Annotated in this window: 37 protein-coding genes (2 of these 37 cut by a window edge); 17 read left to right on the top strand and 20 right to left on the bottom strand. The window is 72.4% G+C overall.

Annotated elements, in window-relative coordinates:
- From IE275_RS10285 to IE275_RS10275, 3 genes are all read left to right on the top strand, one after another.
- Positions 1–5,688: the 3' portion of a non-ribosomal peptide synthetase gene (locus IE275_RS10285; protein ID WP_189710038.1), read on the top strand. 4,890 nt of this gene lie to the left of the window's left edge; the window shows 5,688 of its 10,578 coding nt (coding positions 4,891–10,578); its start codon lies off the left edge, out of view; it ends in the stop codon at positions 5,686–5,688.
- Between the two features lie 80 nt (positions 5,689–5,768).
- Positions 5,769–5,975, top strand: a complete 207-nt coding sequence (locus IE275_RS10280; protein WP_189710037.1) for an MbtH family protein — start codon at positions 5,769–5,771, stop codon at positions 5,973–5,975.
- 82 nt (positions 5,976–6,057) lie between these two features.
- A complete protein-coding gene (locus IE275_RS10275) occupies positions 6,058–7,311 on the top strand; it encodes an MFS transporter (protein WP_189710035.1) in 1,254 nt (417 codons plus the stop codon).
- Between the two features lie 69 nt (positions 7,312–7,380).
- Here IE275_RS10275 and IE275_RS10270 read toward each other — a convergent pair whose 3' ends face one another.
- Positions 7,381–7,854, bottom strand: coding sequence for a hypothetical protein (locus IE275_RS10270; RefSeq protein ID WP_189710033.1), 474 nt, complete (start codon positions 7,852–7,854; stop codon positions 7,381–7,383).
- Between the two features lie 368 nt (positions 7,855–8,222).
- The gene (locus tag IE275_RS10265; protein ID WP_229870184.1) at positions 8,223–9,239 is read right to left on the bottom strand and encodes a helix-turn-helix transcriptional regulator; all 1,017 of its coding nucleotides are present in this window, start codon (positions 9,237–9,239) and stop codon (positions 8,223–8,225) included.
- Positions 9,240–9,413: 174 nt separating this feature from the next.
- On the opposite strand from IE275_RS10265, the gene IE275_RS10260 reads away from it, so the two are divergent.
- On the top strand, positions 9,414–9,647 hold the full coding sequence (locus IE275_RS10260; protein ID WP_189710029.1) for a hypothetical protein: 234 nt from the start codon (positions 9,414–9,416) through the stop codon (positions 9,645–9,647).
- 276 nt (positions 9,648–9,923) lie between these two features.
- Positions 9,924–10,166: a response regulator transcription factor gene (locus tag IE275_RS10255; RefSeq protein ID WP_229870183.1), complete on the top strand. Its 243-nt coding sequence runs from the start codon at positions 9,924–9,926 to the stop codon at positions 10,164–10,166.
- Between the two features lie 107 nt (positions 10,167–10,273).
- Here IE275_RS10255 and IE275_RS10250 read toward each other — a convergent pair whose 3' ends face one another.
- From IE275_RS10250 to IE275_RS10195, 12 genes are all read right to left on the bottom strand, one after another.
- Complete coding sequence (locus IE275_RS10250; protein ID WP_229870182.1) at positions 10,274–11,854, bottom strand: glycoside hydrolase family 13 protein; 1,581 nt, start codon at positions 11,852–11,854, stop codon at positions 10,274–10,276.
- 62 nt (positions 11,855–11,916) lie between these two features.
- Complete coding sequence (locus IE275_RS10245) at positions 11,917–12,786, bottom strand: endonuclease/exonuclease/phosphatase family protein (protein ID WP_229870181.1); 870 nt, start codon at positions 12,784–12,786, stop codon at positions 11,917–11,919.
- Positions 12,783–13,778, bottom strand: coding sequence for a methyltransferase (locus tag IE275_RS10240; protein ID WP_189710023.1), 996 nt, complete (start codon positions 13,776–13,778; stop codon positions 12,783–12,785). The genes IE275_RS10245 and IE275_RS10240 overlap by 4 nt, the downstream gene beginning before the upstream one ends.
- Before the next feature lie 56 nt (positions 13,779–13,834).
- On the bottom strand, positions 13,835–14,440 hold the full coding sequence (locus IE275_RS10235) for a DUF1349 domain-containing protein (RefSeq protein ID WP_189710021.1): 606 nt from the start codon (positions 14,438–14,440) through the stop codon (positions 13,835–13,837).
- Entirely contained in the window at positions 14,437–15,270 is an 834-nt protein-coding gene (locus IE275_RS10230) for an SDR family NAD(P)-dependent oxidoreductase (RefSeq protein ID WP_189710019.1), read from the bottom strand. Before IE275_RS10230 ends, IE275_RS10235 begins: the two co-directional genes overlap by 4 nt.
- Positions 15,267–16,643, bottom strand: a complete 1,377-nt coding sequence (locus IE275_RS10225; protein ID WP_229870180.1) for a glycosyltransferase — start codon at positions 16,641–16,643, stop codon at positions 15,267–15,269. The genes IE275_RS10230 and IE275_RS10225 overlap by 4 nt, the downstream gene beginning before the upstream one ends.
- Positions 16,624–18,429, bottom strand: a complete 1,806-nt coding sequence (locus tag IE275_RS10220) for a 1-deoxy-D-xylulose-5-phosphate synthase N-terminal domain-containing protein (protein WP_189710017.1) — start codon at positions 18,427–18,429, stop codon at positions 16,624–16,626. The genes IE275_RS10225 and IE275_RS10220 overlap by 20 nt, the downstream gene beginning before the upstream one ends.
- Positions 18,426–19,742: an aminotransferase family protein gene (locus IE275_RS10215; protein WP_189710015.1), complete on the bottom strand. Its 1,317-nt coding sequence runs from the start codon at positions 19,740–19,742 to the stop codon at positions 18,426–18,428. Before IE275_RS10215 ends, IE275_RS10220 begins: the two co-directional genes overlap by 4 nt.
- A gap of 85 nt (positions 19,743–19,827) precedes the next feature.
- Positions 19,828–20,910 (bottom strand): phosphotransferase, encoded by a 1,083-nt coding sequence (locus tag IE275_RS10210; RefSeq protein WP_189710012.1) that lies wholly within the window; start codon positions 20,908–20,910, stop codon positions 19,828–19,830.
- 11 nt (positions 20,911–20,921) lie between these two features.
- Entirely contained in the window at positions 20,922–22,175 is a 1,254-nt protein-coding gene (locus IE275_RS10205; protein WP_189710010.1) for an ATP-grasp domain-containing protein, read from the bottom strand.
- A gap of 22 nt (positions 22,176–22,197) precedes the next feature.
- A complete protein-coding gene (locus tag IE275_RS10200) occupies positions 22,198–22,938 on the bottom strand; it encodes an HAD family hydrolase (RefSeq protein WP_189710008.1) in 741 nt (246 codons plus the stop codon).
- Positions 22,935–23,492, bottom strand: a complete 558-nt coding sequence (locus IE275_RS10195; RefSeq protein WP_189710490.1) for a sugar O-acetyltransferase — start codon at positions 23,490–23,492, stop codon at positions 22,935–22,937. Before IE275_RS10195 ends, IE275_RS10200 begins: the two co-directional genes overlap by 4 nt.
- Positions 23,493–24,256: 764 nt before the next feature.
- Here IE275_RS10195 and IE275_RS10190 point away from each other — a divergent pair.
- A complete protein-coding gene (locus tag IE275_RS10190) occupies positions 24,257–25,357 on the top strand; it encodes a SagB/ThcOx family dehydrogenase (protein ID WP_189710006.1) in 1,101 nt (366 codons plus the stop codon).
- Between the two features lie 66 nt (positions 25,358–25,423).
- Here IE275_RS10190 and IE275_RS46795 read toward each other — a convergent pair whose 3' ends face one another.
- Both IE275_RS46795 and IE275_RS10180 read right to left on the bottom strand, forming a co-directional pair.
- On the bottom strand, positions 25,424–28,222 hold the full coding sequence (locus IE275_RS46795) for a helix-turn-helix transcriptional regulator (RefSeq protein WP_189710004.1): 2,799 nt from the start codon (positions 28,220–28,222) through the stop codon (positions 25,424–25,426).
- A gap of 355 nt (positions 28,223–28,577) precedes the next feature.
- The gene (locus IE275_RS10180; protein WP_189710002.1) at positions 28,578–32,006 is read right to left on the bottom strand and encodes a CARDB domain-containing protein; all 3,429 of its coding nucleotides are present in this window, start codon (positions 32,004–32,006) and stop codon (positions 28,578–28,580) included.
- Positions 32,007–32,547: 541 nt separating this feature from the next.
- Here IE275_RS10180 and IE275_RS10175 point away from each other — a divergent pair.
- The 7 genes from IE275_RS10175 to IE275_RS10145 all read left to right on the top strand — a co-directional run bounded on the left by IE275_RS10175 (position 32,548) and on the right by IE275_RS10145 (position 44,755).
- On the top strand, positions 32,548–36,831 hold the full coding sequence (locus IE275_RS10175) for a discoidin domain-containing protein (RefSeq protein WP_189710000.1): 4,284 nt from the start codon (positions 32,548–32,550) through the stop codon (positions 36,829–36,831).
- Positions 36,832–36,930: 99 nt separating this feature from the next.
- Positions 36,931–37,941: a LacI family DNA-binding transcriptional regulator gene (locus tag IE275_RS10170; RefSeq protein ID WP_189709998.1), complete on the top strand. Its 1,011-nt coding sequence runs from the start codon at positions 36,931–36,933 to the stop codon at positions 37,939–37,941.
- A gap of 411 nt (positions 37,942–38,352) precedes the next feature.
- On the top strand, positions 38,353–39,771 hold the full coding sequence (locus IE275_RS10165; RefSeq protein ID WP_189709996.1) for an ABC transporter substrate-binding protein: 1,419 nt from the start codon (positions 38,353–38,355) through the stop codon (positions 39,769–39,771).
- Between the two features lie 149 nt (positions 39,772–39,920).
- Complete coding sequence (locus IE275_RS10160; RefSeq protein ID WP_189709995.1) at positions 39,921–40,883, top strand: carbohydrate ABC transporter permease; 963 nt, start codon at positions 39,921–39,923, stop codon at positions 40,881–40,883.
- A gap of 19 nt (positions 40,884–40,902) precedes the next feature.
- Positions 40,903–41,778: a carbohydrate ABC transporter permease gene (locus tag IE275_RS10155; RefSeq protein ID WP_189709993.1), complete on the top strand. Its 876-nt coding sequence runs from the start codon at positions 40,903–40,905 to the stop codon at positions 41,776–41,778.
- Positions 41,779–41,966: 188 nt separating this feature from the next.
- Entirely contained in the window at positions 41,967–43,583 is a 1,617-nt protein-coding gene (locus IE275_RS10150; RefSeq protein ID WP_189709991.1) for a glycoside hydrolase family 13 protein, read from the top strand.
- 197 nt (positions 43,584–43,780) lie between these two features.
- A complete protein-coding gene (locus IE275_RS10145) occupies positions 43,781–44,755 on the top strand; it encodes a right-handed parallel beta-helix repeat-containing protein (RefSeq protein WP_189709989.1) in 975 nt (324 codons plus the stop codon).
- Positions 44,756–44,844: 89 nt separating this feature from the next.
- Here IE275_RS10145 and IE275_RS10140 read toward each other — a convergent pair whose 3' ends face one another.
- Complete coding sequence (locus IE275_RS10140; RefSeq protein WP_189709987.1) at positions 44,845–46,155, bottom strand: alginate lyase family protein; 1,311 nt, start codon at positions 46,153–46,155, stop codon at positions 44,845–44,847.
- Positions 46,156–46,451: 296 nt separating this feature from the next.
- Between IE275_RS10140 and IE275_RS10135 the strand changes: the two genes are divergently transcribed.
- Together IE275_RS10135 and IE275_RS10130 are read left to right on the top strand one after the other, a co-directional pair.
- On the top strand, positions 46,452–48,146 hold the full coding sequence (locus IE275_RS10135; RefSeq protein ID WP_189709985.1) for a glycosyl hydrolase family 28-related protein: 1,695 nt from the start codon (positions 46,452–46,454) through the stop codon (positions 48,144–48,146).
- Positions 48,147–48,438: 292 nt separating this feature from the next.
- Positions 48,439–51,711, top strand: coding sequence for a GH92 family glycosyl hydrolase (locus tag IE275_RS10130; RefSeq protein ID WP_189709982.1), 3,273 nt, complete (start codon positions 48,439–48,441; stop codon positions 51,709–51,711).
- Between the two features lie 87 nt (positions 51,712–51,798).
- Here IE275_RS10130 and IE275_RS10125 read toward each other — a convergent pair whose 3' ends face one another.
- A complete protein-coding gene (locus tag IE275_RS10125; RefSeq protein WP_229870179.1) occupies positions 51,799–52,782 on the bottom strand; it encodes a tetratricopeptide repeat protein in 984 nt (327 codons plus the stop codon).
- A 184-nt stretch (positions 52,783–52,966) separates the two neighbouring features.
- Here IE275_RS10125 and IE275_RS10120 point away from each other — a divergent pair, with 184 nt between their 5' ends.
- Entirely contained in the window at positions 52,967–54,259 is a 1,293-nt protein-coding gene (locus IE275_RS10120) for a serine hydrolase domain-containing protein (protein WP_229870178.1), read from the top strand.
- A 92-nt stretch (positions 54,260–54,351) separates the two neighbouring features.
- On the opposite strand, the gene IE275_RS10115 is transcribed toward IE275_RS10120, so the two are convergent.
- Positions 54,352–56,073, bottom strand: coding sequence for a tannase/feruloyl esterase family alpha/beta hydrolase (locus IE275_RS10115; RefSeq protein ID WP_229870177.1), 1,722 nt, complete (start codon positions 56,071–56,073; stop codon positions 54,352–54,354).
- Between the two features lie 419 nt (positions 56,074–56,492).
- A complete protein-coding gene (locus tag IE275_RS10110) occupies positions 56,493–57,335 on the bottom strand; it encodes a GntR family transcriptional regulator (protein WP_189709978.1) in 843 nt (280 codons plus the stop codon).
- A 271-nt stretch (positions 57,336–57,606) separates the two neighbouring features.
- Here IE275_RS10110 and IE275_RS10105 point away from each other — a divergent pair, with 271 nt between their 5' ends.
- Positions 57,607–57,671, top strand: partial view of an extracellular solute-binding protein gene (locus IE275_RS10105; RefSeq protein WP_444545877.1) — the start only. 1,201 nt of this gene lie beyond the right edge of the window; only the first 65 of its 1,266 coding nucleotides appear in the window; it begins with the start codon at positions 57,607–57,609; its stop codon lies beyond the right edge, outside the window.

Genomic DNA, 57,671 nt, shown 5'->3' with positions numbered 1-57,671 from the left:
CCCGACGCCATCGCCGTGACCTGCGGATCCGTCCACCTCACCTACGCCGAGCTGGACCGCGGCGCCAACCGGCTGGCCCACTTCCTGCGCGCACGCGGAGCGGGCCGCGGCGCCACCGTCGCGGTGCTGCTTCCGCGCTCCGCGGAGACGGTCGTGGCCGTGCTCGCGGTTCTCAAGGCGGGCGCCGCCTTCGTCCCGGTGGATCCGGCCCACCCCACCGAGCGGATCAGGACCGTCCTCGACGACAGCGGGGCCGCACTGGTTCTCGTCCGGGGCGCCCACGGCGCCGTACCGGAGACCGCGTCGGTGCTCGACCTCGACGCGGAGCGGGCCCGTATCGGGGCGCAGCCCGACGACGGCCCGCGCCCGCCCGTCGGCCCGGACGACCTCGCCTATGTCCTGTACACCTCCGGCTCCACCGGCCGGCCCAAGGGCGTGGCCGTCCGGCACGGCGGCATCACCGGCTATCTGGCCGCCCTCACCGGCACCTTCGCCCTGGACGAACGGGACGTGGTCCTCGCCCGTACGGCACTCACCTTCGACCCCGCCGTCCGTGATCTGTTCGCCCCGCTGAGCACCGGCGGACGCGTGGTCGTCGCCTCCGACGACCAGGCCGCCGACCCCGAGGCGCTGCTCGCCCTGATGGAGGAGCAGCGGGTCACGGCGGTCCTGTCCGTCGTACCGTCGATGCTCGGTGAACTCGCCGCCGCCGCGTCCGTTCCGTCACGCGCGCCGCTGCGGCTCGTCATGACCACCGGCGAGGCGCTCACCGCGGGCTGCGCCCGTGAGGTCCGCCGCCTCGGCGACGGCATCCGGCTGGTCAACCAGTACGGGCCCACGGAGTGCACCAACACCTCCACCTATCACGTCGTCACCGACGCGGACATCGACGACGGCCGCATCCCCATCGGCCGCCCGCTGCCCGGCGTGCGCTGCCTGGTCCTCGGCGAGCGCCTCGAACCGCTGCCGACCGGGGCGGTCGGTGAACTCTTCATCGCCGGGCCCGGCGTGGCCCGCGGCTACCTCGGCGACCCGGCCCGCACCGCCACCGCCTATCTGCCCGATCCCTACGGTCCCGCCGGCAGCCGTATGTACCGGACCGGTGACCTGGTGCGCCGCCGCGCGGACGGCACCCTCGAGTTCCACGGCCGGCGCGACAACCAGGTGAAGGTCCGCGGCCACCGCATCGAACTCGGCGAGGTGGAGGCGGCCCTGCTCCGCCACCCCGACGTGGCCCGTGCCGTCGTGACGGCCCACGGACAGGGCGCCGACCGGGAACTTGTCGGGTACGTCGTCCGCCGCGCCCGGAGCGAACGCGTAGGGGGAGAACGGGCCGGGGGCGACCACGGCGAACCGCTCGATCTGCTGCGCGCCACCCTCCCCGCCGCCATGGTGCCCGCCGTCCTCGTCGAACTGGACGCCCTGCCGCAGCTGCCCAACGGCAAGGTGAACCGCTCCGCCCTGCCCGCGCCGGACGGGGAGCGCCGCCACCGCGCGTACACCGCCCCGCGCACCGAGGCGGAGCGTGCCGTGGCCGCCGTCTGGGCCGAGGTGCTCGGCGGCGCGCAGGTCGGGGCGCACGACCACTTCTTCGAACTCGGCGGCCACTCCCTGCGCGCCGCCCGTATGGTGTCCCGGCTGCGCGAGGTGCTGGGCCGCGAGATCCCCCTGCGCCTGCTGTTCCAGCACCCGGTGCTGGCGGACTTCGCCCGCTCCCTGGGCGACGCCGGCCGGGCCGAGGCCGGGATCCCGCTGCTGCCCGAGGGCCCGGCACCGCTGTCCTTCGGGCAGCAGCGGCTGTGGCTGCTGGATCAGCTCCAGCCGGGGCGCCCCGACTACAACATGCCCGCCGCCGTACGGTTCACCGGGCCGCTGGACCGGGACGCCGCGCTCGCCGCCCTGCGCGAGGTCGTCGAGCGGCACACGGTGCTGCGGTCCCGGATCGTCCTCGGCCCCGACGGCCCCCGCCAGCGGACCGAGCCGGCCACCGTGTTCGTCCCCGAGACGACGGACCTGTCGCACCTGGACCCGGAGGCGGCCGAGAACCGTGCCCGGGAACTGGCCGAGGCCGACGCCGCCCGCCCGTTCGACCTCGCGACGGCACCGCTGCTGCGGGCCCGGCTGGTCCGGCTCGCGGCCGAGGAACACCTGCTGGTCGTGGTCGTCCACCATCTCGCCTTCGACGGCTGGTCGGTCGGGGTGTTCTGGGCGGAGTTCCACGCCGCCTACCGTGCGGCGACCGGCGGGGACCCGGCCCCGGCCCCGCCGCCCCTCGGCTACCGGGACTTCGCGGCCTGGCAGCGCGAACGGCTCACCGGCGCCCTGCTGGACGGACAACTCGCGCACTGGCGCGAGCGGCTCGCCGCGACCACCCCGCTGGAGCTGCCCGCCGACCACCCCCGGCCGGCGGCGCCCTCGGGCCGCGGCGACCACGTCGACTTCACCCTGCCCCCCGCCCTGGTGGCCAGCCTGCGTGCCCTCGGGCAGCGGCAGGACGCGACCCTGTTCATGGTGCTGCTGGCCGGGTTCCAGGCGCTGCTGGCCCGCTACTCGGGCGGCACGGACATCGCCGTCGGGGCGCCGATCGCCGGCCGCGACCGAGCCGAACTGGAGTCTCTGATCGGCTTCTTCGTCAACACGCTGGTCCTGCGCACCGACCTCTCCGGTGATCCGTCCTTCGAGGAACTCGTGGCGCGGGCCCGGGAGACGGCCCTCGAGGCCTACGCCCACCAGGACGTCCCGTTCGAACGGCTCGTGGAGGAGGTGCAGCCGGAGCGCGACCTCAGCCGCCACCCCCTGTTCCAGGTCATGCTCGTCCTCAACGACGAGACCGAGGAACCGCCCGCACTCCCCGGCCTGGCGGCGCGACCCGTGGCGCTCAGCAACGGCGGCTCCAAGTTCGACCTGTCCCTGTACCTGACGGAGGACGCCGACGGCCTGCACGGCCACGCCGTGTTCGCCACGGACCTCTTCGAACGGGGAACGGTCCGGCGGATGACACGCTCCTTCGCGCGGCTGCTGGAGGCCGCCGTCGCCGGGCCCGGCCGCCCCTTCGGCGACCTGGACCTGCTCGACCCGGCCGAACGCGAGGAGCCGGCGCACGGCGCGAACGCCACGGACGTCCCCGTACCGGTCACCACCGTGCACGCCCTGATCGCCCGTCAGGCGGCCCGCACCCCCAAGGCGGTGGCGGTCCGCGACGAGCGGCGCGCCCTCACCTACGCCGAACTGGACGAGCGGGCCGAACGGCTGGCCGGCGCACTGCGCTCGCGCGGTGTCGGGCCGGAGTCCGTGGTGGCCGTCCGCGTGGAGCGCTCGACGGACCTTCCGGTGTCCCTGCTGGGCGTCCTCAAGGCGGGAGCGGCGTACGTTCCCGTCGACTCCGCCTACCCGCGCGAACGGATCGAGCTGATGCTGGCCGACAGCGGCGCGCCCGTCCTGCTGACCGGCGGGGACGACGACGAGGACGGCGTACGGCCGCCCGCCGGGGTGCGGACCCTGCGGGTGGAGGAGGCGGTGACGGAGCCCTCGCGACCGTACGACGGTCCGCCCGAGGCGACTCCCGACGGGCTCGCCTACGTCATCTACACCTCCGGCTCCACCGGCCGGCCCAAGGGCGTCATGGTGCCCCACCGGGGCGTCGTCAACTTCGCCCTCGACATGGCCGACCGGCTGGAGATCACCGAAGGGGACGTCGTCGCCGCGGTCACCACCGCCTCCTTCGACATCGCCGTCATGGAACTCCTGGTGCCACTGATCCGAGGGGCGACCGTCCACATCGTGCCCAGGAACACCGCCCGCGACGGCGACCGGCTCGCCAAGGAACTGGACCGGGCCGGTGCCACCCTCGTCCAGGCCACGCCGGCCACCTGGCACCTGCTCTTGCAGGCCGGCTGGCGCAACCCGCTCGTCAGGGCGCTCTGCGGCGGCGAGGCACTCCCTCCCGTCCTCGCCGAACGGCTGCGCGCCGCCGTGGGCAGCGTATGGAACGTCTACGGGCCCACCGAGACCACCATCTGGTCCACCGCCCACCGGCTCGGCGGCGAGGCCCCGGGCCGCCCCGTGCCGATCGGCCGTCCCCTCGCCAACACCCGCACGCACGTCCTGGACGACCGGCTGCGCCCGCTGCCCACCGGGGTCTACGGCGAGCTGTACATCGCCGGCGACGGTGTGGTGCGCGGCTATGCCGGACGCCCCGCACTCACCGCCGAGCGCTTCCTGCCCGACCCGTTCGCGGCCCGCGGCGGCAGGATGTACCGCACCGGCGACCTGGTCCGCCGGCTGCCCGACGGCAGCCTGGAGTACCGGGGCCGGGAGGACGGCCAGGTCAAGGTGCGCGGCCACCGCATCGAACTCGGCGAGATCGAGACCGCGATGACCCGCCGGCCCGAGGTCGCCGAGGCGGCCGTCGCGGTACGCGGCACCGGAGTGGACGCGATCCTGGTCGGTTACGTCGTGTGGCAGCACCCGACCGGGAGCCCGATGGCTCTCGGCGAGGCGCTCCGGGAGAGCCTGCCGGACTTCATGGTGCCGTCCGTGCTGGTGGAACTGGACGCGCTGCCGCTCACCCCGAACGGCAAGCTCGACCGCAAGGCGCTCCCCGAGGTCGACCCGGCCCGCGCGCGGCAGGACCTGCTGCTGCCCCGGGACGCCCTCGAACTGCGCATGGCCCGCCTCTGGGAAGAGGTGCTCGACGTCCGGCCCCTGGGCGTACGGGACGACTTCTTCGCGCTGGGCGGCCACTCCCTGAAGGCGTTCGAACTGATCGCCGCGGTCCGCCGGGAGCTGGGCGTCGAACTGCCCCTTAACCTGGTCTTCCGCAAGCCCACCGTGGAGCTGCTCTGCGAGGCCCTGCCGGACGCCGGCGGCACCGCCGCCCGGCTGGTGGTGCCCCTGGCCGACGGCGACCCGCTGCGGCCCCCGCTGTTCCTGATCCACCCGCGCGGCGGCGACGCCTGCTGCTACCTGCCGCTCGCCGGCGCCCTCGGCGGCGACCGGCGGGTGTACGGCATCGAGGCCGTCGGCCACAACACCGACGAGGCCCCGCTGCGCCGGGTCGAGGACATGGCGGAGCGATACCTGGCGGAGATCCGACGGATCGCGCCGCACGGCCCGTACCTGATCGCCGGCTGGTCCTTCGGCGGTACGGTGGGCCACGAGATCGCCCTCCGGCTGGAGGCGGCCGGCGAGACGGTCGCCTTCCTCGGCGCCGTCGACACCGCGGCCCCCGGCCGGGAACCGCACCGGCCCGACGCCGACGGCCGGCCCGACCTCGTCCGCCACGGCGTCGCGGCCGGCCTGGACCCCCGGGAGATCCAGGAGCTGGACGAGGACTCCCTCCTCGCGGCCCTGGTCCACCGCGGCCACGAGCAGGGCAGCCTGCCCCGCCGGGCCCACACCGACGCCCTGCGGCGCATGCTGCGCGTCGCGGACGCCAACGGCGAGGCGGCCGCGGCCTACCGCCCGAAGGCCGTGCTGCGCGCCGACGTCCGGCTGTTCACCGTCACCGAACGGCACCCGCAGCTGGACACCCCGCTCGTCGACCCCGGTGCCTGGACCCCGTACACCCGCGGGCGGGTCCACACGGTCCCCGTGCCCGGCAACCATCACACCCTGCTCGACGCCCCTCACGGGGGCGTCCTCGCGGAGCGGCTGTCCGCCGCGCTGGAGCAGACGGTCTCCCCGTGAACGCGGTGGCCGGCCCGCCGTGCGGGCCGGCCACCGGGAACCTCCCACCCAGAACCGGCACATCCAACGAAGGAGCAGCCATGAACGGCACCGTGACGCAGGAATGGACCGTGGTCGTCAACCACGAGGAGCAGTACTCCCTCTGGGAGAGCGACCGGGAGGTCCCGGCCGGCTGGCGGACGGCCGGGCTCAGCGGGACCCGGGAGGAGTGCCTGTCCCACATCGACCAGGTGTGGACCGACATGCGGCCCCTCAGCCTGCGGCTGGCCATGGACGCCGGCCGCTGACCCTCGCACCGCCCCCCACCCGATCCCGGCCGTGCCCGGTGCCCCGCGCACCGGGCACGGCCCCGCCCGGAGAGCCGAGCCCATGAACAGACGTGTGCCGCTGCTGACGCTGGTCGCGGTGTCCGCCCTCTCGTCGCTGGGAACCGCGGCGACCCTGCTCGCCGTCCCCTGGTTCGTCCTGGAGAGCACCGGCAGCGGCATCAGCACCGGAATCGTGGCGGCGGCCGAGACCGTGGGGCTGTTGTGCTCCGCCGTCCTCGCCGGTCCCGCCGTGGACCGGCTGCCCGCCCGGACCGCCGCCGTCGCCGCGGACCTGCTGACCGCCCTCGCGATCACCCTGATTCCCGTCCTGCACCACACGGTCGGCCTGTCCCTGCCCGTCCTGGTCGTCCTGGCGCTGCTCGCCGGCGCCGCCCGCGGACCTTCCGACACGGCCAGGCAGGTGTTGGTCATCGGCGCGATGCGGCGGGCCGGGACACCCGTCGAGCGCGGCACCAGCGCCGTCGAGGGCGCCCGCCGGATCGGCACCATGGCGGGCGCCCCGCTCGCGGGCCTGCTGGTCGCCTCGGTCGGCCCGGTGCGGACGCTGTGCGCGGACGCGGCGGCCCTGTTGCTCTGCGCGATCCTGGTGCTCGTCCTCGTCCCCGCCGAACCCCGGGTGCCCGAGAGCCCCCGCGACTCGGGCGACTCCTACGGCGCCCGGCTCAGGGCCGGATTCGCGACACTGCGCGCCGACCGGCTGATGCGGGCCGTGGTCGGTGTCCTGCTCGTGACCAACGCCCTGGACAGCGGCCTCAACGCGGTTCTCTACCCGGCGTACGGCACCCGGGTGCTGCACAGCAGTTCCCTGCTCGGGGCGATGATGACGGCCATCGGGCTCGGTGCGCTCGTCGGCACCGCCCTGCACGGCTGGCTGGGGCACCGGTGGCCCCGCCGCACCGTCTTCGCCGGCTGCTTCCTGTTGCTCGGCGCCCTGCGCTGCGCCCTGCTCGCCCACCAGGCGTCCACCGGCGTCCTGCTGGCCGGCCTGGTGGTCTCGGGCGTCGGGTCGGGCGTCGTCAACCCACTGATGATGTCCGTGGCCTACGAGCGGGTGCCGGAGGACGTCCGCGGCCGGGTGTTCGGCCTGGTGGTGGCCTGCGCGCTGGCGGCCACTCCGCTCGGCGCCCTCGCCGCCGGACTGATGCTGGACCGGCTGGACCTGACGGCCGCGCTCGTGCTGTTCGGCGGGGTGTATCTGGCGATCGCGCTGGCCCCGCTGGCGTTCGCCGTGTGGCGGGAACTGGACGGGCCCCGGCCGTCCGCTCCGGGGCGGACGGCCGGGGCCCATGGGTGACCCTTCATGACCGGTGCCGGTGTGTGCCACGGGGGCGGCTCCGTCGACGGAGGGCGCCGGCACGGCGCGTCACCAGACCGACGGATGCAGCGCCAGCACCTGGAGCGTGCACGGGGTGTGCACCGAGTCGAGGGTGTAGACGAAGCCGCGCGGCACGTAGAGCGCCTCGCCCACCCGCAGCCGCAGCTCCAGCGCGTGCTCCAGAACGGCCGGTCCCCGCCCCGGGGGCGAGGGCTCGACGCGGCCGCCGCAGCTGCCCTTCACGGGCACCAGCACCAGATCGGTGCGGGCCGGGTTGCCCTCGCTGTGTCCGCCGACCGGCAGCTCCACCGAAGAACTGGTGACCTGCGAACCCAGCAGGGCCCCCAGGGCGGTGGTCAGCTCGGGCATCTCGGTGCCCGCTTCGGCGACCACCGCGTCGATGCCGTCCGGCCATACGAGCGCCGGACTCCTGTCCCGGTGCACCGACAGACACAACGCCAGATCCCTGACGAAGTGGTCCAGCCCGGATTCCGCCCCTGCCGAGGCCGGCTCATAGTCCACGTCCCACTCACGCTCCCCGTCACGCAGGCTCTCCCCGCGTGTCGTGGCCCGGGTCCGGTCGGCCGTCGCGCGTCCGGGCCGCATGCGGCGGATCTGCGTCGGGGCCAGCAGGTACCGGCATGCGACGCGGCTCGCGCGCGGACGAGCAGGTCCCTCGCGCACGGAACACGGATCGGTACGAGCCCGCTGTTCTTCCGTCACATGACCGCAGTGACCGGGGGCACCGTCGGACGGGCCCCTTTCTGCGGAGTTGCAGGAACTTTCGCGCATGGGGAGGTGTTCCGGCAGTCCCGGGTTCACGGTACCGCACGGGCAACCGTGGGTGGCCGTGCGGGCGCCGTCGTGAACCGGGAGCGGGGCGGGACGGTTCAGCCGGGGGACGCGGTGTCCGGGGGCTCGTCTCCGAGGAGTCCCTGACGGGCCGACAGGAAGCCCGCCTGGAAACGGCTCTCGGCACCCAGCGTCTCCATGATGTCCGCGATGTGCTTGCGGGCGGTCCGCAGGGACATGCCGAGCCGGCGCGCGATGGTCTCGTCCTTCATGCCCGCGGCCAGCAGCCGCACGATGGTCCGGTCGATGTCCTTGGCGACGGCCTCCAGGCCGTCGGTCACCGCGTCCGCGAACGGCTCCGCGTGGGTCCAGCTCTGCTCGAACACCTCGCACAGGTAGTGCACCACCGAGGGCTCCCGGATCACCACCGCACCCCAGTTGTCACCCTTGTCCGGAATGAACGCCACCCGCCGGTCGAAGACGATCAGCCGCCCGAACAGCTCGTGCGCGGTCCGGTACTCCGCGCCGAGGCCGGACACCATGGCGACATAGGCCTGGCTGGGCCCGTTGAACCGGGCCGTGTGGTGGTACAGCGTGCGCATCCGCACCCCGCGGGAGAGCAGCGCGGTGTCGCGGGCCAGGGCCTCCTGGAGGGCGGCCGGCACCCGGTTCCCGCCGGGCTGGCTGGTCAGCATCTCCTCGGTGCACTCCGCGGAGGCGCGGTTGAGCGCGGCACGCACCTCCTCCAGGCCGGGTATCACCTCCAGGCCGACGGACACCCGGCTCAGGCTGTCCCGGTAGTGGCCGCGCAGGCTGGCGAACTGGTCGCGGATGCGGTGCAGTTCGGACTGCTGGGCGCGGATCGTCTCCTCCAGGGAGGTGGTCACCACCGCCGCGACGAGGTCCGGGTCCACGGGGCGCAGCCGGGTGGGGTCGTCCGCGTCGGCCTTTAACAGGCCCCGTTGGGTGAGGGCCGTGAGGGCCGCGTCGACCTCGTCCCTGGCCAGCCCCAGCTCCCGGGCGGCGCGGTCCGGATCCAGCCGCTCATTGCCCGCCACCCATTGGTAGAGGGCCACCTCCCGGTCCCCGGGCCACGGGGACGGATCGAACGTCATGCTTTCCTCTGCTTTGAACATTTCGTCCCCTGTTCGTCTTGCTGCGGGGCAGCTTGGTGAGCGCCTCGGCCCATGGTCCGGCCGTCACCGGCACGGAAGTCTTGAAGCACCGGAAGGAGCGAGCACACCGCACCTTCGGATCCGGTCCCAGAAACCGACAGAGGAGTGTTTTCCATGAAGTCCCTGAACTCGGTCGCCGTCACCCTCGCCGCCACCGCCGCCGTCGCTCTCGGCGCCCTCACCGCCGTCGCCCCGCACGCACCCACCGGGACGGTGGCCGCGGCGGAGAGCACCGGGACGGGCGACACGAACGGGGACAGCGGCTGGGGCGGTCGGATCGCCAACGGGTTCGGCACCGTCACCGCGGCGGTGTCCACCACGGGCGTCACCGACGGCGCCGGCGTCTGATCCGGTTCCCGGCCACGGTCGCGGGGACCACCGGCACGGTGCGCGGGCCACGGCGGCGCGGTCACTGTCCGGCAAGCGCCGTCACCACGTCGTCTATCGAACACGCGTCGCACCCTAGCCCGCGCTCCCCGTAGGACGTCGCAGGCGCGAGTGCGCGGGTGACGACGCCGGCGTGAGAACCGCCGCAGAGGCCGTAGGACCCACCGGAGCGGCTCCGCCCCGGCGGAGCGCCCGACCCTCCCCGAGGCGCTCGACCCCCCCATGAAAGGCACGCTCGTGAGCTCGTCCTCCACCGACGTACTCGACCTGCTGAGTTCGCGCGAGATCGAGGTGCTGGGCCACCTCGCAGAAGGCCACACCTACTCCTCCATCGCGCGGAGGATGCATCTGAGCCCGCACACCGTCGACACGTATCTGCGCAGGATCAGGGGAAAGGCGGGAGTCAGCAACCGGGCCCATCTCATGATCCTCGCGCTCCAGGTCACCCGGCTCGACGACGTCCGGCTGAAGGGAACCTGAGGGGACCCAGGAACCCGTTCGCCGGACGGCGGACGGCGGCGGGCGCCGGCGGGGCGTCCCGCCCGTACCCACCGTCGTCCGCCGCCGGATGGTCGGGCCGCCGGCGGTCAGGCCGACGGGCGCAGCCAGACCGCCGTGTCCGGCGGCAGCGCGCCGCCCGGCAGGGAGCCGCTGGCCAGCAGCACCTCGTGACCGACGGGGAGCGGCTCCGGCCGGGACGACAGGTTCACCCGGCAGCCGAGACCGCCGGCCCACCGGAAGGCGAGCACTCCCTCGGGAGCCGCCAGCCACCGGAAGCCGGCCACCGGGTCCTCCGCTCCGGCCGCCGCCGCACGCCGCACGGACAGCGCCGAGCGGTACAGCGACAGCATCGAGCCCGGTGCCGCCCGCTGCGCCTCCGCCGTGAGCCCCGCCCACGCGGCCGGCTGCGGCAGCCAGGTCCGGGCACCGCCGGGCCCGAAGCCGAACGGCGCCGTGCGGCCCGACCAGGGCATCGGCACCCGGCAGCCGTCCCGCCCCGGATCGGCACCGCCCGACCGCAGACGCATCGGGTCCCGCCGGCATTCCTCGGGCAGATCCTCCACCTCGGGCAGGCCGAGCTCCTCCCCCTGGTACACGTACACCGAGCCGGGCAGGGCCAGGGTGAGCAGACAGGCCGCCCGCGCACGCCGGGTGCCGAGCGCGAGGTCGGCGGGCCCCTCGGGTGCACCCCGGCCGAAGTCGAAGGACGTGTCGGCGCGGCCGTACCGCGTGACCGTGCGGGGCACGTCGTGGTTGGCCAGCACCCAGGTCGGCGGCGCGCCCACCGGCCGGTGCGCGGCCAGGGTCGCGTCGACGCAGGCACGCAGCGCCCCGGCCTCCCAGGCGCTGCGCAGCAGACCGAAGCCGAACGCCGTGTGCAGCTCGTCCGGGCGCAGATAGCGGGCGATCCGCGCGGGATCGCGCAGCCACATCTCGCCCACCAGGAGCCGGTCGTCGTCGTAGGAGTCGGCGATCCGGCGCCAGGCGCGGTAGACGTCGTGCACGTCCTCCCGGTCCGAGTACGGGTGCGGCCCCCCGGCCGTCCGGTCGGGCAGGGCGGGATCCTTCGTGAGCAGCGTGGCGGAGTCGACCCGGATGCCGGCCACGCCGCGGTCGAACCAGAAGCGCAGCACCGCCTCGTACTCGGCACGCACCCGGGGGGCGGCCCAGTCCAGGTCCGGCTGCTCGGCCGCGAAGAGATGCAGGTACCACTCGCCCGGAGTGCCGTCGGCCTCCACGACCCGGGTCCAGGCCGGCCCGCCGAACTCGGAGAGCCAGTCGTTGGGCGGCAGCGCCCCGCCCGGACCGCGGCCGGGACGGAAGTGGAACAGGGCGCGCTCCGGGCTCCCGGGCGGTGCGGCGAGCGCGGCCCGGAACCACGGGTGAGCGACGGAGACATGATTGGGCACCACGTCGAGGATCGTCCGCAGCCCGCGCCGCCGCGCCTCGGCGATCAGTTCCTCGGCCTCGCCGAGGGTGCCGAACAGCGGGTCGACACCGCGCGGGTCCGCCACGTCGTACCCGCCGTCCGCCATCGGGGAGGGATACCAGGGGGTGATCCACAGCGCGTCGACGCCCAGCCGCACCAGGTGGTCCAGTCGTCGCCGCAGTCCGGCGATGTCGCCGACACCGTCCCCGTCGCCGTCGGCGAAACTACGCGGATACACCTGGTAGACGACCGCGTCGCGCCACCATCGAGGGCCGCGCCCTGCCGCGGGCCGTCCGCCGGTCACCGGCGGCGCAACCGGACGGTGACCGGCCGGTGGTCGGAGGCCAGCGGCCGGCCGTCGCGCGGCTTCGGCCGTGGGTCCGGCGCATGGTAGGCGACCAGGCTCGGGACGAGCGAGGCGGACAGCAGGAACAGGTCGATCCTGCGCTCCGCCTCGCCCGGCAGGAACTCCCCGTAGGTCGGCGAGCGATCGCCCAGGTGGGCGCCGGCATCGACCAGGAGCGGGTCGTCGGGGTGTCCGAGGAGCGTGGCGAGCGGGGTCCGGTCGGCCAGCCGCCCGCCGGGGAGCAGGAGGTCGTCCCTGCGGTGGCGGGCCGCGCGGGTGACGTCGGGCTCGGGGTCGCCGGGCGGGACGCTGTTGGCGTCCAGGCCGATCACGAGCGGCGGCAGGGCGGGGTCCGCGTGGTGGCGCAGCTGCTCCGCCTCGATCCGCCGCACGGTGGGGCTGTACGGATCGAGGTGGGTGACGAGGAACCGCAGCGGGGTGCTCCAGCCCGGCAGCCGCAGGGTGACCAGCCCGTGGCCGTGCCCGTGGGCCGGTTGCGGGGTGGGGCGCTCCACCGCCACACGCTCCACGTCGGGCTCCCAGAACACGGCCTGGTGACAGCCCGTCCTGGCGGTGAACAGCTCCCCGTCCATGCCGAACGCGGTTTTCGCGTCCTCGAACAGGGCCCGGTCCTCGCGGTGCCAGCCCCAGCCCTCCGTCGTCAGCAGCACCCGCGGCCGCAGGGCGGCGATCAGCGCGCACTGCGCCTTCCACCGCTCGTCGTCGCCCCTGAGGCGCTCGATGCCCGTCTCGTACAGGTTCCAGAACATCAGCAGGTCGGTGCCGTCCGGATCGCCCGGAACGGGGAAGCGTGAGGCGCTCACTTGATGCCGACCAGCAGGGACTCGGGGCCGTCCAGACCCTCCACACGCGTCTCCCGGAAGCCGGTCCTGCGCAGCCACTCCAGGCCTTGGGCGCCGGTGTAGTCGAACCCGCCCGGTACCTCGGCGTGCATGATCAGGCTGAGGATCAGGCCGACCGCGTTGCCGCGGCGCTCGTCGTCGATCAGCGTCTCGTGGATCAGGACGGCTCCCCCCGGAGGCAGCGCGGCGTACGCCTTCTCCAGCAGCAGGAGCTTCTGCGGCTCGCTCCAGTTGTGCAGGACATGGCCCAGGACGACGACATCGGCCCGGGGCAGCTCGTCCTGGAAGAAGTCGCCCGGCCGGAATGCGACACGGTCGGCCACGCCCAGCCGCTCCATGTACGCCTCGAAGCCCGGCCGGGCGGGCGGGAGGTCGAAGCCGACGGCGGTCAGATGCGGGTGCTCGCGCAGTACCCAGCCGGGCAGCGCGCCCTCCGCGCAGCCGACGTCCACGAGGGTGCGGTACCGCTGCCAGGGGAACCGCTCGGCGACGGCCCGCGCCGATCCGATGCTCAGGGCGGTCATGTCCCGCTGGAACGCGCCGGTGGACTCGGGTGTGGTGTACGTGCCGGCGTAGAAGTCCCGCCCGTCCCGGCCGCCGTGGGACGACTTCCCGGTCCGCAGCACGGCGACCAGGTCGTCGGCGAGTCCGAAGCCCCGGGACAGGAAACTCGCGCCGAGGTAGGTGGTGGGTTTGCCGGCGTCCAGATACTCCAGGGTCTCGGGCGTGCCCGCGTACCGGTTCCCGGAGCGGTCCAGCAGGCCCAGCGCCACGAGGGCGTCGAGGAAGTCCGCCGCCGGCCCCGGGTGCAGGCCGGTGCGCGCGCACAGGTCGGCGGCGGGCATCGGTCCGTCGGCGAGCGCCGTGAACACACCCAGTTCCACGGCGCTCAGCAGGGTCCTGGTCTTCCAGTGCGCCCACATCAGGTCGGTGACGGGCTGTGGCGAGATCATGGTGCGGTGTCCCTTGGCTCGGAGATGGAGGGCGGTGGCGGGGCGGGCGGTGCCGCTCAGCGGCGGTCGGCCAGGGCCGCGGGGACGAACCCGGGCGGGGTGAACGAGGCCGTGCACGCGTCGGAGAAGGGCGCCTGGGCGAACAGGCCGACCCGGACCGTCGGGTCGTCCCCGCCGACGAACGTCCTGACGAACCGCCAGTCCTCGTCGGCGTGTTCCCGGTGCAGGACGGCGTGCCGGCGCCCCTCCCGGGTGACCAGCAGCTCGGAGCGGGGACCGGCCAGGGCGGGACCGGTGGCCTCGTCGGACAGGGGACGGCTGACGACCGTGACGATCGCCCACCCGCCCGCGCGGGTGCGCTCCACGCAGACCTTGAACCAGCCCTCGCGGTCGTGGACGACGATGCCCCCGGCGTCCCCGAAGGCCTGTCCCTCCACCGCGACCCGGGTCCACAGCGTGTGGTCGCCGGTCACGGAGCGCCCCCAGGTGCCGACGCCCGACGCCTCGTAGGCGCCGGGCATGCGGAACAGGTCGGTGCCGCGCGGGACCCGCACCCGCAGTTCCCCCGCGTGCGGCAGGGACGCGCTCCCGGGGCCGTCGAAGCTCCACCCCGGGTCGTCGAGGTCCAGGACGCGGGTGCCGGACGGGGCGGCCGGTGTCATGGCGTGGTCATCCCGCCGTTGACGCTGACGGCCTGGCCGGTGACCCGGGGAGCCGAGGCGAGATAGCGGACGAGGCCCGAGATGTCCTCGGGCGTCTGGAACTCCCGCTGCGGGATCATCGCGCGCATCCGCTCCCAGCACTCGTCCTCGGTCTCACCGGGGCGGGCGAACTCCGACAGCAGATAGCGCCACATGTTCGAGCGGACCATGCCGGGACACACGGCGTTGACCCGGATGTTCTCCTTCGCGACCTCCAGGGCGAGCGCGGCGGTGAACCCGACGACCCCGAACTTCGCCGCGCAGTAGTGGGAGACCTTCGCGAATCCGGTGCGCCCCGACACGGAGGAGAAGTTGACGATGGACCCGCCCCCGCCGGCGCGCAGCAGCGGCAGCGCGGCACGCGACGACAGGAACACACCGTCCAGGTTCCCGGACACGACGTACCGGAACTCGGCCAGCTCCATGTGCTCGACCGTGCCGACATGGGTGACGCCGAACGCGTTGACGACCGTGTCGAGCCGGCCCGGACCGTCGGCGATCCCCCGGTAGAGACGGCCGATGGCCTCCTCGTCGGTGGCGTCCGCCTCGGCGGCCGTCACCGACAGCCCCTCCGCCGTCAGCTTCCCGGCCAGCTCCCGCGCCTCGGCGTAGCCGGTGACGGCCGTGGAGCGGTACTGGTTGTACGTCGACGGCAGCCGGTCGGTGTCGGCGACCACCACCTCGGCGCCGCGCCGCGCGAAGTCCTCGGCCACGGTGGCGCCGATGCCCCGGCCGCCGCCGATCACGAGGACCACCCTGCCGGTGAAGTCCCCGTCCGATCCTGCTGTCATGGCTGCTCTCCCGTCGTGGCGGCACCCGCCGGGGCGGGCGCGAGGGTGTAGGTCAGCGGCGGCAGGACGAGGGCGTCCAGCAGCCGGGGGAAGGCCCGGTAGTCGGCGAGATTGCGCTCCGGCGCGGCGGCCAGGGAACGCAGGCCGGGGTCGTCGTGCCCGGTGCGGTCCGCCAGCGTGTCGAGCGCGGTCGTCAGGACACCGTCCCGGCGCCCGAAGAACGCCCGGAAGAGCCGCCCGGCCTCGGCCGCACGCTCCGCCGGGTCGGCTCCGGCACGCGGCGCGACCCGGACCGCGTCGGGCAGCACTGCGTCGTGCGGCACGTCCACGGACGCCGGGGAACCCGCGACGGCCTCCAGGAACGCCTTGTCGGTGTAGGGCGCCTCGTGGCGCACCTCGGCCGGCGCGAAGTCGCGGGTGAGCAGCTTCTCCACCAGGACGTCCTCGTCGACGCGGCCGAGCGGGCCGACCCGGCCCATGTCCAGGACGGCGGTCGTGTCGAGGACGGTGGGCACCAGATTGCGGGCCGGCAGCAGCTCCACCGCCGGGCCGACGTCGGCGGCCAGCACCGGCACGCCGTGAGCGAGGGCCTCGACGACCACCCGGCCCAGCGTCTCCCGCGACGCCGTACTGGGGAACAGCAGCACGTCGACGGCGTCGAAGAACTCCCCGAGGCGCTCCTGGGACCAGATGCCCGCGACCCGGACCGAGCCCGAGGGCACCCCGCGGCTCAGGAGCGCCGCCCGCACCGCGTCGGCCTCCCACCGAGGATCGTTGGGCTTGCCCGCGCACAGCAGCTCCGCCCGCCCGCCGCTCTCCCGGTACAGGCGCGCGAAGACCGACAGCACCTGGTCCACGTTCTTGGCCAGCGACAGCGCGCCGAGATGACCGACGCGCAGCGGCCGCCCCGCGGGCGGAACGGGCCGGGCGCGGTGCCGGGGCAGCCGGTCGAGCATCGGGTACGCGACGGCCGCCCCGGCCGCGGCGGTGGCCGGGAAATGCCGCAGGAACAGCCGGCGCGTGTACGCCGTCGGGAAAAGCGCCAGGTCCCCCGGACGCAGGAAGGGCGCGCACAGCTCCTCCTGGGCCCAGTAGCCGGACCAGAGCGCGGTGTGCACCTCACGGACGATCCGGAAGTCGCCGCCCGTCCGCTCCCGCCAGAGGTGGTACAGGAAGGCGTACGGCCCCGAACCCGCGTACACGGTCTCGCCCGCGCGGACCCCGGTGAGCCGGCCCGCGGCGGCCGTCAGGTCGTGTGCGGCGAGCGGGTGATGGCGGGCCAGCAGGGCGGACGCCTCGCGGTGCATCAGGACCGCGCCGTCGACGATGCCCCGGGTGTCCGGCGCGCGGTAGTCATGCGTGTGCAGGCGCACGCCCGGCCTCCCTGCTCTCCAGCAGCCGCGCCAGGCGCTCCCGCAGCATGTCCGGGGCCATGCCGTGCAGCGGCAGCTGACGGGCGTGCACCTGCCGGGCGATGTCCCGCCGTACTCCGTGGACCTCCACCGGGAGCAGATGCCGGGACCGCAGGCCCTCGCCGAACCCGCCCCGGGCGCCGTTGTACTCGACGCTCAGCAGACGGCGGCAGCCCCGCAGCACGGCCAGGTCGGCCGGGGCGAGACGCGGGGTGAGCGACGCGCAGTGCAGATGCGGCACACCGAGGTCCCGGTTGGCCTCGTCCACCAGGACGCCCGCGTATCCGAAGGTCACCACGGCCACGTCGGCGGGGTCCGGGCCCGGCGGGGTGAGCCAGACCCCGCCGTCGATGTCCGCGGAGCAGTCCTCTCCCGGGGGGTCGAACACGGCGTCGACCATGCTGACGACATGGGCGGTGGCTGGGTCCCGGCCCAGCCGGGCCAGGCACGCGGCGAACTCCGCCGGGGTGACCGGCTCGTAGACCCTGGTGTGCAGCAGCAGACCGAGCAGGTTCGTGGCGTTGTGGGCCCCGCCCCAGGCGCCCCAGCTGCGGCCCGCGAGGACCAGCAGATTGCGCACGCTCGTGGTGGCCTCGGTGAGCATGCTCAGCGAGTCCATGTAGTACATGGCGTCGGTGGCCACCACCTTCAGGGTGTCCTCCGGCAGGGACAGCGTCATACCGACCGTCAGCGTCTCGGCCAGGCCCGTGTTGGTGTACGGCACCTGGCCGCGCAGACCGAAGCGCGCGGCCAGATCGGGCGTGAACACCGCCATCTCGCGTCCCGTGCGCTCCTGGTGACGGGCGAGCATCCGGCCGGCCGTGGCCGCGAACGACGGCCGGGCAGGGCCCCGTGCCGTCCCGTCCGCCGGCCGGAAACTGTGCTCCCCCTTGCTGGTCCGGCACACCAGCACCGACGGACCGGGGAGGGTCAGCAGCGCCCCCAGAGCGGCCTGCACCGCCCACTCGTCGCGGCCGTCGGCCTCCATCAGCCGGCCCAGGTAGGCCGCGAGATAGCCGGTGTTGACCGGCTTCGCCAGCGGTTCGATGCCCTTGGCGTTGGCATCGACGACGAGCACGAGATTGGTCAGGCCCACGTCGTGCGCGAACCGCAGCGCCTCGAAGGCCACCCCCTCGTGCAGCTCGCCGTCCCCCGCCAGGCACACCACCTTCCGGTCCGTGCCACGCCGGGCCAGCTCCCAGGCCAGACCGACCGCCTGCGCGACACCGACACCGAGGCTGTAGCGCATGGTGTTGCGGAAGCCGAGTTCGCGGTCGACGACCCCGGGCAGCCCGCCCTGGTGCAGGGTGGCCAGCGGGGTGAAGGGCAGGGTGCCGCGCACATAGTGCTCGGCGTGGAACGCGGGGGCGATGTGCCCGCGGCCGACGATGAGTTCGGCCGGCCCGGCCCCGCTCTGCGCGCCGTCGGCGACGAGGCCCAGGGCGAAGCAGGCGCGCACCAGCGGGAGCGAGGACAGATTGCTCTGAAGGTTTCCCGAACCCGCGATCTCGTGCATGCGCAGCAGGACGTCCGCGCTGTCGGTGTACAGCCGCTCGGGGACCTCGGCGGCGAGCCCGCGCAGACGCTCGAAAAGGGAACCCGCCGGCCGGCCGTCACGGAGGGCACCGGGCCCCGCGGACCGCTCCAGACGGGCCAACTCGCGCAGCACGACGGCGCTCTCGGCGGGCGTGAGGCGGGGCAGCGCGGCACGCGCCGGTCCGGCGAAGCGGTCGTACAGCGCGTTCACCGCCCGCCCCCGCAGACCTCGTCCAGGGCGTCGCCGAGGATCTCCAGGATCTGGTCGGCCTCGCCCGGCGTGGTCACGAAGGCGGGCGCCAGGACCACCCAGTCGTCCTGTCCGCGCAGAATCAGTCCCCGGCGCAGGCAGGCGGCGGCCAGCCGCTCCCCGGCGCCCGTGTCGCCGCCGGCGAGCTTCACCCCGTAGAGCAGCCCGAGGGCGCGCACCGTGCCGCGTCCGCCGACGACGGCGCGCAGCCGCGGTTCGACGTGCGCGGCCAGTGTGCCGACGCGGCCGGTGTAGCCGTCCTCGCGGAACAGCGTCACGGCGGCCAGTCCCGCGGCGGCCGCGATCGGGTTGGCGGCGTAGGTGTGCGACGGCGCGAAGGACACCGGCCCGCCGGACTCGCCGAGCACGGCGGCGACGTGCTCGGCCATCAGGACGGCGGCCAGCGGGGCGAATCCGCCGGAGATGCCCTTGCCCACGCACAGGATGTCCGGGGTGACCCCGAAGGTCTGGGCCGCGAAGGGCTGTCCGGTGCGGCCGAAGCCGGTGACGATCTCGTCGAAGACCAGCAGCACACCGTGCCGGTCGCAGACTTCCCGCACCCGGGCCAGGTAGTCCGCCGGAGGGACGGCCATGCCGCGCAGGTGGATCACGGGTTCCATGACGATCGCGGCGACCGACTCCGGGCCCTCCGCCTCGATGGTCCGCTCGATCATCGCGGCGGCCAGCGCACCGGACGACTCCTGGGGCACGTCCCAGAAGGACTCCAGGCAGTCCGGCGGCCACACGTGGACGATGCCGGGCAGGCCCGGTCCGAACCGGCTGACGTCCGGCCGTCCGGTCAGCGACAGCGATCCGAAGGTGGCCCCGTGGTAGCCGTGGTAGTAGCTGAGGACCTTCACCCGGTCGGGGTTGCCATGGGCGCGGTGGTACAGCCGGGCCAGCCGGAGGGCGGCTTCCACGCTCTCGGAGCCACCGTTGACGAGCTTGGCCGCCGTGATGCCGTCGGGCGCGAGATCGACGAGCCCCCGGGCGAGTTCGAGGGCGGCGTGGTTGGTGCCGTGCAGGGGCGGGTTGAAGGGAAGCGTGCGCAACTGGGCGGTCACGGCCTCGGCGATGGGTTCGCAGTCGTAGCCGAAGCAGGTGACGAACACACCGGACAGGGCGTCCAGGAAGGTGCGGCCGGCCGCGTCGGCGAGCCGGATTCCCTTGCCGGACGTGAACAGGAGGGACTCGTCGGTGTGCGGTACCTCGAAGCAGTACGCGGACAGGTCCTGCGGCCAGACGGACAGGGGTGCCAGGTCGACGGTGGTCATGGGGCAGCTCCTCAGGGGGCGGGGTCGGTGCGGACGGACGGTTCGGGAGGGCGGGGCGGGTGCGACGGCGGGACCGGGGGCCTGCTCAGCGGCCGTCCGCGCCGGTCAGCAGCCCGTGGACGGCGAGCCTGCGTCTGGGGGAGAGCAGCGCGAAGTAGTCGAGCCACTGCGGGAGGAGGATGTCCCGGTCGAGGATGTCCTTGGCGATGTCGACGATCACCGGCAGCGAGTAGGCCATCAGCACCGGCATCAGCCGTGTCGCGTCACCGGCACCGATCAGCCCCCGTCGCCGGCCCTCGGACAGGAACGCCGCCAGGGCCCGGCGGGCCCCCTCGCGATCGTCGCCGCAGGCGTGCGCCACCGTGTCGGCGAGCCAGGCCAGGTCGAGGAGACGGTCGCCGACGTGGAGGTTGTCGAAGTCCAGCACGGCCACGACCCGGTCCGGTTCCCGCGCCAGCAGAAAGTGCTGAAGGTGCAGATCGCCGTGGACGACCCCGGTACGGGCCGCGGACCGGGCGGTCCCGCTGTCCGCCTCGCGCCGCAACAGCGGCGCGGCGGCGCACAGTTCACGCAGCACCTCGGCGGCGGCGCGGTGCCAGGGGCCGGTCCCGCGCTCCGCCTTCGGCAGCAGCCGCCGCTCGGCGTCGTCGAGGGCGGCCGGCCAGTGCTCCTCCTCGACCAGCCGGGGCAGGGGTACGGCGGCCAGCTCCCGCGCGACGGCGGGCGGCAGCCCGTCCAGCGCCTCGCGCAGGTCCAGGCCCGTCCGCACGACGGCGGCGACCTGGTCCGGCTCGCCGGTGGACACGGTGCCGGCGCTGAGCGGGCTCAGTTCGCAGACCAGCCCGTCGACACGGACGCCGGGACGTCCGTCCGCGGCCGGCACCAGCGGCAGGGCCGGGACGCCCCGACGACGGCAGTGGGTGATGATCCGGTCCTTGAGCGCGGCGAACCCGTCGACGCGCACGGCCTCGGGGTTGAGCTGCACCTTGAGCACGTGCCCGGCCCCGGGACCCGACACGTTCCACAGGCCCGCCGTGTGGGTCAGGGGCCGGGCGCCGGCCACGGTGAGCGGCCGCAGCGCGCACTCCTCCCAGGACGGCCCGGACCAGTGGGCGCTCAGGACGCGGCGTACCCATTCCTCGGTTCCTGCGGGGACGGCGACGGTCATCGAAGGCCTCCCTACGGCTGCTCGACGTCGTAGAACCGCTCGCCGTCGAGGTAGCGGACGGTGGCGAGGTCACGGAGCACGACGTCGGGCACCTCGTGTCGCAGCTCCACCAGCAGCGGGTAGGTGAGGTCGTCGACGGTCCGCCGGATCCGGCCGCCGGGCTGCACGAACGTCCGCAGCCCGTGGTAGCTCTCCAGGCGCTTCAGCTCCTCCAGCCCCCGGTACGCCCGCAGGGTGCCCTCGACCGGCGAGATCATGGGCGCGCCGGCGATGAACTCCCGCACCTGGTACCGCTCCTGATGACGTGCCAGGAACCGCTCGGGGTCGGTGTAGGCGTCGACCGTCCAGTTCAGCTGGGACTCACCGGTGCCCATGCGCGCGTAGTGGTCCGTCCAGCCGCCGCCCATCCGCGCGCCGACCTCGATCAGACACGGTCCGGACGGAGTCAGCTTGACGTCGAGATGGGCGGGACCGTGGCGGATGCCCATCGCGTCCAGCACCTGCTCGCAGTAGGCGAACACCGTGTCGACCCGCTCGCCCCGGTGGGGGAGCAGGACCAGGCCGTCGCAGAGGTCGAGGACGCCGTTCGCGGTGATCTGGGTGGCGGTCCAGATGTCGCACAGATGGTGCCGGCCGTTCCTGCTGACCGTGTTGACCGAGTACTCGGTGCCGACCAGGTACTCCTGCGCCACGACCGCCTCGTTGCGCACCGAGAAGATGTTCTCCGTGCCGATCAGGGACCGGTAGGCACGTACCGCCTGCTCGGGGGTGTCGCAGTAGTGGACGCCCTGGCTGCCGGCGCTGCTGAGCGGCTTGATCACGACCCGGCCGCCCAGCTCCCGGTGCCAGGAGGCCAGTTCGTCGGCGTCCGTGACGAGCAGTTGCCGGGCGCCGCGCAGCCCCGCCGCCTTGACCGTCTCGATCATCCGGTACTTGTCGCGCCGCGCGGGGCTGAACGCCGTCCCGTTCGTCAGCAGCCCCATCCGCTCGCTCAGCAGATCCGCGAAGGGGACGCCGAACTCGCTGTCCGGCACCACCGCGACCGGCTCGTGGCGGGAGAGCAGTCCGATCGTCCGGTCGAGGTCGCCGTCGTGCACGATCTCGTCCACGAAACCGGTGGGCACCACGGACTCGTACATCTTCGGACGGACGGGCGTGCTCTGGACGTAGACGCACCCGTATCCGGCCCTGCCGAACTCGGAGACGAGAGTGCCGGTGGGACCGGCGGGGCTCGGATCGACGATCGCGACTCGGCCTTTCAGCATGTTTGCTCATCCTCACTGGAGTTCATGGTGCGGGGAGACCGGGCACCGGGCCGTGCGCTGCCGGCGGCCGTACGCCGGCCGGCTCCTGTGCCGTCAGCAGGCTCCGGGCCTCGAAGAGGTCGGTCACCACGTGGTCGGCGCACGGGTGGGGGAGATGGCGGGTGAGAGCGGTGGGGACCGCGACGACCGTGCATCCGGCCGCCCGCGCGGCCGCCGTACCGGTCCGCGAGTCCTCCACGGCGACGCACCGGCGCGCCGGCACCCCCAGCCGGGCGGCCGCCCGCAGATAGGCCATCGGGTCGGGCTTGCGCCGGGTGACGTCGTCGCCCGACACGACCACCGCGAAGCGGTCCGCCAGACCGAAGTGCCCGAGCCAGCGCTCGACCCACTCCCGCCCCGACGAGGACGCGACGGCCAGAGGTGTCCCTGCCGCCCGCAGGCCGTCGAGCAGGGCGAGCGCGCCGGGCATCAGGACGACATGGCCGGGGGTGAAGAACCGTTCCCAGTGGACGCGGAGCCGGTCGTACAGCTCCGCGTCGGTGTGATCGGTCCCGGCCCGCTCCCTGAGCGCCGCGAACAGCGCCGGATACCCTTCGGCGTTGCCGCAGACGTGCTCGGCCCAGAACCTCGGGACGAACGCGGCGCCGCATTCCTCGAAGAGCGCCGTGCAGGCCAGGAAGTCCGGCCGCACCGAATCGATGAGGGTTCCGTCGAGGTCGAACACCACGGCGTCGAACGACGGGACGGGTACCGCGCGTCTCATGACGCCCGCTCGGCGTCCTGGTCGACCAGCCGCACCACACGAGCGGGGTTGCCCACGGCGACGGCGTTCGCCGGCAGATCCCCGGTGACCACACTGCCGGCCCCGACGACGGCACCCGCGCCGATCGTGACCCCGGGAAGGACGATCACCCCGCCGCCGAGCCACGCGCCGTCCTCGATCCGGATCGGCCTCGCGCTCTCCCAGGCCCCGTGCCGCAGCGCGGCGCCGTGCGGATGGTTGGCGGTGTACAGCTGGCAGCGCGGGCCCATCCGGACGTCGGCACCGATGACGATCGGCGCACAGTCGAGCAGGACCGCGTCGAAATTGATCCGGGAACGTGCGCCGATCTCGATGAAGAACCCGAATTCGCAGAGGAATCGTGGCACCACCCGGACATCCGCCCCCACGGCTCCCAGCAGTTCGGGCAGGATCGCGTTCCTGGCCGGCTGATCGCCCAGCGCGGTGGCGTTGAAGCGGTCCAGCAGGGTTTCGCACCGTTTGCGATACGGCCGCAGCGACGGTTCGCTGGCCAGATACGGTTCGCCGTTCGCCATCCGGCGTCTGAGTTCGTCGAATTCCACCGTGCGACCTCTGACTCTTCTCGGAATGGCCGGGGGCCGAATGCGCATCGGCCCCCGGCTGGCCGTTCGTGGTGCGTCAGCGCTGGTAGTGAACCTTGATGGTGCGGGCGGAAACCGGCTTGGCGGCGAGCTCGATCTTCTTCATGGGATGTCTCCTTCGGGTGTGGTGAATTCAGCGTGGTGAATTCGGTGAGTGAGCCCGTTCGGCTCGCCACCAAGTAGAGCCGGGAGCCGGGTACCTCGGCATCGGTCGCCCGACCGGTCCTGACCCTGTCGTCCCCCGGTGTGATGACGGACGGTCGGACGGTTCGCGACAACAGGGCCGTTCACCTGCGTCTTTGCAACCCGCACCGGTCGGTGCGGGTCCCGGGTCGGGTCTCGGTGCGGGGGTGCCGGCCGACGCGGGACGACGTACGGACGTCCGGCGGGCCCTTCCTCGAAGCGGGGTGGCGGGCCGTTCTCCGGCCGACGCGCCGTTCGTGCGTCGAACGACCGGGAGAACGGTCCGGGCAGGACCAGTCGGGCGACCGATGCCCAAGCCCTCTTCTTCCGGCTCTACTTGGTGGCGAGCCAGAACGGCTCACCCATCGAGAGGAGCACACCATGAAGAAGATCGAGCTCGCCGCCAAGCCGGTTTCCGCCCGCACCATCAAGGTCCACTACCAGCGCTGACGCACCACGAACGGCCAGCCGGGGGCCGATGCGCAATCGGCCCCCGGCCATTCCGAGGAGAATTCATGCTGCTGCGGCGCGCGCACAATCTCGTCTGCTACTGGCTCGACGGTTCCTTCGTCATCCAGAACCATCTCACCGGCACCCAGCTCTCGCTCGCGACGAACGCGGCCGAGATCCTCGCCGCGTTCACCGACTGGACGTCCGAGGACGACGCCGTATCGGCCTTTCCGGACTACGACCCGGAATCCTGCCGCGCGGCCGTGCGACAACTGCACTCCTACGGCTTCCTCGTCGCCCCCGACGAGAGCGAACGCGACGAGCGGCTGGCCGAGCATTGGCAGACCTGGTCGCCGGAGGCGGCCGCCCTGCACTTCTCCAGCAAGCACGCCGACTACACCGAATCGCCGGAGATCAACGAGGAGTTCCGCGCCGGCAAGCGCTCGGCGCTCTTCAAGAACTACCCGGACGCGGACAGGATCCTTCTGCCTCGCGTCCCGCCCGACACGGACGCGTCCTTCGTCCGGACGCTGTACGGCCGCCGCACCCACCGCGGCTTCCGGCAGACCCCGCTGCCCCTGTCACGGCTCTCCCAGCTGCTCGCGATGGTGTTCGGTCCGAGCGAGTTCCTCGACGGCCAGGACTTCGGCGCCCTGATGAAACGGACCAGCGCGGCCGGCGGGGCACGCCAGGAACTCGAGGCGTACGTCGCGGTGTCCGCCGCCGAGGGGGTCGCCCCGGGGCTCTACCACTACAACGTCCTGGAGCATTCCCTGGAACTCCTGGACGCGGACTTCTCCCGCGCCCGTGCGGCACACCTCTGCTACGACCAGGCGGCGATCGGCGAGGCGGCCGTGACCGTGTTCGTGACCGGCGTGGTCGAACGGATGAGCAGCAAGTACCGCGCGCCCCGCGCCTACCGGGTCATGCTCACGAACGCGGGCCACCTCGGCCAGACCTTCGCCCTCACCGCCACCGCGCTCGGGATGGGTCCCTTCCAGACCCTGGCCTTCCGGGACGAGGAGCTGGAGGACGCCCTCGGAGTGGACGGCATCACCGAGACCGCCCTCTACGTGCTCGCCGCCGGCATCCCCGAGGAGCGGCCGCGGGACGATCACGGCGCGGGCCTGGACGCGTTCCGCCGGGCCGAGCTGTACGGCCCCTGAGAGCACGGCCGAGAAGACCGAAGCACGGTGCACATGAACCATGGACGCCGGCACCCGATCCCGCTCCTACGCGAGGTCGGCGGCCGGCGTCTGCGGTGTGTCCAGGCGCAACGCGCGCAGCTGATGCCGAGAGGTGACACCGAGCTTGGGAAACACCTTGTAGAGGTGGTGACCCACGGTCCGGGGGCTGAGGAACAGCTGCTGGGCGATGTCGCTGTTGCTCTTGCCCTCGGCGGCGAGCCGCACGATCTGTGTCTCCCTCGGAGTGAGCCCCGTCCGCGTGTCGGTGTGACCACGAGCCGGCTGCCCGATCTGCTCACCGGCCGCCCGCAGCTCCTGCGACGCCATCTCCGCCCAGGGTGCGGCCCCGGCACCGCGGAAGAGGTGCAGCGCCTGATGCAGATGGTCCCGCGCCGCCTTGACACGGCGCGCCCGCCGCAGCCACTCCCCGTGGAGCAGATGGGTGCGCCCGGCCTCGAACGCCGACGGGGCGGTGGCGTCGAGTGCCGCGCCGAACAAGGCGTCCGCGCCGTCCGGTTCGGCGGTCCCGTCGTCGGCGAGGAGCGCACGGCAGCGCAGCCAGGCGGTGCGCAGGACCGGCACCTCGGCAGGCGCGGCACAGTGCTCGAACCGTTCGAGGGCCGCGCGGGCCTCGCCCGTCTCGCCGGCGCGTGCGTAGGCCTCGACCAGGTCGGGCAGGGCGAGCCGGCCGATCGCGACGTGCTCGGCGGGCGCGCCGGGCGTGGTGACCTCGCGCAGCAGCCGGGTCGCGCCCGCCGCGTTGCCCTCGGCCAGCGCGTTGAGCCCGAGCGCCCAGTGGACGAGTGCGAGGGTGACGGCGCTCCCGCGCGGTGCGGCGACGGCGAGGGCCTCGTCGGCGAGCGCGCGGCACTCGTCCCCCTCGCCGCGCACGGCTGCGGTCCAGGCGAGCACGGCACGCAGCTGGGCGCCGGCGGTGAACTGGCCGCTCTCGTCGGCCGCCGGGAGCGCTTCGCGGGCGTGGGCCGCGGCGGCCGTCCACTGCCCGGTGATCAGCTGGAGCGAGACCAGGGGCAGGACCGTCAGCGGCAGCGCCCCCGTCGCGCCGCTCCTGCGCAGGTTCGCGACCGCCTCACGCAAGGCCTCCAGGGCGGATTCCGTGCCGCCCGTGAAGTGGGGGAGGAAGTCCGGAGCCCACGGGGTCCGGGACGGGGTGCCGACGGCGGCGTACCAGGGCGACGCCGTGCCGTCGGTGCTCCCCTCCGTGCCGGGGGCAGGGACGGCTGCGCGGGGCGTGCCGGGGGAGACCGGACCGGCGAGGCGGCGCAGCAGCGCGCGCAGGCGGTCCGGAGTCCGGCCGGTGGCCGCCCGGCCCGTGCGCTCCAGCAGGAGAGCCGTCCTCGCCAACTCCCGTGGACGGTTCGCCGCCCACGCCGCGCGTGCGGCTGTCAGCAGCATCTCCTCCGCGAGAGGGGGATCGTCGTCCAGGACGAGGCGCGCGCCGTCCAGGAGGGTGCGCAAGGCATGGGCGGGGTCGCCCGAGACGAGGGTCATGAGGCCGCGCACCTGGGCCGCGCGGGCCCGGGCGGCCGGCTCGTGGGCCAGGGGCTCGGCCTCGTCGAGCAGGCTGAGGGCCTGGGCGGGTTCGGCCGTCTCCCAGGCGCAGGCGGCGGCGTCGACCAGCCACCGGGCCCGCGCCCTCGACGAGGTGGTGAACAGGGCGGCACGACGCAGGGCGTGGCCGGCGGTGACGGGTCGGCCCGCGTGGCGGGAGCGGGTGCCGCAGTTCGCCAGGAGGCCGGCGACGGTGTCGTCCCGGCCCACGGTGGAGGCGGCGAGATGCCAGACCCTGCGGTCGTCGTCCGCGTCGAGGATCCGGGCCAGGGCCCGGTGCGCGGCATGGCGCGCGCCCAGGGGGGCCGCCTGGTACAGGGCGGAACGGACCAGCGGGTGGCGGAAGCGCACCCGTTGCTGGTCCAGGTCGATCAGGCCGGCGGCCGCGGCGGCGTACAGCGCGGCCGTGGCCGCGTCCCGGTCACCGGCGGCCCCGAGGATCGCGGTGAGGTCCCCGTCGTCCTGGAGCGCCGCCAGCAGCAGGACCGTGCCGTGCCGCTCCGCGACCTCTGCCGTGCTGTCGAGGTGGATCTGCCGCAGCCGGGGTTCGAGGGGGAGATGGTCGGGCAGCGGTGAACCGCCGCCGAGCTGCGCGTCGGTGAGCGCCGCCGGCAACGCGTGCAGGGCGAGCGGGCTGCCCTCGGCCTCGCGCAGGATGCGCCGCCGTACGCCGCGGACGGCCCGCGGAGCCGTACGGTCCAGCAGGGTCTCGGCGTCGTCGGGCGACAGGGGCCGCAGCACGGTCTCCGGCAGATCCGGCGCGGCGAAGGGGCGGGCCCCGTCCCGGGCGGCGAACACCATGGCCAGACCCTCCGTCTCCAGCCGCCGGGCGATGAAGACCAGTACGTCGGCCGAGGCCGGGTCCAGCCACTGCGCGTCGTCCACCAGCAGCGCGGCCGGACTGTCCGCGCCGGCGTCCGACAGCAGGGACAGCGCCCCCAGCGAGAGGAGGAACGTGTCGACGGTGTCGGGGCCGAGCCCGAACGCGGCACGCAGTGCCACAGCCTGGGGCTCGGGCAGTCGGTCCAGACCGGGCAGGAGCGGCCGCAGCACCTGGTGCAGTCCGGCCCAGGGCAGCTCGGCCTCGCTCTCGACCCCCGTGGCCCGCAGCACCCGCACGTCCGGCGCGACGTCATGGGCCAGGTCGTCCAGCAGGGCGGTTCTCCCGATGCCGCCCGGTCCGCGCAGCACGAGCGCACCACTGTGTCCCCGCCGCGTGGCGTGGACAAGGCCGCGCAGCCGCTCCCTTTCCGGTTCCCGCCCCACGATCACGGTGCCGTTTCCTTTCGTCGAGGAGCCCTCCGCCGACTGCACGCCGTGCGTCCCGCCACCGGAGCCCGGAAGCCCGGAGCGGACGCGGCGACGATCGCCGGTTTCGATGATTTCCGCCGAGGGCGGCCCGCTCAAGTCACGTGTTCTCGTGTGGGAGGGGGCAGGCGCGTGCCGCCGGGGAGCGGCCACGGGGGGCTACGGGCGCCACGGGGGCGGACGGCGGGGCGGCCCGTGGCCGTGCCTCGGACCGGCCGCGGAACGCGGTGAGCCCGGTGCCGTGGGAACGGCACCGGGCGTGCGACGTGCGCCGGGGAGGCGATGGGTCCCCCGTTCCCGCAGGACCCACCCGTCGTGCTCAGTAGACGTCGCGTCGGCCCGTCGCCCCGTTCGGGGTGCCGGTGATGGTGAACTGCGAGCCCGGTTCGATCAGTACGTCGCCCTGGGCCGATCCGGTGATCGTCACATCGGACAGGGTCGCGCTGCCTCGGGCGCCGCTCATCGCGAGGATGCCGGAGCCGTTGACGGACCGGTCGATGCGCACGTTCGTGATCTTCACGCCCGGCATCGCGCCGCCACCCGTCTTGAACTGGATGCCGTCGTACGTCGAGTCGTGGATCTCGGTGTCCCGGATGGTGACGCCCGGGATGTCCTGGCCCTGCGCGAAGAGCGTGATCGCGCCGAACTCCTGGTCCTCGTTCCAGAACGCGCCGCCCGTGCGGTACAGGGCGTTGCCCGCGATCAGGGTCTGACCGGTGAAGGGCAGCGGGTCGTGGTCGGTGGCCAGCATGATGCCCGGGTAGTTCATGGTGTCGGAGACGATGTTGTTCTCGATGGTGTTGCCGTAACCGCCGTACACCGCGATGCCGTTGGCCCGCCAGGGCAGCTGGATCGTGTTGTTGCGGAAGTGGTTGTCGTGGCCGATGTCCACCGAGGTGTCCTTCACGTACTTGCTGGCCCAGACCGCGAGCGCGTCGTCGCCGGTGTTGCGGAAGGAGGAGTTGTAGACGGTGGAGTTGCGGGTGCCGTTGGCGAAGTTGATGCCATCGGCGTAGGTGTTGCGGATGCGTACGCCGGTGAACTCCAGCCCGTCGCCGGGGCCCCACAGTTCGGGGATGTTGGAGTAGTCGCGGCCCGCCCAGACACCGACGTTGGCGTGCTCGATCCACACGTTGGTGATCTTCGTGTCCCGGCCGAAGCGGCCGTTGAGACCGACACCGCCCTCGGCGTTGCCGTCGCCGCCGCGGATGGTGCCCGAGCCGAAGATGGCGAGGTCGGAGATCTGGGTGTTGGAGTCGATGTCGAAGCCGAAGTTGCCCTCGTGCGGGTGGTTGATGCCGCCCGCCTGGTGCGGCGGGGTCAGTGTGTACAGCTGGGAGTGCCACATGCCCGCGCCGCGGATGGTGACGTCCCGGATGCCCACCTGGTTGAACTGCCCCCGGTTCAGCGGGTCGTCGGTGAGGATCTTCTGCTCCTGACGCCACTGCCCGGCCGGGATCCACACGCAGGAGATCTGGCCGTTCTGGTCGGCGGTGACCGCCCGCTGGATGGCGTCGGTGTCGTCGATGCCGTCGTTGGGGACGGCGCCGTACTCGGTGATCGAGGCGCAGTTGGCCGGCTTGGCGGCCGGGGGCGCCACCTGCTCCAGGTCGACCAGGTCGATCACCTGGAACGCGGCCGAGTCGCCCGCGTCGCGCTGGAGCCGGAAGACGGTGCCCGCCGGGTAGTTCCGCGCCAGCAGCGCGTGGGACTCGTCGAACAGGCGCCGAGCGTCACCGCCGGGCCGGTTGGTCAGGCCCTCGGGGTCGTCGGTGGTGCCGTACAGCCAGCTGTGCTTGGACGACAGGGTCAGCTTCTGCACGAACGTGCCGTCGGCGTAGAGGCTGATGGTGGCGTCCGCGCCGCCGCCGGACGCGGAGTCCGGGACGGAGTTGCGCACCACGAGGGAGTTGGCCGCGTTGACGGAGGTGAACTCCACGTACTGGCCGGTCGAGGTGAGCCGGACCGACTCGCGGCCGGAGGACTCGGTGGCGAAGTTGGTGTGCCCGAAGGTGCGTCGGGCGTCGGCGGTGAGCAGGGTGCCGTTGTACCGCCCGTCCTCCGCCTCGTACTCGGTGTACGGGACGGCTGCCCCGCGTCCGACCACCAGGGACTTGGCGAGGACGTTGTTGTTCTCGTCGGTCTCGGCGACGACCCCGGTCGCGTCGGCGGTCGCGGTGAGCGTCGCCCCGCCCGCGGTGGCCGTCCAGGTGCCGCTGACCGCCACGTTCACCGTGGCGTTCGGGGCCACCTGGCCGGTGGTGCCGTCGAGGGTGGTCGAGCCGGCCTGGAGCCGGGTCACCGAACCCGCCGGCGCCGCGCCGATGCCGCGGTTGTGCACGGCGACGGTGAAGGACACGGCCTGGCCGACGGCGGGGTTGGCCGGGCTGGTGGTGATCGAGCGCACCTCCAGGTCCGGGCCGGGCGCCTGGGTGACGACCAGTCTGTTCGTGGCGGTACGGCTGTTGTTGCTGTCGTCCAGCTCCGGGACGGTGTTGCGGGGGTCGACGACGGCCGACACGCCGTAACTGCCCGCCGCACGGGTGCCGGTGGCGACGTCCACGGTCGCGGAGGCGCCCGGGTCGAGCGCCGGGACGGCGGCGCTGCCCGCGACCGTGCCCTCCACGCTGACGTCGACGGTGGTGGCGGCGGAGCGCGCGGTGCCCGCGTTGCGCACGGTGGCCTTGACGGTGACCGCGTCCCGCTCACTGGGCGCGGCCGGCGTCCAGTCCAGCCCGGTGACCGTCAGATCGGGGGCGGGCGCGGCGGTGCCCACGACCTGGAACTCGGCGACCTGGCCGCCGGGCGCACCGGAGTTGGCGGTGAAGTGCAGCCGCAGGTCGGACCAGCGGCCGCTGACCGGGACGGTCACCGCGTTGCCGCTCGCCGGGCTGAAGGAGTACGACTTCTCGGCGGCCAGGGAGGTGAAGCCGCTCGCGGACTGCCCGCGGCCGAGGACCTGGAAGGTCTGGGTGCGCGCCGCCCACACCGGGTCGGGGTTGAGCTTGACCACGACGCCGGTCACATCGGCGTCGGCGCCCAGCTTGACGGTGAGGTCCGAGGGATGGCCGGCCGCCTCCCAGTACGTGGAGGCGGAGTCGTCGGTGGCGTTCGCGGCCACATAGGTCTGCACGGAGGACGTGGCCTCGACCGGCTTGTTGCGGGCCAGGTTGGTGCCGGCCGGCGGCGGGTCGCCCGGGTCGGTGCCGTCGTCCTCGCCGTACACCTCCAGCTCGGAGAGCTGTGCGGCGTTCCAGCCGGTGTTGCCGGAGACGTTGACGCGTATGTACCGCACGTCCGCCGGGGCGGCGAGGGCGACGGACACCGTGTTGGCCTGGGCCGGGTCGAACACCCGTACCGCCGAGGCCGCGAGGGTGCTGAAGCCGGAGCCGTCGGTGCTGCCCTGCAGCGACAGGGTCTCGCTGCGGCTGCCCCAGCCGGTCGGCAGTTTGAGCACCACCCGGTCCACCTCGCGGGCCGCGCCCAGGTCGACCTGCGCCCACTGCGGGAAGGACCCGGCCGGGCCCTCCCAGTAGGAGGCCTGGACGCCGTCGGTCAGATTGCGCGCGGGGTACTCGGCGTGTGCGCCGCCCGCCGTGGCCGGGCGGCCGAGGGCGAGGTTCACATCGGCCGCGGCGGGCGCCGCCTGGACGGGGGAGGCGAAGGTGAGCGGCAGCAGGCCGGTCGCCAGGAGCCCGGCGACGACCGCGCCGGTCACGGGCCGACGGCCCGGTGGTCTCCATCTCATGGGGTCCTCTGTTCGGTCGGTGAACACGGGGGGAGGGCACGGCGGACCGGCCCCGGAGGTGCGGGGAGGTGCGGGAAGTGCGTGAGGTGCGGGGAGGTGAGCGCGGGCTCAGCCCCCGGAGGGGTGGGCCCGCGGCAGAAGCGTCGGCCGTGCACGCAAATTGAGTTGGACGGTCGATTCTTTGCGGAAAGTACGTCCACAGGTTTCTAGCGCGTCTCTGCTTTGTCAACGGCCCCGGCAGGAGCGGCAATTGAGCGCGCAAACGGCTTGCGTGACTTGCGGATCCGCTTGCGCTCTGGCGAAAGCCGGAACGAAAGCCGCTGGCCCCGGCCTTCCGCAGGTCGCGGCCAGGATCGGCGGGCCGAGACCACCCGTGCGGGGACGGTGGACGAACCCCTACCGGTCTGCAACTCTCTGAGCGCTCAACGCAAATGCGGCGCTCAGTCCCGCACATTGAGGCGTGTCCGCCGCACCGTCGAGCCACCCAGCCACCAACCGCGTTCCCGCCGCGCCAGGCGGACGGGACGGAGATCGGGGACAGATGAGACCGCAACGCCGGGGATGGCGGGGCATAGCCGCCGTCCTCACGACCAGCCTGTTGATGCTGGGCGGGCCGTCATTGACCGCCGCCTCGGCGGCCGACGGCCCCAACCTCGCCGCGGGGCGGCCTGCCGCGGCCAGCAGCGCGCACGCCGAGTACGCCGCCCGCAACATCACCGACGGGGACCAGGGCTCCTACTGGCAGAGCGCGGGCAGCGACCTGCCGCAGTGGGTCCAGGCCGACCTCGGCTCCACCGCCCGTGTCGACGAGGTCGTGCTGAAGCTGCCCGCCTCCTGGGAGACCCGCAGCCAGACCCTGTCCGTGCAGGGCAGCGCCGACGGCACCAGCTTCACCACCCTGAAGGCCTCCGCCGCCCACACCTTCAGCCCCGGCTCGGCCAACACCGTCACGGTGGCCTTCCCGGCCGGGCAGGCCCGCTACGTACGCGTCGAGATCACCGCCAACACCGGCTGGCAGGCCGCCCAGCTCGCGGAGCTGGAAGTGCACGCGGCGGGCGAGTCCTCCACCAACCTCGCCCGCGGCCGCACCCTCACCGCGAGCAGCCACACCGAGTCGTACGTGCCGGCCAACGCCGCGGACGGCAACAAGGCCAGCTACTGGGAGAGCCGCAACAACGAACTCCCGCAGTGGATCCGGGCCGACCTCGGCTCCTCCCTCGGCGTCAACCGGGTGGTGCTCGGACTGCCCGACGGCTGGGGCGCCCGCTCCCAGACCCTGAAGATCCAGGGCAGCGCCAACGGGAGCGACTTCACCGACCTGACGGCCTCGCGGGCGTACACGTTCGCCCCGGCCGACGGGAACACGGTGACGATCACCTTCGACACCGCCACCACCCGGTACGTCCGGGTCCTGGTCACCGCCAACACCGGCCAACCCGCCGCACAGCTGTCCGAGCTGGAGGTCTACGGCCCGGCGACCGGTGACACCCGGGCCCCGACGGCCCCGGCGAACCTCGCCTTCACCGAGCCGTCCGCCGGGCAGATCCGGCTCGTCTGGAGCGCCTCCACGGACGACACCGGTGTCACCGGTTACGACGTCTACGCCGACAACCAGCTGCTGACCTCGGTCGCGGGCAATGTGACCACGTACACCGACACGCGTCCCGCGAGCGCCACGGTGTCCTACTTCGTGCGGGCGAAGGACGCCGCCGGGAACGTCTCCGGCAACAGCAACACCGTCACCCGCCGCGGCGACACCGGTGACACCCAGGCGCCCACGGCACCCGCGAACCTCGCCTTCACCGAGCCGTCCGCCGGGCAGATCCGGCTCGTCTGGAGCGCCTCCACGGACAACGCCGGTGTCACCGGTTACGACGTCTACGCCGACAACCAGCTGCTGACCTCGGTCGCGGGCAACGTGACCACGTACACCGACACGCGTCCCGCGAGCGCCACGGTGTCCTACTTCGTGCGGGCGAAGGACGCCGCCGGGAACGTCTCCGGCAACAGCAACACCGTCACCCGCACCGGCACCACCGGCCCCGGCTCCAACCTCGCGGTCGGCAAGCCCATCACGGCCTCCTCGACCGTGCACACCTTCGTGGCCGAGAACGCCAACGACAACTCCACCACCACCTACTGGGAAGGCTCCGGCCACCCCGCCACCCTCACCGTGAATCTCGGTGCCAACGCCGACATCACCTCGCTAGTGCTGCGCCTCAACCCGGACAGCGCCTGGGGCGCCCGCACCCAGACCGTCCAGGTTCTCGGCCGTGAGCAGTCCGCGAGCGGCTTCACCTCCCTGGTCGCCGCCAAGGAGTACGCCTTCGACCCGGCGAGCGGCAACTCCGTGACCGTCCCGGTCACCGCGCGCGTCGCCGACGTCCAGCTGCGCTTCACCGCCAACTCCGGCGCCCCCGCCGGACAGGTCGCCGAGTTCCAGGTGATCGGCACCGCCGCGCCCAACCCCGATCTGGAGGTCACCTCGCTGACCGCCTCGCCGGCCTCGCCCGTCGAGTCCGACGCGATCACCCTCACCGCCACCGTCCGCAACACCGGCGAGACCGCCGCGCCCGCCAGCGGCCTCGCGCTGCGGCTGAACGGCACCAAGGTCGCCACCGCCGCCGTCGGCGCGCTGGCCGCCGGGGCGCAGACCACCGTCAGCGCCTCGATCGGCTCCCGCGACGCGGGGACCTACCAGCTCAGCGCCGTCGCCGACGACGGCGGCACGGTCATCGAGCAGAACGAGACCAACAACACCTACACCGCGCCCACCGCGCTCACCGTGCGCCCGGTCAGCAGCTCCGACCTGGTCCCGGTGGTCACCACCTCCCCGTCCGGCCCGGCCGGGGGCGACACCGTCACCTTCCGGGTCGCCGTGCGCAACCAGGGCACCATCGCCTCGGCGGGCGGCGCCCACGCCCTCACCCTCGCCCTGGTCGACTCCAAGGGGGCGACCGTCCGCACCCTGACCGGCTCCCACGACGGGGCGATCGCGGCCGGTGCCACCACCGCGCCGGTCTCCCTCGGCACCTGGACCGCCGCCAACGGCACCTACACGGTCCGCGCGACCGTCGCGGCCGACGGCAACGAACTCCCCGTGAAACGGGAGAACAACACCGTCGAGCAGTCCCTGTTCGTCGGACGCGGCGCCGACATGCCGTACGACATGTACGAGGCGGAGGACGGCACCACCGGCGGCGGCGCCACCACGGTCGGCCCCAACCGCACCGTCGGCGACCTCGCGGGCGAGGCGTCCGGCCGCAAGGCCGTCACGCTCGACAGCACCGGTGAGTACGTGGAGTTCACCACCAGGGCGGCCACCAACACCCTGGTCACCCGCTTCTCCCTCCCCGACGCCCCGGGCGGCGGCGGCACCGACGCCACCCTCAACGTCTACGTGGACGGCACCTTCCGCAAGGCCCTGCCGCTCACCTCGCGGTACGCGTGGCTGTACGGCGCCGAGGCATCTCCCGGCAACGCCCCGTCCGCGGGCGCACCGCGCCACATCTACGACGAGGCGCACCTGATGCTGGGCGAGACCGTCCCGGCCGGTGCGAAGGTCCGGCTCCAGAAGGACGCCGCCAACACCTCGCGCTACGCGATCGACTTCGTCAGCCTGGAGCGCGTCGCGCCGATCGCCAACCCGGACCCGGCGGCGTACGCCGTGCCCGCCGGCTTCACCCACCAGGACGTGCAGAACGCCCTGGACCGGGTCCGCATGGACACCACCGGCAGGCTCACCGGCGTCTATCTGCCGCCGGGCGACTACCAGACGTCGAGCAAGTTCCAGGTGTACGGCAAGGCCGTCCAGGTCGTCGGCGCCGGCCCCTGGTACACCCAGTTCCACGCCCCGGCCGGCCAGGAGAACACCGACGTCGGCTTCCGGGCCGAGGCGAGCGCCAAGGGCTCCGTGTTCCGCGGCTTCGCCTACTTCGGCAACTACACCTCGCGCATCGACGGACCGGGCAAGGTGTTCGACTTCGCGGGCGTGTCGGACATCGTCATCGACAACACCTGGACCGAGCACATGGTCTGCCTGTACTGGGGCGCCAACACCGACCGGGTGACGATCAGCAACGCGCGCATCCGCGACACGTTCGCCGACGGCGTCAACATGACCAACGGGTCGACGGACAACCACGTCGTCAACAACGAGTCCCGCTCCACCGGCGACGACAGCTTCGCGCTGTTCTCGGCGATCGACGCCGGCGGCGCCGACATGAAGGACAACCTCTACGAGAACCTGACCTCGCTGCTGACCTGGCGGGCCGCGGGCATCGCCGTGTACGGCGGCTACGACAACACCTTCCGCAACATCCACATCGCCGACACCCTGGTCTACTCCGCCATCACCATCAGCTCGCTGGACTTCGGCTATCCGATGAACGGCTTCGGCACCGACCCGACGACGGTGGAGAACGTCTCCGTGGTCCGCTCCGGCGGGCACTTCTGGGGCGCCCAGACCTTCCCCGGCATCTGGCTGTTCTCCGCGTCCAAGGTGTTCCAGGGCATCCGGATCAACGACGTCGACATCGTCGACCCGACCTACTCCGGAATCATGTTCCAGACGCAGTACATCGGCGGCCGGCCGGTGAACCCGATCAAGGACACCGTCCTCACCGACATCTCCGTCACCGGAGCCCGCAGGAGCGGTGACGCCTTCGACGCCAAGTCCGGCTTCGGCCTGTGGGCGAACGAACTGCCCGAACCCGGCCAGGGACCGGCGGTCGGCGAGGTCACGATCAACGGGCTGCGCCTGGACGGCAACGCCGTGGACATCCGGAACACCACCTCCACCTTCAAGATCAACATCAACCCCTGATCGCCGGGCCGTAAGACAGCCATGGAACGTGAAGAAAAATGAACATCGGGGCCAAGGTTGGCGCAAGCCATTTGCGTGACTTGCGCTAGCCTTGCGCTCATGACGCGACGACTTGCTCAGGTAGCCAAGAAGGTAGGGGTCAGCGAGGCCACGGTCAGCCGGGTGCTCAACGGCAAGCCGGGGGTCTCCGACGCCACCCGCCAGTCCGTGCTGACCGCCCTGGACGTGCTCGGCTACGAGCGCCCCACCCAGCTGCGCGGCGAACGCGCCCGCCTGGTGGGGCTCGTCCTGCCGGAGTTGCAGAACCCCATCTTCCCGCTGTTCGCCGAGGTCATCGGTGGCGCGCTGGCCCAGCAGGGGCTGACCCCGGTGCTGTGCACCCAGACCAAGGGCGGCGTCTCCGAGGCGGACTACGTCGATCTCCTCCTTCAGCAGCACGTCTCCGGAGTGGTCTTCGCCGGAGGCCTGTTCGCGCAGGCCGACGCCCCGCACGAGCACTACCACCAGCTCGCCGAACGGCGGATCCCGGTGGTCCTGATCAACGCCCCCATCGCGGAACTGGACTTCCCCTGTGTCTCCTGCGACGACGCCGTCGCGGTGGAACAGGCCTGGCGGCACCTGTCCCTGCTGGGCCACGAGCGCATCGGTGTCGTCCTCGGCCCCGGCGACCACGTGCCCTCCCGGCGCAAGCTCGCCGCCGCCCGTGCCGCGGCCGAGGCGGCCGGCTCCCCGCTCCCCGACGACCGGGTGGAGCGCTCGATGTTCTCCCTGGAGGGTGGCCAGGCGGCCACCTCGCGCCTGTTGGACCGCGGGGTCACCGGCATCATCTGCGCCAGTGACCCGCTCGCCCTCGGTGCCATCAGGGCCGCCCGGCGGCGCGGCCTCGCGGTGCCCGAGCAGGTGTCCGTCGTCGGCTTCGACGACTCCGCCTTCATGAACTGCATCGAACCCCCGCTGACCACCGTGCGCCAGCCCATCGAAGCCATGGGCCGGGCCGCCGTGGATCTGCTGTGCGCTCAGATCCAGGGCGGCGAAGTGCCGCCCGGGGAGCTGCTGTTCGAGCCCGAGCTGGTCGTCCGCGGTTCGACCGCCCAGGCGCCGCGCGACTGACGTCCGCGCAGCGCCCCCCGTGCAGCGCCCGCACGGGCGCGTGCAGCGCCCCCCGTGCGGCGCGCGCAACACCCGCACAGAGCCCGTCGCGTCAACCGGCCGGCCCACGGACCCCCGTGGGCCGGCCGCGTCATGTCTGCGCCGGTGCGGGGGAGGGGGGGCGGGGGGAGTGGGGGAGTGAGGGCAGGAGGCGGAGCGGTACGTAACGTTCCGCGTCTGACGCCGACTTGCGCGGAGTCATCGGTCATGGACCACCCCATGTGCGGTGGACTGTCAAACAATTACGAAATCAGCGCGAGATATTGCGGAGCCTTGTGGGGGGTGGTTGAGTGTGCGGCGCCCCACCTCGCACGCCCCACCTCGCAAGGGTGAGGGGGCGCCTTCCACGTTCATGCCCGAAGGGGACCACCCATGAGAAGAGCTCGGTTCCGCCGCACCCGCCGCGCCGGCGCGGTCACCCTCGTCTCCGCGCTCACGCTGACGGCGCTCGCCGCCTGCGGCACGAGCAGCAGCAGTGACGACGACGACAACGGCAACGGGAACAGCGCGAACGCCGACCCCGCCGTGCCGCTGGACCCCAAGACCAAGGTGACCATCACCATCGACTGCATGCCGCCGGCGGCCAAGAAGGCCGAGCTCAAGGAGTGGAACGAGGACGTCGAGGAGTTCAACAAGACGTACCCCAACGTCACCGTCCAGGGCCGCTCCACCCCGGGCCAGTGTCTGGAACCGCCCCGCTTCACCGCGATGCTCAAGGCCAAGTCCCAGCCCGACGTGTTCTACACCTACTTCACCGACCTGGCTCAGGTCCTCGACAACGACGGCGCCCAGGACATCACCGCCTACGTCAACGACAAGAGCGTGCCCCTGCTGAAGGACATCGACCCGGACGTCCTCGGCTCGCTCCAGCAGGACGGCAAGCTCTACGGCCTGCCCACCAGCAACTACCGTATGGGCCTGCTCATCAACCGCTCGCTCTTCGAGAAGGCCGGCCTCGATCCCGACGCCCCGCCCGCCACCTGGGAGGACGTCCGCACGGCGGCCAAGAAGATCGCCGGTCTCGGCGGCGGCGTGTCCGGCTTCGGCGAGTACAGCGCCGCCAACACGGGCGGCTGGCACTTCACCGCGCAGATGTACAGCCTCGGCGGTGACGTGGTCGACGCCTCGGGCAAGAAGGCCGCGTTCAACGACGCGATCGGCAAGCAGGTCGCCGAGAACCTCCACGCGATGCGCTGGGAGGACGACTCCATGGGCAAGACCCAACTGCTCAAGTGGGGCGACCTCCAGAAACAGATCGCCACCGACAAGCTCGGCATGTTCCTCGCCGCGCCCGACGACATCGCCTACATGGTCCAGCAACTCGGCGCCAAGTACGAGAACTTCGGCATGGGCCCGATCCCGGGCGGCAAGAACACCCTGTCCGGCGGCAACAACTACATGATCAAGAAGGGGATCTCCTCCGACAAGATCAAGGCCGCGATCGCCTGGCTCGACTTCAAGAACCTCAGCGTCGGCAAGGGCCAGTTCGACTGGGAGCGCACCAAGGCCGACGGTCTGCCGGTCGGCGTGCCGCAGCCCAACTTCTGGCTGAACGACAGCAAGACCAAGGACGACGCCGCGCGCACCCGGTACGCCACCATGCCGGTGCAGAACTTCAAGGCCTTCATGGACAACCCGGTCCAGGGCAAGGCCGAGCCCCCGAAGGCGCAGGAGATCTACAAGGTCCTCGACAACGTGATGTCGGGCATCCTCACCAACAAGAACGCCGACGTCGACAAGCTCCTGTCGACGGCGGAGACCCAGGTGAACCAGGTACTCGCCAACCAGTGACCCCCGCGGGGCCGGGCGGTCTCCCACCGCCCGGCCCGCGAGCGCGCCCACGGCCCGCCCTCACCCGGGCGGGCCCGGCGCCCGTCCGCCCACGTCACGCGACCGGACCGCCCGGTCCGGCGACGCCGCAGCACGACCGAGGAGCACCCATGTCGGCCCCCACCCTCACGCAGGACCCGGCGGCCAAGGAACGCCGACCCCGCCGGACGCGTACCGGCGCCGTCCGGCCCCCGGCCGGGGGCTTCGGCAAGGCCCTGCGCCGCAATGTCACCGCCCACGGATTCCTCATCGGCGCGGTGCTCTGCTTCGCCTTCTTCTCCTGGTACCCGATCGTCCGCGAGTTCCTGCTCGCCTTCCAGAAGACCGAGGACGGCAAGGTCAGTTGGACCGGCTGGGACAACTTCGTCACCGTCTGGAACGACCCCGCCTTCGGCCAGGCCTGGCGCAACACCCTCTGGTTCACGGTCCTCGCACTCGTCCTCGGCTTCGCCGTCCCGTTCCTCACGGCCCTCGTCATCAACGAGTTCCGGCACGGCCAGGGATATCTGAGGCTGCTGGTCTACCTGCCCGTCATGCTGCCGCCCACCGCGTCCGTGCTGCTCTTCAAGTACCTGTACGACCCCGGCTTCGGCATGTTCAACGAGGTGCTGGACGTCTTCGGCATCCCGGCCCAGCAGTGGCTCCAGGACCCCGACACCGCGATGCTCTCCGTCGTCGTCGCCTCCACCTGGATGAACATGGGCGGCGCGACCCTCATCTACCTGGCCGCCCTCCAGAGCGTCCCGGGCGAACTGTACGAGGCCGCCGAACTCGACGGGGCCGGCCTGCTGCGCAAGGTGTGGCACGTGACGATCCCGCAGACCCGGCTCGTCCTGGCGCTGATGCTGCTCATGCAGATCATCGCCACCATGCAGGTCTTCATCGAACCCTTCCTGCTGACCGGCGGCGCCGGGCCCGAGGGCTCCACCACGACGGTCGTCTACCTGATCTACCAGTACGCCTTCAACTTCAACAACTACGGTGCCGCGGCGGCGCTCGGCCTGATCCTGCTCGTACTGCTGGCCGCATTCTCGGCCGTGTACACCAGGCTCAACCGCGCCACGGAAGAGTAGGACCGGGGGAGACACGGACATGTCCACACGCACGCTCATCTCGCCGGCCGCCCTCGCCCGCCCGCGCGGCAGGCTGCTGTACTGGCTGTGCTTCGCACTCGTCGTCGTCCTGTTCACGCTGGCCTTCCTCGGCCCGCTGTACTGGATGGTGTCCGGCGGGCTCAAGACCACCCAGGAAGCCGTCCAGACACCCCCCACCTGGGTGCCCGGCTCCGTCCACCCGGAGAACTACCGGCGGGCCTGGGAGGTGATGGACCTCGCCCGGCTGCTCCTGAACACCCTCTACTACGCGTTCGGCGCGCTCGCCTTCCAACTGGTCCTCGACGTCGCCGCCGCCTACTCCCTGTCCAAGCTGCGCCCCGCCCTCGGCAAGGCGATCCTCGGGATGATGCTGGTCACCCTGATGATCCCGGCGACCGTCCTCGTCGTCCCGCAGTACCTCACCGTGCTGGACGTGCCGATCGTCGAGCGCAACCTGCTCAACTCGCCCTGGGCGATCTGGCTGCCCTCGGTGACCAACGCCTTCAACATCTTCCTGCTGAAGCGGTTCTTCGACTCCATCCCCAAGGAGCTCCTGGACGCGGCCTCCATGGACGGCGCGGGATCGCTGCGCGTCCTGTGGTCCGTGGTCCTGCCGATTTCGCGGCCCATCCTCGGTGTGGTGTCCATCTTCGCGGTCGTCGGCGTCTGGAAGGACTTCCTCTGGCCGATGCTGGTGCTGCCCGACCCCACCGGCCAGACCCTCGCCGTCGGCATCTACTCGCTCGCCACCAGCGTGCCCGAGAACGTGCTGATCGCCGCCCTCACCATCGCCTCCCTGCCGACCCTGCTGCTGTTCCTGGTCTTCCAGCGCAACATCATGAGCGGACTGACCGCGGGCGGCCTCAAGGGCTGACCCCCCTCCTGGCGTCCCCCGCCTCCCCCTCCTGGCACCGGTGTCCCCCGCCTCCCTCGCCGGGCGCGAGCGATCCGCCCGCCCGGCCGGCCGGTACCCCTTCCGATCCTCCGCCGCCGCCCCGTCCTCGACGCCCCGCTGTCCGGGGCGGCGGCGGAGAACCACCCCTGCCCCGAAAGGACCGTCACGTGGCAGCCCCGCACCCCGACAGGACCACCGCCTCCCCGGACGACTGGTGGCGTGACGCTGCCATCTACCAGGTCTACCCCCGCAGTTTCGCCGACGGCGACGGCGACGGCACCGGGGACCTGGCGGGCGTACGAGCGCGACTGCCCTATCTCGCCGAACTCGGCGTCGACGCCGTCTGGTTCACCCCCTGGTACCTGTCACCGCTCGCCGACGGCGGCTACGACGTCGCGGACTACCGCACCATCGACCCCGCTTTCGGCACCCTCGACGAGGCCGAGCGGCTGATCACCGAGGCCCGCGAGCTCGGTATCCGCACCATCGTCGACATCGTCCCCAACCATGTCTCCGACCAGCACCCCTGGTTCCGGGCCGCGCTCGCCGCCGGACCCGGCAGCCCCGAGCGCAAGCTGTTCCACTTCCGTCCCGGCCGCGGCGAGCACGGTGAACTGCCGCCCAACGACTGGCCGTCGCAGTTCGCCGGCCGGACCTGGACCCGCGTCGAGGACGGCGAGTGGTACCTGCATCTGTTCACCCCCCAGCAACCCGACCTGAACTGGGCCCACCCGGCGGTCCGCGAGGAGCACGAGGAGGTGCTGCGGTTCTGGTTCGAGCGGGGCGTGGCCGGGGTGCGCATCGATTCGGCGGCGCTGCCCGCCAAGGACCCCGATCTGCCGGACTTCGTCGAGGGCCGCGACCCCCATCCCTACGTCGACCGCGACGAACTGCACGAGATCTACCGCTCGTGGCGGCGCGTCGCCGACGCCCACGGCGGGTTCTTCGTCGGGGAGGTCTGGTTGCCGGACGCCGAGCGCTTCGCCCGCTACCTGCGCCCGGACGAACTGCACACCGCGTTCAACTTCAACTTCCTGACCTGCCCCTGGGACGCGGACCGGCTGCGCGGAGCCATCGACGACACGCTCGCCGAGCACGCTCCGGTCGGCGCGCCCGCCACCTGGGTGCTGTGCAACCACGACGTGACCCGTACGGTCACCCGCTACGGCCGCGCGGACACCGGCTTCGACTTCGCGGCCAAGAAGTTCGGCACCCCGACCGACCTGGAGCTGGGCACCCGCCGGGCCCGCGCCGCCGCCCTCCTCACCCTCGCGCTGCCCGGCTCGGTCTACCTCTACCAGGGCGAGGAACTCGGCCTGCCCGAGGCGGACATCCCGCGCGAGCGCATCCAGGACCCGATGCACTTCCGCTCGGACGGCACCGATCCCGGCCGTGACGGCTGCCGGGTCCCGCTGCCGTGGACCGCCGACGCCCCCTACGCGGGCTTCGGCTCGCGCACCGAACCCTGGCTGCCGCAGCCCGCCGGCTGGTCCGCGTACGCGGCCGACCTTCAAGTGGGCGACCCGGACTCGATGCTGGTCCTCTACCGCACCGCGCTGCGGCTGCGCCGTGCCGAGGCGGGTCTCGGCGACGGCCCTCTGGAGTGGCTGCCGGCCCCCGCCGGCGTCCTCGCCTTCCGCCGGGCCCCCGGCCTGGTCTGTGTGGTCAACCTCGCCACCACACCGGCCCGCCTCCCGGACCACGAGCTGGTCCTCCTGGCCAGCAGCCCGCTGGACGCGGAGGGGAGGCTGCCGAGCGACACGGCGGTCTGGCTGCGCGGGTGAGCGGCGCGCACACCGATGCCGGGGGCGGGGCGGACCTCTTCCGCCCTGCCCCCGGCGCGGTGGGGGAGGAAGTCGAGTCGACCGGGGGCCTTGACGCACCCGCGGCCCTCGCCTAATTTCCCAGCCGTCCAAGTAAGTTCATATTCGCGACCGTTGTTCAAGGATATGAACAACGAAAGCGTCAGGAGGGACCCCCCATGCGCACGCGTTCTCGCACGCTGCTCACCTCCCTGCTCACCCTGGCCGCCACCACCGGTGGCCTGACCCTTCTCTCCGCGCCGGCTCCGGCTCTGGACCGCGCGGCCACCATCGAGGTGACCACCGCCGCGCAACTGAAGTCGGCCCTCACGGCAGCCGCGCCCGGTGACACCATTCATCTCGCCGACGGCACCTACGCGGGCAACTTCAAAGCCGCCAGGGCCGCCACGTCCGGCGCCCGCATCACGCTCACCGGCTCGTCCCGGGCCGTCCTCACCGCGAGCGGCGGTTACGGCCTCCACCTGAACGGGGCCTCCCACTGGACCGTCCGCGGGCTGACCGTGACGGGCGGACAGAAGGGCATCGTGATCGACTCGGCGGCGGGTGTCGTGGTGGACGGTGTGACGGTGCACAACCTGGACATGGAAGGCGTCCACTTCCGCAAGTCCAGCGCCGACGGCGTCATCAGGAACTCACGGATCTACGACACCGGCAACGACGGCAGCGGCATGGGCGAAGGCGTCTACGTGGGCACCGCGAACACGCTCTCCGACAAGAGCGACAACGTCCGGATTCTCGACAACACCATCGGCCCCGACGTCGGCGGAGAGAACATCGACGTCAAGGAAGGCACCACCGGAACCCGGATCATCGGGAACATCTTCGACGGCGGCGGCCTCACCGGAACCCACTACGACGATTCCTGGGTCGACGTGAAGGGCAACGACGTCCTGGTCGAGAACAACACCGGAACCCGCACCACCAACGACGGCTACCAGACCCACACCCAGCAGTCCGGATGGGGCTGCGGCACGGTGTTCCGGGGCAACAAATCCACCCTCACCGGAGCCGGCGGATCCACCCGGCTGGCCATCAACGTGACCAACGACAGCACGAGTTGCCGGACCACGGTGTACAGCAGCAACACGGTCACCGGCGGCAGGGGCCTGACCAACATCGGTGTGACGCCGTAGGGCTCGGGCGGCAGCGCCGTGGCCCGCCGACGGTGCGGGACGGGCCACGGCGCACACGGTTCACCGGCGACACGGCGTGGGCCGGTCGCTCAGCCCGCTATCGAGTCGAGCTGCTCGGCGGCCGGCCGCAGCGTCCAGAGGTCCCCGCCCGGTGGTTCCTCCAGCAGGGGAACCGCCTTCTTCGCCGCCTTGTCCCCGGCGTCGGCGGCCGCGTGGACGGCATCACTCGCCGCGAACCGGTGGAACTCCAGTTCGGGATGCGGCCAGACGGTGCGGCCGGTCGCCGCGGGAAGGAGATACCGCACCGCCTTGAACAGGCTCTGGCCGTCCGGCCCTTGATAGGCCCACAGATTCACGCCGACGTGTTCCCCGATCGCGGCGAGCCGCGTGTAGGCGACGAGATCGAAGGTCGAGTAATGCCAGCTCCTCGTCCGGGCGAGTTCCAGAGGCTGACTCCCGTCCGCCGCGATCTGGGGACCGATGCGCCTGGCGGCCGCGTCGCGCACGGTCCGGCGGGCCAGCTCGCGGTCCCCGGTGGCGTACGCGAGCCCGGCCAGCAGCAGGTCGTAGAACGTGCCGTGGTTGTTGGCGGCGGCTGCTTCCTGCGCACCGAAGTCGCTGTGCTCGAGCCACTCGAGGAAGTCGCTGTTCCACTTCCTCATGGCGGCACGGTCCGTGCCGGTCCAGGCGGGGGCGCCGGCATCGAGGATCGCGACGGCGTCGACGACCGCGGTGTACGACTGGGAGAAGTCGATGATGCCGATGGCCCGGCCGTCGTACTTGCAGGGGATGAACTGCGCGTGGTTCAGGTGCGGGTTCATCCGTGTGGCCGGGTCGAGGAACCACGTCCGTACGATACCGGTGGCCTTCTGCGCGTACTGCCGCTCACCGGTGTAGTACCAGGCCAGGGCGAGATCGTAGGTCGAGTCGAAGACCTTCTCCAGGTCCTGCCGGTCGGTGCCCGTGTCCACCTCGGGATTGCGTTCGCCGTCCCGCTGGACGTAGGGGCAGCCCCAGGGATTCTCGGCGGTCGGGGGCCGGCCGGGCCACCAGTACGGGGCCTGGCTCAGATAGTCGTGGACGTCACCGCTCGGTGCGGGCCTGGGCTTGTCGACGACCGTCCAGGGGCCCTGGTCGAGCCAGTCGTCCGCCCGCGCGGTGAGGGCGCGGACGGCCTCCCGGAGCCGGTGGTCGCCGCGGTCGAGGCGCGCTCTGGTCAGGCGAAGCCGTGTGCCGTCGAGGACCGCGGTCCTGGGTGTCGGCAGTGCCGGCAGTGCCGCGAGTGCCGGCACCGCGGGGGGCGCCTCGGGCGCCGGGTGCGCGGTGGCGGCCGGGGTGAGCAGGGCGGCGAGGGTCGTCACGGCGGCCAGGACCGTGGCGAGGCGAAGGTGGGTACCCATCAATCTCCGTTCATGTATATGAATGAAGTTCACGGATGAAGGCGCTGAGAGATTAGGTTCGAGGTCCGGGTCTGGCAATGGGGTGCGCGCACAATGCCGCATTTCCTTGGGGCTTTGCTTCACGCCTTGACGGACGGAATGCGGGTCCCTAGGGTCGCTGAGAGTTCACATAAGGATTGGCTGTTCATATCCATGAACATCCATAGGGAGTGCTTCTTCGAGGCAGCCGCACCGACGGCACATGCGTGCCGACCGGGACGATCCGCGTTCACCTACCGGGAAGGCAGATCCAGCGCATGAATGCAGACAGACGACCAGGCCGTCGTGCGGTGCTCGGCGGCGCACTCGGCGCCGCGGTGACGGCGGCCGGTGGCACCCTCTTCAGCGGCACCGCGGCGGCCGCCCCCGCGCGGCACGCGGGGGCCCAGGTCCCGGCCCTGTGGCGCGAGTTCTGCTCCCAGCCCTACACCCATCCGCAGATACCCTTCATCGGCCGATCCGGCTACGCGGGCGGAAGCGACCGGTTTCCGCGCTCGCGCGTGGTCGCGGACGTCCGTGACTTCGGGGCCCTGCCCGACGGTTCGGCCGATGCGGCGCCCGCCATCAACAGGGCCATCGAACGCGCGGGCCTTCTCGGCGGGGGAACCGTCCGGGTTCCTCCGGGCACCTACCGCATCGACGGCGTCATCCACATCGGTCACGACGACGTCGTACTGCGCGGTGCCGGCAGCGGCCGTACCACCCTGCTCGGCACCCGCAGCCTTCAGGAGCTGATCGGCCGGTACGGCAGCCGCTACGGCGGCAACAAGTCGGCCTGGTCCTGGGCCGGCGGCATGATCTGGCTGAGCCCCGCCGACCGGTTCCGCACGCTCACGGCCGCCGTCCGGGCGGCCGACTGGCCCTTCGAGGGCTGGACCGGCAACAAGCGCGATCAATGGCGCACGCTCAGCCCGCTCGCCCGCCCGGCACGGCAGGGGGACCGGCATGTCGTCGTCGCCGACACCGCTCCGTTCCGGCCCGGTGACCGTGTCCTGCTCCGGCTGGAGGACGACACCGAGCACAGTCTCCTGCGGCACATGTGCGGTGACGTCGAGGGCGCCGCCGACTACGTCTGGAGCGACAAGACCAAGCTCACGTCCTATGTGCCGTACGAGTGGCCGTGCCGCGTCGTCGGCGTGGAGCCACGTCACCGGCGCCTTCGCCTGGATCGGCCCCTGCCGTTGGACGCCCGGCCCGCGTGGCGACCGCGGTTGACCACCCTGGTCCGGCCGTTGGTGGGCGCCGGTGTCGAGGGGCTCACCCTCGACTTCGTCGAGACACCGCAGTCCGAGCACCTGCTCGACAAGGGCTACAACGGTGTCGCCCTCCAGTGCGCCTGGGACTGCTGGGTCGACGACGTCAGGGTCAACAACGCGGACAACGGCTTCCTCCTGGTGGCGGCCAAGGCCTGCACCCTGCGCCGGACCACGGTCTCCGGGCGGGGCGGCCATCATCCCTACTGCTGCCGTGAAGGCTCCCACGACAACCTCGTGGACACGTTCACCATCGAGCGGCGCACCAGCCCCGCGCCCTCCAACACCCAGCTGCACGGCATCAACGTCGAAGGCCTCTCCAGTCACAACGTCTGGACCCGGGGGCGCATGGAGATGGGCACCTTCGACACCCACCGTGGCCTCCCCTTCGCGAACGTCCGCACCGACATCACCCTGGACAACGTCGGACAGCACGGCGGCGACGCCTCCGCCGGCCCCCTCTACGGCGCGCGCTTCACCCACTGGAACGTCACCGTCACCAACGGCCGGGCGGGCCTCGTCAAGATCGACGAGATCGCGCCCCGCAGCGCCACGGTGGCGATCAGCGAGGTCCGCGAATTCGGGCAGATCGACGTACCGGACTTCGCGGGCGACCTGAACACCGCGGTGGAGCTCTACGGCCGGCCCGGTCAGGTCTGGCCGGCCAATCTCTACGACGCCCAGCGGGCGCTGGGCTGACCGGTCCGAGGGACGTGCGATCGGCCGCCCGAGCCGGTCGGCGGGCGGCGAGCATGCCACCGCCGACCGGCCGGGCCCGGGGGAAAAGGGAGGCTTGTGACGACGTTCGGTGCGCGACGACAGTCGGAATTGGTCTGTACATGAGGACTCTACCGCCCTGTTGGACAACGATGTCAAGGGTGTCGGACAACGGCCCCCGCGCCCTTTCGCGGCAGGCTTGGCGCACGCTACTGTGCCTGCGGCTTGTGTGACTTGTGGTGCGCGACCCGTCCGAAGGAGGAGGGGCCGCGTCATGCGCTTCCGTCCGATGTCTCTGCTGCTGGCCGCCGTCCTGGCGGCCACCGGCGCCACCCCCGCCCTGGCGGAGTCCGCCGCACCGCCAGGGCTCGTCGACGACCCCACCCCCTACGTCGATCCGCTCATCGGCACCAGGAACGGCGGCAACGTCTTTCCCGGTGCCGTCACCCCCTTCGGCATGTTCTCCTTCAGCCCGGAGAACACCCGGGGCGACGCCACCCGCACCGCCGCACCCGGCGGCTACCACTACGACGCCACCCGCATCCGCGGCTTCAGCCTCACCCACATGTCCGGCACCGGCTGTGCGGGCGGCAGCGGCGACATCCCGCTCTTCCCGTACGCGGGCGAGGTCACCTCGTCACCGGCGAGCGACACCAAGGACGCCGTCTACGCCTCCGACTTCAGCCATGCCGACGAGTCGGCCGAGCCCGGTCACTACAAGGTCGGCCTCGCCTCCGGAGTGACCGCCGATCTCACGGCGACGGCCCGCACGGGCTCGGCCCGCTTCACCTACCCGGACGGCAAGCCCGCGTCCCTGCTGTTCCGCACCGCCAACTCCGAGGTCGGCTCGACCGATTCGACGATCACCATCGACCCGGCGACGCGTACCGTCTCCGGCTCGGTCACCTCCGGCAACTTCTGCGGCTACCTCGACCCGGAAGGCCGACGCGCCTACTACACCCTGCACTTCACCGCCCGCTTCGACCGCGCGTTCAAGGCCACCGGCACCTGGCAGGACGACACGCTGAGCCCCGGCTCCACATCGTCCGGCGGCGGCACCGGCGGCTTCTCGTCCGGCGGGCGGCCGGTCGCGGGCAAGGGCGCCGGCGGCTACGTCGAGTTCGAGCCGGGATCCGGTCCGGTCAACGCCAAGGTCGGCGTCTCGTACGTCAGTCAGGCCGGCGCAGCCGCCAACCTCGCCCAGGAGAACCCGCCTCGCCGGACCTTCGACCAGGTCAAGGACGCTGCTCGCCGTGCCTGGCGCGAACGGCTCGACGCCATCCGGGTCGGCGGCGGCACCGAGGCCGAACGCACCACCTTCTACACCGCGCTCTACCATGCGCTCCTGCACCCGAACGTGATCAGCGACGCCGACCGCCGATACCGCGGCAGCGACGGCGAGGTGCACACCGTCCCGCGCGGCCACCGTGCCCAGTTCGGCACGTTCTCCGGCTGGGACGTGTACCGGGACCAGGTGCAGCTGCTCACCCTGCTCGACCCGCGCACGGGATCGGACATCGCGCAGTCCCTGTACGAGCTCGCCCGGCAGAACGGCGGCATCTGGGACCGCTGGCTGCACGGCGCGGGCGGCACGCACGTCATGAACGGCGACCCCTCACCGGCCGCCCTGGCCGGCATCCGCGCCTTCGGCGGAACGGACTTCGACCTGCACGGCGCGCTGAACTCACTGGTCGAGGCGGCGACCGAGCCGACGCAGAAGGATCTGTCGTCGGCGGGCAAGCCCGTGCTGTCCGTCGGCCAGCGGCCCTCGCTCGACAAGTACCTCGACCTCCACTACATGCCGTCCGTCTCCAACGCCTGGGGCGGGGCCGCCGAGACGCTGGAGATGTCCGGCGCCGACTTCGCCCTGTCCCAGCTCGCCGCGGCGGCCGGCCGCAAGAAGACCGCCGCCGACTTCGCCCGCCGGTCCCAGTGGTGGCAGAACAACTTCAACATCGCCGCCGACCCGGGCGGCGGGTACATCGCCAACCGAAAGGCCGACGGCAGTTGGGTCACCGGCTTCACCCCGGCCACCGGCAACGGGTTCGTCGAGGGGACGGCCGCCCAGTACACATGGATGGTGCAGCACAACCCCGCCGGCCTGTTCGCCGCGATGGGCGGCAAGGAGAAGGCGCTCGCCCGCCTCGACTCCTTCTTCCACGACGCCGACGGCGACTGGGCCTTCACCGGCAGCGGCGGCGACAAGTCCGAGATGGACAACGAACCCTCGATCAACGTGCCCTACCTGTACGCCTACGCGGGCGCGCCCTACAAGACCCAGGAGACCGTCCGCGCCGCGATGAGCGCGCTGTGGTCGACGGCGCCCGGCGGCATCCCCGGCAACGACGACCTCGGCGCGATGTCGTCGTGGTACGTCTTCTCCGCGCTCGGCATGTACCCCCAGGTGCCGTCCCGGGCCGAACTCGTCCTCGCCTCACCGCTGTTCCCCCGCATCGAGATCGACCGTCCGCACGGCAACGACATCTCCGTGCGCGCGCCGGGCGCCGCCGCCGACGCGCCGTACATCCGCTCCCTGAAGGTCGACGGCCGTACCAGTGACCGCCCTTGGCTGCCGGCATCGCTGGTGCGGGACGGCGGCAGGATCGACTACACGCTCTCGAGCACCCCGGACCGAAGCTGGGGGAGCGACCCCACCGACGCCCCGCCCTCGTTCCGTGCGGGGGAGCAGCCGTACCAGATCGGCGTCGGCCCGACCGCGGCGACGCTCGCACCGGGCGAGCGGACGAAGGTCGGCATCCGCGCCCTGTCACTGAGCGGCGGCACGGGGCCCGAGGTGCGTTTCCGGGTGGAGACCCCGGACGGCGTCACGGCGACTCCCGCCGAGGGAACCGTCGTCGACGGCGCCCAGGAGATCACCCTCACCGCCGCGCAGGCCACACGGCAGGACTTCTACGACGTGAAGGTCACGGTGACCTCGGGCGACACCTCGTACGCGCAACCCGTCGCCCTGACCGTCGCCGCCCCCGGCACCCTGCTCGCGGCCTACAACAACACCGGTGTCTCGGACGACGCGGGCGACCATGACGAGGCCGACTACGACGGCGGCGGCTGGAGCTACTCCCGTCAGGCCCTCGCGGCCGCCGGCCTCACGCCAGGCGGCCGGGGCACCGTGGAGAGGCTGACCTTCACCTGGCCCGCGTCGCCGAACGGGCGACCCGACAACGTCTCCGCCACCGACCAGACACTCGGCCTCCCGTCCGGAGCCACGAAGTTGTCCTTCGTCGGCAGCGCGGTCAACGGCAACCAGCGGACCACCGCCACGGTCACCTACTCCGACGGCGCCACCGACTCGGTCGACCTCTCCTTCACGGACTGGACCGTCGGCGGGGGCGGCGGCACCGTCCAGTACGGCAACGTGGTCGTCGCCCGGAGCGCGTACCGCAATGTCGCGGGCGCGGACAAGGACCCGGTGGCCACCTATGTGTTCGCCACCAAGCCGTTCTCGGCTCCGGAGGGAAGGACGATCACCAGTGTGAAGCTCCCCCACCAGGCGGACCTCCACGTGTTCGCCCTCGCGAGCGGCTGACACCCCACACCGTGGGCGGCCGCGCGCCGCTCTTGCCCCCGGGGTTGTCGCTCGGCCCCGGGGGCGGTGGCCGTCCGCACCGGAGCGTCAGGTGTCCAGGATGCTCCGGGCCGCCGCCACCAGGTCGGCGGGCAGCGCGGGCCCCGCGCACGCGTGGTCGATCAGCAGGCCTCGGTAGGAGCCGTTCGGCAGCTTCGGCGCCAGTTCGATGAGCTCGCCCAGAGCGGCGGGCGAACCGGTGAGCCGTGCCCGGTAGGCGGCTCCGGCCGCGCGCAGGGTGAGTTCGGCCGGCTCCCGCCGCAGACCCTCGTCGGTCAGCCGGACCGCGGCGGTGAAGTCGCCCTGCTCGGCGCGGACATCGGCCAGGTCGAGGTGGAGCGACCAGTTGGCCGGGTCCAGGGCGAGGGCGCGTTCGAACGCCGCCGCGGTCTGCTCGAGATCGCCCAGCTTGCGCCAGGTGCCCGCTCGGACGACTTCCGTCAGCATGATCCGTTCGACGGAGTCCGCCCGCCGGCACAGGGCGAACGACTCCTCCGTGAGACCGCAGGCCCGCAGCAGGATCGCCATCCTGGCCAACGCGTCCGGCAGGGGCCGGCGGGCCGCGACCACGTCGATGGCGTGGAACCAGGGCCGGAACCTCTCCCGCATGCTGTCGGAGTCCAGACCGTGCCCGTAGTCCATCGTCCGCATCGCGGCCTCGGCCAGCGCGTCGGCACTCACCGCACCGAGAAATCGTTCATCGCCGAACCAGGGCGCCTCGGCCCACGCGGTGTCGGGCTGCACACCCGTGACGGATCCGATCGCCAGCGCCGCGTCGTCCATGTCGCCCTCGAGGAAGCTGATGTACGACCGCGCCAGTACCGTCCTCGGCGCGTCGGCACCCTGGACGACCTCGGCCAGCTCCGGCCGCCTGTCCCTCCACAGTTCGGCAAGAGCCGTATAGGGCTCGGGGTTCTCCGGAGCGGAGGCGATGGCACCCGCCAGGTAGTGCACGGCCGCCACCGGGCTGCCCCCGCAGTGCGCCAGCACCCGCGCGATACCCAGTCCACCGGCCACTGCTCGATTCGTCACCGCGCGAGGATATCCCCGGTCCGGCCGTCCTCCGGTCGCCGAGCCCGGGCCGGCGGGCCGGGCAGCGGGCCGGGCAGCGGCGCGCCCACCGACAGCGCAAGGCCGCCGGGCGTCGACGGGCCGGTGATACACAGGCGGGCATCATCCCCCAAGGCGAACGGGACCCGGCATGGACACTGGACCGATGGCGCAGGACCGTCGCGACACACCGACCACGGCCGCCCTCGGCTCAGGTCGCCGCTCGCGCCGGGCCGGCGTGCGTCGCCTGCGCACGGTCCTCCTGGCCACGGCGCTCGTCCTCGGCGCGACCGCCCCCGTGCAGGCCGTCCCCGCCCTCGCGCCCGCCACCGCGCGGGCGGCCGCGCCCGGCGCCGAGCGGAACCCCCACGAGCCCCCGTACGCCGGGCAGTTGACGAAGGATCTGCTCGCCCGCATGCAGCGGCTCCGGATTCCGGGAGCGGTCGTCTCCGTCACCACGCCGGAGGCGGGGACCTGGACCACCGCCCTGGGAACGCGCGACCTCACCACCGGCGAGCCCCTGCGCACCGGTGACCATCTGCGCGTCGGAAGCATCACCAAGACCTTCACCGGCACGGTCGTCCTGCAACTCGTGCAGGAGGGCAGGCTGTCGCTGGACGACCCGGTGGCGACGTACCGGCAGGGCGTGCCCAACGGCGAGCGCATCACCATCCGCCAGCTGTTGCAGATGACCAGCGGGCTGTACAACTACGCCGAGGACCCGGGCTTCAACGAGCGCATCGACCGGGACCCGGCAGGCGAGTGGACCCCCGAGGAACTGCTCGACGTCGCGTTCCGCCACCCGGTGTACTTCCCGCCCGGCACGGCGTTCCACTACTCCAACACCAACACCGTGCTGCTCGGGCTGATCGCCGAGCAGCTCACCCACCGGCCGCTGGCCGAACTGTTCCGGCACCGGATCTTCCGCCCCGTGGGCCTGCGCGAGACCGGCTACCACCCCAGCACGGCGTTCCCCCGCCCGCACCCGGCCGGCTACCAGTTCCTCAGCAACGTCGACAGCCTCTCCGCACCCGTGCTGACCGGAAGGGATGCGGCCTGGGCCGACTGGTCGGCCGGCGACCCGTACGACGTCACCAACGCCAACCTGAGCTGGGCCGGGGCGGCGGGCGCCGCCGTCTCCACCGTGGACGACCTGCGGCGCTGGGCGCGGGCGCTGGCCACCGGCACCCTGCTGAGCCCGGAACTCCAGCGTGAACGGCTGACGTTCGTCCCGACCTCCGACAGGCCCGGCGCCCCGGGCTACGGCCTCGCCGTCGCGAACCTGCTCGGCTTCATCGGCCACGACGGGCAGATCCCCGGATTCACCGCCTTCATGGGCTACGACCCCGCCCGCCGCGCGACGCTCGTGGTGCTCGCCGACCTCAACCAGTCGCCCGACGGCACGGCTCCGGCGAACGAGCTCGCCAAGGTCGTCGTCGCGGACCTCTTCGCGCACTGAGGGGACATGGCCGCGAAGGCGACGGCCTCCCGGCGATGTGCCGGGAGGCCGCGCCGTCGCGGGGGCCCGGGAGCCGATCACCCGCTGGGCGATCAGGCCTTGCCCTTGGTCACCACCCATGTGCCGTGGACCCAGTTGCCCACCGTCTCGTAGCCGGAGCGGAACGAGCCGAGCCAGTTCAGGCTGAGCTTCGCCTCCGCCTCGGACAGGACGGGGGTGTAGCTGCCGGCCTCGTCGGCCGGGCCGCCCGTGGTGTTCTCGGCGACGTAGGGGAAGGGGAAGACCGGCCGGCTCGCGGTGACCGTTCCGCTGCTGTCGGCCGACGTGGTCAGCAGGCTGCTCGGCGCCTCGCCCTCGGTGACCCAGTCGATCATGGCGGTCAGCGCGTCGAGGGTGCCGGGTCCCTGGCCGCCGCCGCAGTGCGCGACGCCCGGGAGCAGGAACAGCCGGGCGAAGTCCTCGGTCCGGGAACCGCCGCCCATGGCCTTCTGTACGGCCTTGTAGTAGGCCATGGTGCCGACGGCCGGGATGTGCTGGTCTCCGAGGCCGTGCCACAGGATCAGCTTGCCGCCGGACTTCTTGAAGGCGCTGAGGTCGGGGTCGGTGGCGTCGTACATGCCCTCGTTGGGCTGCATGATCTTCTTGTAGAAGGACGACGTGAACTTGACGTCCTTGTAGGTGAGGGCCGGCCGGGGGCTGTCGAAGACCTGGTAGCGGATGGTCTCGCGGACGAAGTTCATGTCGCCGGTGGTGCCCGTGGCCGTGGTGGGCACGATGATCCCGGCCCAGTTCAGCTCGGAGCCACGGAGCTGGTAGCCGGGGTAGAGCAGCTCACCGTGTTCGTCGGTGGGACCCGAGTAGATCCGGCGCAGGGTGGTGACCTGGTCGGCGGTGAGGCAGAAGTCGGAGGCGGTGGAGGTCCGACCGGCCTCGCACGTGATGCTCGCCGGGTCCCAGGTGCAGCCCAGTGGGTCGGTGACGACGCCGTCCGTGGCGCCGCAGCCCTTGAGGACCGCCTCGTGGAGGGGGGCGAGGTCGGCCGTGGTGAGGGTGGCCGGGCCGCCGTCGAGGAAGACCGACTGGGCGGTCCACGCGTGGGAGAAGGTGTTGAGGGCGGTGAAGTTGTTGGCCGGGGCGCCGGCGATGATGCCGTCGAAGTCGTCGGGGTAGCGCTGGGCCTCGGTCAGTCCCTGATGGCCGCCCTGCGAGCAGCCGTCGAAGTAGGCGTGCGTCGCCGCCTGCCCGTAGTACTTCTCGATGACGGTCTTCGCCACCTGGGCGAGGAGATGGTCGGACTTGTAGCCGAAGTCCGCGCGCAGCGTCGGGTCGGTGGAGAAGAGCCCGCCGCCCTGGGAGTGGCCCTCGTCGCTGGAGGCGACGGCGAAGGCGCCGTCGGTCAGGGGAACACATCCGGCGGCGGCGGGGGCGCTGCCCGCGTTCACGCTGCCGCAGAGGCCGCCGCAGCCGAGCTGGAGGTAGTCGGCCTGCCAGCCCGTCCGGGGCAGACGCAGCTCGAAGTGGATCTGCGGTGCGATCACGCCCTTGACGACACAGGCGGCCCAGTCGCCGAGGGTGTTGTTCTCCGCGCTCGTCTCGGTGGCGGAGGTGAACGCGAAGGGTGCGCCCGGTACGGCGCTCGCCAGGTCGAGTCCCGTGACGGAGGCGCAGGGCATGGCCGGCGGGATGCCGGCGACCGTGCCGTTCGAGGCCGGCGAAGCGGCCGTGGCGGAGGTCTGCGAGCTGCCGGTCGTCGCGTTGGCGAGGGTGATGCCCGCCCCGGTCACGAGAGCGAGGGCGGCGGCCAGGGTGGCCATGAAGGCGGCTGACTTCCACCGACACCATCTGGAGAGCATCTGCATGCTCGGTCTCCGTTTCGATCGCTGAACCGGCGTGAACGGCGGTGGGCCCGGTGTGTGCGGCGACCCGGGTCGGCCGGCCCGTCCCGGCGCTCCCGGTCGTCCTCGGGGTCCGGGCGGCCCTCGTCGACTGCCGCTTCACGGTGGGGTACGGCGAGGAACGTAGTCGCGCGTCGATCGCGAGCGCAAGATCCGTCAACGAAATTGTTGACGATTATCGGCCAAGGTGAGGCGCGCGGTCACGGCGGCCCGCGCGGCGTGGAAACACGCCCCCTTGTCAACCCGCACGGCACGCAATCTCAGGCTGCGCGCGGGGAACGGGTGAGCCGGGCCGGCCGTGTTGTGGCGGGTCGGGGCGGAGTGCGGCACGAGGCGGCTCAGCGGGCGGGCTGGACGTCTCCCTGGGTGGTCAGGGCGACGGACTCCGGCTGGGCGAAGGCGCCCGGCGGGATGCCCGGGAGGTGCCCGGTCGGCGCGGTGGGTTCGCGGGTGGCCGTGGGGCCCAGGGTGAGGCGGGAGACGATGCGGTAGCGGTCACCCCGGTAGATCGAGTGGACGTACTCGACGGGCCGGTCGCCGGTGTCGCTGGTGAGCCGCTCGAAGAGGAGCGCGGGGGACAGGTGGGGCACCCCGAGGAGCCTGGCCTCGGCCTGGCTGACCACGGTGGGCTCCATGGTCTGTACGGCCTCGCTGACCTGGACTCCGTGTCCGTCGCGGAGGTGGTCGTACAGGTCGCCGGTCTCCAGTTCCTCGGCGGTGAGCGCGGGGACGAGATCGGCGCGGATGTGCAGGTGCTCGATGGCCATGGGCACGCCGTCCACGAGCCGCAGGCGCGCCGCGTAGACGATGTCGGCGGCGGGCGACAGACGCAGTTTGCGGCCGACCCGGGCGCCGGCGGCGATCGTGGTGAACTCCAGCAGGCGGCTCGACCAGGCGCCGGAGGCCCGGGGGAGGACCATGGCCCGCTGGTCGGAGACGAGTTCCTGGGTGATCTTCTCGGGCGCCACGAACATGCCCCGGCCGTGTTCCCGCACGAGGAGGCCCGCCGCGACGAGTTCGTCGACGGCCGCGCGCAGTGTCGGCCGGGAGACGTCGAGGCTGGCGCACAGGGATCGCTCGGAGGCGATGGCGTCGCCGGGGCTCAGTGACTCGATGAGTTCCAGGATGTAGTCGCGGACCCGTTCCCGCTTGAGGACCGCCCCTGACCCGCCAGCGCTCATGTGCCGCTCCTGCCCGCCGCTCGCCGTTTCACTTGACCAGATCCTCCGTCATTGACCACTGGACGCTCACTGGTCAGGTGCAGTGTAACCGTCGCCGTGTGCCCGGTCAGGCGATCTCCGTACGTAACCCGGCCAAAGCGCGCTGAAGCGTGGGGGGTTGACGCCTCTATTGGTCTATGCCACCTTCAACGACCAATAAGAGGTCACCTGTCCAGTTGCTCAACTGGTCAGGTCGCCTGCTGCTTTCCCGTTTTTCTCCCAGGGGTGAACCGTGAAGCTCCGCATGCTTGCAGGTCTGTGCGCACTGGTGATCGCTGGAGGCCTCGCCGCCTGCGG

The sequence above is a fragment of the Streptomyces phaeofaciens genome, assembly GCF_014648915.1.
GTDB classification, from domain to species: Bacteria; Actinomycetota; Actinomycetes; order Streptomycetales; family Streptomycetaceae; genus Streptomyces; species Streptomyces phaeofaciens.
The sequence above is the reverse complement of the archived record's forward strand: the minus strand, read 5'-3'. Positions and strand labels throughout refer to the sequence as shown.

Excerpts from the sequence above, each read along its gene's own strand:
- IE275_RS10115 (WP_229870177.1), bottom strand. The coding sequence starts at position 56,073 with ATGGCCACCCTGGCCGCCGCCCTCGCTCTCGTGACCGGGGCGGGCATC.
- IE275_RS10180 (WP_189710002.1), bottom strand. The coding sequence starts at position 32,006 with ATGAGATGGAGACCACCGGGCCGTCGGCCCGTGACCGGCGCGGTCGTC.
- IE275_RS10130 (WP_189709982.1), top strand. The coding sequence starts at position 48,439 with ATGCGCTTCCGTCCGATGTCTCTGCTGCTGGCCGCCGTCCTGGCGGCC.
- IE275_RS10230 (WP_189710019.1), bottom strand. The coding sequence starts at position 15,270 with ATGACAGCAGGATCGGACGGGGACTTCACCGGCAGGGTGGTCCTCGTG.
- IE275_RS10240 (WP_189710023.1), bottom strand. The coding sequence starts at position 13,778 with ATGATCTCGCCACAGCCCGTCACCGACCTGATGTGGGCGCACTGGAAG.
- IE275_RS10135 (WP_189709985.1), top strand. The coding sequence starts at position 46,452 with ATGAATGCAGACAGACGACCAGGCCGTCGTGCGGTGCTCGGCGGCGCA.
- IE275_RS10275 (WP_189710035.1), top strand. The coding sequence starts at position 6,058 with ATGAACAGACGTGTGCCGCTGCTGACGCTGGTCGCGGTGTCCGCCCTC.
- IE275_RS10200 (WP_189710008.1), bottom strand. The coding sequence starts at position 22,938 with ATGAGACGCGCGGTACCCGTCCCGTCGTTCGACGCCGTGGTGTTCGAC.
- IE275_RS10260 (WP_189710029.1), top strand. The coding sequence starts at position 9,414 with ATGAAGTCCCTGAACTCGGTCGCCGTCACCCTCGCCGCCACCGCCGCC.
- IE275_RS10145 (WP_189709989.1), top strand. The coding sequence starts at position 43,781 with ATGCGCACGCGTTCTCGCACGCTGCTCACCTCCCTGCTCACCCTGGCC.
- IE275_RS10140 (WP_189709987.1), bottom strand. The coding sequence starts at position 46,155 with ATGGGTACCCACCTTCGCCTCGCCACGGTCCTGGCCGCCGTGACGACC.
- IE275_RS10280 (WP_189710037.1), top strand. The coding sequence starts at position 5,769 with ATGAACGGCACCGTGACGCAGGAATGGACCGTGGTCGTCAACCACGAG.
- IE275_RS10120 (WP_229870178.1), top strand. The coding sequence starts at position 52,967 with ATGGCGCAGGACCGTCGCGACACACCGACCACGGCCGCCCTCGGCTCA.
- IE275_RS10165 (WP_189709996.1), top strand. The coding sequence starts at position 38,353 with ATGAGAAGAGCTCGGTTCCGCCGCACCCGCCGCGCCGGCGCGGTCACC.
- IE275_RS10190 (WP_189710006.1), top strand. The coding sequence starts at position 24,257 with ATGCTGCTGCGGCGCGCGCACAATCTCGTCTGCTACTGGCTCGACGGT.
- IE275_RS10205 (WP_189710010.1), bottom strand. The coding sequence starts at position 22,175 with ATGCTGAAAGGCCGAGTCGCGATCGTCGATCCGAGCCCCGCCGGTCCC.
- IE275_RS10215 (WP_189710015.1), bottom strand. The coding sequence starts at position 19,742 with ATGACCACCGTCGACCTGGCACCCCTGTCCGTCTGGCCGCAGGACCTG.
- IE275_RS10110 (WP_189709978.1), bottom strand. The coding sequence starts at position 57,335 with ATGAGCGCTGGCGGGTCAGGGGCGGTCCTCAAGCGGGAACGGGTCCGC.
- IE275_RS10265 (WP_229870184.1), bottom strand. The coding sequence starts at position 9,239 with ATGACGTTCGATCCGTCCCCGTGGCCCGGGGACCGGGAGGTGGCCCTC.
- IE275_RS10195 (WP_189710490.1), bottom strand. The coding sequence starts at position 23,492 with ATGGCGAACGGCGAACCGTATCTGGCCAGCGAACCGTCGCTGCGGCCG.
- IE275_RS10175 (WP_189710000.1), top strand. The coding sequence starts at position 32,548 with ATGAGACCGCAACGCCGGGGATGGCGGGGCATAGCCGCCGTCCTCACG.
- IE275_RS10210 (WP_189710012.1), bottom strand. The coding sequence starts at position 20,910 with ATGACCGTCGCCGTCCCCGCAGGAACCGAGGAATGGGTACGCCGCGTC.
- IE275_RS10160 (WP_189709995.1), top strand. The coding sequence starts at position 39,921 with ATGTCGGCCCCCACCCTCACGCAGGACCCGGCGGCCAAGGAACGCCGA.
- IE275_RS10235 (WP_189710021.1), bottom strand. The coding sequence starts at position 14,440 with ATGACACCGGCCGCCCCGTCCGGCACCCGCGTCCTGGACCTCGACGAC.
- IE275_RS10155 (WP_189709993.1), top strand. The coding sequence starts at position 40,903 with ATGTCCACACGCACGCTCATCTCGCCGGCCGCCCTCGCCCGCCCGCGC.
- IE275_RS10170 (WP_189709998.1), top strand. The coding sequence starts at position 36,931 with ATGACGCGACGACTTGCTCAGGTAGCCAAGAAGGTAGGGGTCAGCGAG.